This is a genomic window from Candidatus Omnitrophota bacterium, assembly GCA_028715415.1.
Classification (GTDB): Bacteria; Omnitrophota; Gorgyraeia; order Gygaellales; family Profunditerraquicolaceae; genus JAQURX01.
In genome coordinates this window covers 1-50,672 of the sequence record JAQURX010000013.1, presented here as the reverse complement: position 1 = coordinate 50,672, position 50,672 = coordinate 1, and the positions used below count along the sequence as shown (strand labels likewise).

The 50,672-nt window shown below is 38.2% G+C and carries 67 protein-coding genes, 2 rRNA genes and 2 pseudogenes; 69 read left to right on the top strand and 2 right to left on the bottom strand.

Annotated features, from left to right (window positions below; genetic code table 11):
- The 16 genes and pseudogenes from PHO70_06830 to PHO70_06755 form a co-directional block, all read left to right on the top strand.
- Positions 1-245: ribosomal RNA gene (locus PHO70_06830) — 23S ribosomal RNA — on the top strand; the annotation flags it as partial.
- A gap of 138 nt (positions 246-383) precedes the next feature.
- Positions 384-500: ribosomal RNA gene (gene rrf / locus PHO70_06825) — 5S ribosomal RNA — on the top strand.
- A 150-nt stretch (positions 501-650) separates the two neighbouring features.
- On the top strand, positions 651-1,601 hold the full coding sequence (locus tag PHO70_06820) for an aldolase catalytic domain-containing protein (GenBank protein MDD5432677.1): 951 nt from the start codon (positions 651-653) through the stop codon (positions 1,599-1,601).
- The gene (locus PHO70_06815; protein MDD5432676.1) at positions 1,602-2,219 is read left to right on the top strand and encodes a bifunctional 4-hydroxy-2-oxoglutarate aldolase/2-dehydro-3-deoxy-phosphogluconate aldolase; all 618 of its coding nucleotides are present in this window, start codon (positions 1,602-1,604) and stop codon (positions 2,217-2,219) included. It abuts the gene before it with no gap.
- Positions 2,220-2,399: 180 nt separating this feature from the next.
- Positions 2,400-2,666 (top strand): type II toxin-antitoxin system PrlF family antitoxin, encoded by a 267-nt coding sequence (locus PHO70_06810; GenBank protein MDD5432675.1) that lies wholly within the window; start codon positions 2,400-2,402, stop codon positions 2,664-2,666.
- The gene (locus tag PHO70_06805) at positions 2,663-2,941 is read left to right on the top strand and encodes a hypothetical protein (protein ID MDD5432674.1); all 279 of its coding nucleotides are present in this window, start codon (positions 2,663-2,665) and stop codon (positions 2,939-2,941) included. Before PHO70_06810 ends, PHO70_06805 begins: the two co-directional genes overlap by 4 nt.
- Positions 2,942-3,286: 345 nt before the next feature.
- Entirely contained in the window at positions 3,287-3,643 is a 357-nt protein-coding gene (locus PHO70_06800) for a hypothetical protein (protein ID MDD5432673.1), read from the top strand.
- Entirely contained in the window at positions 3,640-4,062 is a 423-nt protein-coding gene (locus PHO70_06795) for a hypothetical protein (protein ID MDD5432672.1), read from the top strand. Before PHO70_06800 ends, PHO70_06795 begins: the two co-directional genes overlap by 4 nt.
- A gap of 2 nt (positions 4,063-4,064) precedes the next feature.
- Complete coding sequence (locus tag PHO70_06790; GenBank protein MDD5432671.1) at positions 4,065-4,472, top strand: hypothetical protein; 408 nt, start codon at positions 4,065-4,067, stop codon at positions 4,470-4,472.
- 125 nt (positions 4,473-4,597) lie between these two features.
- Complete coding sequence (locus PHO70_06785) at positions 4,598-5,224, top strand: hypothetical protein (GenBank protein MDD5432670.1); 627 nt, start codon at positions 4,598-4,600, stop codon at positions 5,222-5,224.
- 158 nt (positions 5,225-5,382) lie between these two features.
- Positions 5,383-6,420, top strand: coding sequence for a tetratricopeptide repeat protein (locus PHO70_06780; GenBank protein ID MDD5432669.1), 1,038 nt, complete (start codon positions 5,383-5,385; stop codon positions 6,418-6,420).
- A gap of 95 nt (positions 6,421-6,515) precedes the next feature.
- Positions 6,516-7,709 (top strand): hypothetical protein, encoded by a 1,194-nt coding sequence (locus PHO70_06775; GenBank protein ID MDD5432668.1) that lies wholly within the window; start codon positions 6,516-6,518, stop codon positions 7,707-7,709.
- Between the two features lie 73 nt (positions 7,710-7,782).
- Positions 7,783-8,103, top strand: coding sequence for a metalloregulator ArsR/SmtB family transcription factor (locus PHO70_06770; GenBank protein ID MDD5432667.1), 321 nt, complete (start codon positions 7,783-7,785; stop codon positions 8,101-8,103).
- Between the two features lie 62 nt (positions 8,104-8,165).
- Positions 8,166-8,336: a hypothetical protein gene (locus tag PHO70_06765; GenBank protein ID MDD5432666.1), complete on the top strand. Its 171-nt coding sequence runs from the start codon at positions 8,166-8,168 to the stop codon at positions 8,334-8,336.
- 68 nt (positions 8,337-8,404) lie between these two features.
- Positions 8,405-8,657, top strand: a pseudogene (locus PHO70_06760) (Smr/MutS family protein).
- A 9-nt stretch (positions 8,658-8,666) separates the two neighbouring features.
- A complete protein-coding gene (locus tag PHO70_06755; protein MDD5432665.1) occupies positions 8,667-8,915 on the top strand; it encodes a hypothetical protein in 249 nt (82 codons plus the stop codon).
- A gap of 36 nt (positions 8,916-8,951) precedes the next feature.
- On the opposite strand, the gene PHO70_06750 is transcribed toward PHO70_06755, so the two are convergent.
- Positions 8,952-9,326 carry a response regulator gene (locus tag PHO70_06750; protein MDD5432664.1) on the bottom strand — a complete coding sequence of 125 codons (375 nt, stop codon included), beginning with the start codon at positions 9,324-9,326 and terminating at the stop codon, positions 8,952-8,954.
- Positions 9,327-9,426: 100 nt separating this feature from the next.
- Here PHO70_06750 and PHO70_06745 point away from each other — a divergent pair, with 100 nt between their 5' ends.
- Positions 9,427-9,648, top strand: coding sequence for a helix-turn-helix transcriptional regulator (locus tag PHO70_06745; protein ID MDD5432663.1), 222 nt, complete (start codon positions 9,427-9,429; stop codon positions 9,646-9,648).
- Here PHO70_06745 and radC read toward each other — a convergent pair.
- A complete protein-coding gene (radC, locus tag PHO70_06740) occupies positions 9,641-10,330 on the bottom strand; it encodes a DNA repair protein RadC (GenBank protein ID MDD5432662.1) in 690 nt (229 codons plus the stop codon). The genes PHO70_06745 and radC overlap by 8 nt on opposite strands.
- A 104-nt stretch (positions 10,331-10,434) precedes the next feature.
- Between radC and PHO70_06735 the strand changes: the two genes are divergently transcribed.
- From PHO70_06735 to PHO70_06480, 52 genes and pseudogenes are all read left to right on the top strand, one after another.
- Entirely contained in the window at positions 10,435-10,761 is a 327-nt protein-coding gene (locus PHO70_06735; protein MDD5432661.1) for a toxin, read from the top strand.
- A 3-nt stretch (positions 10,762-10,764) separates the two neighbouring features.
- On the top strand, positions 10,765-11,010 hold the full coding sequence (locus PHO70_06730) for a CopG family antitoxin (protein ID MDD5432660.1): 246 nt from the start codon (positions 10,765-10,767) through the stop codon (positions 11,008-11,010).
- 164 nt (positions 11,011-11,174) lie between these two features.
- Positions 11,175-11,807: a hypothetical protein gene (locus tag PHO70_06725; GenBank protein ID MDD5432659.1), complete on the top strand. Its 633-nt coding sequence runs from the start codon at positions 11,175-11,177 to the stop codon at positions 11,805-11,807.
- Positions 11,800-12,411: a GNAT family N-acetyltransferase gene (locus PHO70_06720; protein MDD5432658.1), complete on the top strand. Its 612-nt coding sequence runs from the start codon at positions 11,800-11,802 to the stop codon at positions 12,409-12,411. Before PHO70_06725 ends, PHO70_06720 begins: the two co-directional genes overlap by 8 nt.
- 136 nt (positions 12,412-12,547) lie before the next feature.
- Entirely contained in the window at positions 12,548-12,679 is a 132-nt protein-coding gene (locus PHO70_06715) for a hypothetical protein (protein MDD5432657.1), read from the top strand.
- 127 nt (positions 12,680-12,806) lie between these two features.
- Positions 12,807-13,184 carry a hypothetical protein gene (locus PHO70_06710; GenBank protein MDD5432656.1) on the top strand — a complete coding sequence of 126 codons (378 nt, stop codon included), beginning with the start codon at positions 12,807-12,809 and terminating at the stop codon, positions 13,182-13,184.
- Between the two features lie 38 nt (positions 13,185-13,222).
- Positions 13,223-13,390: a PLDc N-terminal domain-containing protein gene (locus PHO70_06705; GenBank protein MDD5432655.1), complete on the top strand. Its 168-nt coding sequence runs from the start codon at positions 13,223-13,225 to the stop codon at positions 13,388-13,390.
- Between the two features lie 102 nt (positions 13,391-13,492).
- The gene (locus PHO70_06700) at positions 13,493-13,813 is read left to right on the top strand and encodes a hypothetical protein (GenBank protein MDD5432654.1); all 321 of its coding nucleotides are present in this window, start codon (positions 13,493-13,495) and stop codon (positions 13,811-13,813) included.
- Positions 13,814-13,826: 13 nt separating this feature from the next.
- Positions 13,827-14,156: a pyrimidine dimer DNA glycosylase/endonuclease V gene (locus tag PHO70_06695; GenBank protein ID MDD5432653.1), complete on the top strand. Its 330-nt coding sequence runs from the start codon at positions 13,827-13,829 to the stop codon at positions 14,154-14,156.
- A 17-nt stretch (positions 14,157-14,173) separates the two neighbouring features.
- On the top strand, positions 14,174-15,298 hold the full coding sequence (locus tag PHO70_06690; GenBank protein ID MDD5432652.1) for an ABC transporter permease: 1,125 nt from the start codon (positions 14,174-14,176) through the stop codon (positions 15,296-15,298).
- 3 nt (positions 15,299-15,301) lie between these two features.
- Positions 15,302-16,075 (top strand): ATP-binding cassette domain-containing protein, encoded by a 774-nt coding sequence (locus PHO70_06685; protein MDD5432651.1) that lies wholly within the window; start codon positions 15,302-15,304, stop codon positions 16,073-16,075.
- Positions 16,072-16,782, top strand: a complete 711-nt coding sequence (locus PHO70_06680) for an MlaD family protein (protein ID MDD5432650.1) — start codon at positions 16,072-16,074, stop codon at positions 16,780-16,782. Before PHO70_06685 ends, PHO70_06680 begins: the two co-directional genes overlap by 4 nt.
- Positions 16,779-17,438, top strand: a complete 660-nt coding sequence (locus tag PHO70_06675; protein MDD5432649.1) for a PqiC family protein — start codon at positions 16,779-16,781, stop codon at positions 17,436-17,438. Before PHO70_06680 ends, PHO70_06675 begins: the two co-directional genes overlap by 4 nt.
- Positions 17,435-18,262, top strand: coding sequence for an alpha/beta hydrolase (locus tag PHO70_06670; protein MDD5432648.1), 828 nt, complete (start codon positions 17,435-17,437; stop codon positions 18,260-18,262). Before PHO70_06675 ends, PHO70_06670 begins: the two co-directional genes overlap by 4 nt.
- Positions 18,259-18,654, top strand: a complete 396-nt coding sequence (locus PHO70_06665; GenBank protein ID MDD5432647.1) for a hypothetical protein — start codon at positions 18,259-18,261, stop codon at positions 18,652-18,654. The genes PHO70_06670 and PHO70_06665 overlap by 4 nt, the downstream gene beginning before the upstream one ends.
- A 16-nt stretch (positions 18,655-18,670) precedes the next feature.
- On the top strand, positions 18,671-19,168 hold the full coding sequence (locus PHO70_06660; protein MDD5432646.1) for a VanZ family protein: 498 nt from the start codon (positions 18,671-18,673) through the stop codon (positions 19,166-19,168).
- Positions 19,165-20,004 carry an MBL fold metallo-hydrolase gene (locus PHO70_06655; protein MDD5432645.1) on the top strand — a complete coding sequence of 280 codons (840 nt, stop codon included), beginning with the start codon at positions 19,165-19,167 and terminating at the stop codon, positions 20,002-20,004. Before PHO70_06660 ends, PHO70_06655 begins: the two co-directional genes overlap by 4 nt.
- 2 nt (positions 20,005-20,006) lie before the next feature.
- Complete coding sequence (locus tag PHO70_06650; GenBank protein ID MDD5432644.1) at positions 20,007-20,333, top strand: hypothetical protein; 327 nt, start codon at positions 20,007-20,009, stop codon at positions 20,331-20,333.
- Position 20,334: 1 nt separating this feature from the next.
- On the top strand, positions 20,335-20,772 hold the full coding sequence (locus PHO70_06645; GenBank protein ID MDD5432643.1) for a DUF296 domain-containing protein: 438 nt from the start codon (positions 20,335-20,337) through the stop codon (positions 20,770-20,772).
- Between the two features lie 13 nt (positions 20,773-20,785).
- Positions 20,786-22,258, top strand: coding sequence for a hypothetical protein (locus PHO70_06640; protein MDD5432642.1), 1,473 nt, complete (start codon positions 20,786-20,788; stop codon positions 22,256-22,258).
- A gap of 50 nt (positions 22,259-22,308) precedes the next feature.
- Complete coding sequence (dusB, locus tag PHO70_06635) at positions 22,309-23,268, top strand: tRNA dihydrouridine synthase DusB (GenBank protein MDD5432641.1); 960 nt, start codon at positions 22,309-22,311, stop codon at positions 23,266-23,268.
- Between the two features lie 257 nt (positions 23,269-23,525).
- The gene (locus PHO70_06630) at positions 23,526-23,990 is read left to right on the top strand and encodes a BatD family protein (protein MDD5432640.1); all 465 of its coding nucleotides are present in this window, start codon (positions 23,526-23,528) and stop codon (positions 23,988-23,990) included.
- Between the two features lie 15 nt (positions 23,991-24,005).
- The gene (gene recG, locus PHO70_06625) at positions 24,006-26,078 is read left to right on the top strand and encodes an ATP-dependent DNA helicase RecG (protein MDD5432639.1); all 2,073 of its coding nucleotides are present in this window, start codon (positions 24,006-24,008) and stop codon (positions 26,076-26,078) included.
- 4 nt (positions 26,079-26,082) lie between these two features.
- Entirely contained in the window at positions 26,083-26,622 is a 540-nt protein-coding gene (gene rsmD, locus PHO70_06620; GenBank protein ID MDD5432638.1) for a 16S rRNA (guanine(966)-N(2))-methyltransferase RsmD, read from the top strand.
- Between the two features lie 14 nt (positions 26,623-26,636).
- Positions 26,637-27,131, top strand: a complete 495-nt coding sequence (gene coaD, locus PHO70_06615) for a pantetheine-phosphate adenylyltransferase (GenBank protein MDD5432637.1) — start codon at positions 26,637-26,639, stop codon at positions 27,129-27,131.
- A gap of 43 nt (positions 27,132-27,174) precedes the next feature.
- The gene (locus PHO70_06610) at positions 27,175-27,588 is read left to right on the top strand and encodes a DUF177 domain-containing protein (GenBank protein MDD5432636.1); all 414 of its coding nucleotides are present in this window, start codon (positions 27,175-27,177) and stop codon (positions 27,586-27,588) included.
- Positions 27,575-27,778 carry a 50S ribosomal protein L32 gene (gene rpmF / locus PHO70_06605; GenBank protein MDD5432635.1) on the top strand — a complete coding sequence of 68 codons (204 nt, stop codon included), beginning with the start codon at positions 27,575-27,577 and terminating at the stop codon, positions 27,776-27,778. Before PHO70_06610 ends, rpmF begins: the two co-directional genes overlap by 14 nt.
- 98 nt (positions 27,779-27,876) lie before the next feature.
- Positions 27,877-28,884 carry a phosphate acyltransferase PlsX gene (plsX, locus tag PHO70_06600; protein MDD5432634.1) on the top strand — a complete coding sequence of 336 codons (1,008 nt, stop codon included), beginning with the start codon at positions 27,877-27,879 and terminating at the stop codon, positions 28,882-28,884.
- 24 nt (positions 28,885-28,908) lie between these two features.
- Positions 28,909-29,886 (top strand): ketoacyl-ACP synthase III, encoded by a 978-nt coding sequence (locus tag PHO70_06595; GenBank protein MDD5432633.1) that lies wholly within the window; start codon positions 28,909-28,911, stop codon positions 29,884-29,886.
- Entirely contained in the window at positions 29,880-30,788 is a 909-nt protein-coding gene (gene fabD / locus PHO70_06590) for an ACP S-malonyltransferase (protein MDD5432632.1), read from the top strand. Before PHO70_06595 ends, fabD begins: the two co-directional genes overlap by 7 nt.
- A 14-nt stretch (positions 30,789-30,802) precedes the next feature.
- Positions 30,803-31,546 carry a 3-oxoacyl-[acyl-carrier-protein] reductase gene (fabG, locus tag PHO70_06585; GenBank protein MDD5432631.1) on the top strand — a complete coding sequence of 248 codons (744 nt, stop codon included), beginning with the start codon at positions 30,803-30,805 and terminating at the stop codon, positions 31,544-31,546.
- Between the two features lie 25 nt (positions 31,547-31,571).
- Positions 31,572-31,811 (top strand): acyl carrier protein, encoded by a 240-nt coding sequence (acpP, locus tag PHO70_06580; protein MDD5432630.1) that lies wholly within the window; start codon positions 31,572-31,574, stop codon positions 31,809-31,811.
- Between the two features lie 68 nt (positions 31,812-31,879).
- Positions 31,880-33,127 carry a beta-ketoacyl-ACP synthase II gene (gene fabF, locus PHO70_06575; protein MDD5432629.1) on the top strand — a complete coding sequence of 416 codons (1,248 nt, stop codon included), beginning with the start codon at positions 31,880-31,882 and terminating at the stop codon, positions 33,125-33,127.
- Between the two features lie 17 nt (positions 33,128-33,144).
- Positions 33,145-34,401, top strand: coding sequence for a 3-isopropylmalate dehydratase large subunit (gene leuC, locus PHO70_06570; GenBank protein MDD5432628.1), 1,257 nt, complete (start codon positions 33,145-33,147; stop codon positions 34,399-34,401).
- Positions 34,402-34,404: 3 nt separating this feature from the next.
- The gene (locus tag PHO70_06565; GenBank protein ID MDD5432627.1) at positions 34,405-34,896 is read left to right on the top strand and encodes a 3-isopropylmalate dehydratase small subunit; all 492 of its coding nucleotides are present in this window, start codon (positions 34,405-34,407) and stop codon (positions 34,894-34,896) included.
- 2 nt (positions 34,897-34,898) lie between these two features.
- Entirely contained in the window at positions 34,899-35,948 is a 1,050-nt protein-coding gene (locus PHO70_06560) for a 3-isopropylmalate dehydrogenase (GenBank protein ID MDD5432626.1), read from the top strand.
- A 19-nt stretch (positions 35,949-35,967) separates the two neighbouring features.
- Positions 35,968-36,993 carry an aspartate-semialdehyde dehydrogenase gene (locus tag PHO70_06555; protein MDD5432625.1) on the top strand — a complete coding sequence of 342 codons (1,026 nt, stop codon included), beginning with the start codon at positions 35,968-35,970 and terminating at the stop codon, positions 36,991-36,993.
- Positions 36,975-37,733: a tRNA pseudouridine(38-40) synthase TruA gene (gene truA, locus PHO70_06550; GenBank protein MDD5432624.1), complete on the top strand. Its 759-nt coding sequence runs from the start codon at positions 36,975-36,977 to the stop codon at positions 37,731-37,733. Before PHO70_06555 ends, truA begins: the two co-directional genes overlap by 19 nt.
- Positions 37,734-37,828: 95 nt before the next feature.
- Positions 37,829-38,269 (top strand): 50S ribosomal protein L13, encoded by a 441-nt coding sequence (gene rplM / locus PHO70_06545; GenBank protein ID MDD5432623.1) that lies wholly within the window; start codon positions 37,829-37,831, stop codon positions 38,267-38,269.
- A 6-nt stretch (positions 38,270-38,275) separates the two neighbouring features.
- A complete protein-coding gene (rpsI, locus tag PHO70_06540) occupies positions 38,276-38,671 on the top strand; it encodes a 30S ribosomal protein S9 (protein MDD5432622.1) in 396 nt (131 codons plus the stop codon).
- 401 nt (positions 38,672-39,072) lie between these two features.
- Positions 39,073-40,089: an N-acetyl-gamma-glutamyl-phosphate reductase gene (gene argC, locus PHO70_06535; GenBank protein MDD5432621.1), complete on the top strand. Its 1,017-nt coding sequence runs from the start codon at positions 39,073-39,075 to the stop codon at positions 40,087-40,089.
- A gap of 1 nt (position 40,090) precedes the next feature.
- Positions 40,091-41,230, top strand: a complete 1,140-nt coding sequence (argJ, locus tag PHO70_06530; protein ID MDD5432620.1) for a bifunctional glutamate N-acetyltransferase/amino-acid acetyltransferase ArgJ — start codon at positions 40,091-40,093, stop codon at positions 41,228-41,230.
- An 11-nt stretch (positions 41,231-41,241) separates the two neighbouring features.
- Positions 41,242-42,096, top strand: a complete 855-nt coding sequence (argB, locus tag PHO70_06525) for an acetylglutamate kinase (GenBank protein MDD5432619.1) — start codon at positions 41,242-41,244, stop codon at positions 42,094-42,096.
- 1 nt (position 42,097) lies between these two features.
- Positions 42,098-43,273 carry an aspartate aminotransferase family protein gene (locus PHO70_06520; protein MDD5432618.1) on the top strand — a complete coding sequence of 392 codons (1,176 nt, stop codon included), beginning with the start codon at positions 42,098-42,100 and terminating at the stop codon, positions 43,271-43,273.
- 1 nt (position 43,274) lies between these two features.
- On the top strand, positions 43,275-44,159 hold the full coding sequence (argF, locus tag PHO70_06515) for an ornithine carbamoyltransferase (protein ID MDD5432617.1): 885 nt from the start codon (positions 43,275-43,277) through the stop codon (positions 44,157-44,159).
- Complete coding sequence (locus PHO70_06510; GenBank protein MDD5432616.1) at positions 44,156-45,337, top strand: argininosuccinate synthase; 1,182 nt, start codon at positions 44,156-44,158, stop codon at positions 45,335-45,337. Before argF ends, PHO70_06510 begins: the two co-directional genes overlap by 4 nt.
- 57 nt (positions 45,338-45,394) lie before the next feature.
- Entirely contained in the window at positions 45,395-46,774 is a 1,380-nt protein-coding gene (gene argH, locus PHO70_06505) for an argininosuccinate lyase (protein MDD5432615.1), read from the top strand.
- Positions 46,767-48,026: a diaminopimelate decarboxylase gene (gene lysA / locus PHO70_06500; protein ID MDD5432614.1), complete on the top strand. Its 1,260-nt coding sequence runs from the start codon at positions 46,767-46,769 to the stop codon at positions 48,024-48,026. The genes argH and lysA overlap by 8 nt, the downstream gene beginning before the upstream one ends.
- A gap of 1 nt (position 48,027) precedes the next feature.
- Positions 48,028-48,873, top strand: coding sequence for a diaminopimelate epimerase (gene dapF / locus PHO70_06495; protein MDD5432613.1), 846 nt, complete (start codon positions 48,028-48,030; stop codon positions 48,871-48,873).
- Positions 48,866-49,744 carry a 4-hydroxy-tetrahydrodipicolinate synthase gene (dapA, locus tag PHO70_06490; GenBank protein ID MDD5432612.1) on the top strand — a complete coding sequence of 293 codons (879 nt, stop codon included), beginning with the start codon at positions 48,866-48,868 and terminating at the stop codon, positions 49,742-49,744. The genes dapF and dapA overlap by 8 nt, the downstream gene beginning before the upstream one ends.
- Before the next feature lie 74 nt (positions 49,745-49,818).
- A complete protein-coding gene (dapB, locus tag PHO70_06485; GenBank protein ID MDD5432611.1) occupies positions 49,819-50,532 on the top strand; it encodes a 4-hydroxy-tetrahydrodipicolinate reductase in 714 nt (237 codons plus the stop codon).
- 18 nt (positions 50,533-50,550) lie between these two features.
- Positions 50,551-50,672, top strand: a pseudogene (locus tag PHO70_06480) (LL-diaminopimelate aminotransferase).

Below are 50,672 nucleotides of genomic sequence, written 5' to 3'. Positions count from 1 at the left end.
AGTTCTCTTCAGTACGAGAGGACCTAGAGAAACGAACCTCTGGTGTTCCGGTTGTCCTGCCAAGGGCAAAGGCCGGGTAGCTATGTTCGGAAGGGATAAGCGCTGAAAGCATCTAAGTGCCAAGCCCCCCTCAAGAATTAGTATCCCCATTAGGCTGGTCGTAGACTACGACCTTGATAGGCGCAAAGTGTAAGACTCGTAAGAGTTTAAGCTAATGCGTACTAATAGCCAATTGGCTTGGCCTTTATTCTTTCTTAATTTTAAGAGAGGATAACTCCGAGCTTTCTTTAAGCAAAAGTATTGAAAGCAAGGAGTAACTGATCCAAGGTTATAATAGTAGTTTTATCAACTTGAATTATAGTTGTAGAAGTTTTTTTAAGACTTGGGGTATTTATGCTGGAGAGGAAACACCCGTTCCCATTCCGAATACGGAAGTTAAGCTCTCCAAGGCCGATGGTAGTGTATTCGTAAGGATATGTGAGAGTAGGTAGATGCCCCTTATACTTTAAGGGCTAGCTTTATAAGCTAGCCCTTTTTTTATACTGTCCTTATTCCCGCTTGCACGTTCATAAAGATTATGTTAAACTTTAAAGATATAAATTAAGTCAAATCGTCGGAAAAAATCTATTAAGATTATTTTAGGAGGCAACATGTTCAGGGAAAAAATTAAAGTATTGGATTGCACGATTCGCGACGGCGGGTTAATGAATAACCATGATTTTGACATGCATTTTGTGCGCGCGGTTTACAAAGCAATTTCCGAGGCAGGCATAGATTATATGGAGATTGGTTATAAAAACTCAAAGCGCCTTTTTAACCAGAAAGAATATGGTAAATGGAAATTCTGCGAAGACGGTGACATAAAAGAGGTAATCCATGGAATTAAATCGCAGACAAAGATTTCTGTTATGGTTGATGTTGATAGAGTTGACGTGGAAGATGTTTTGCCTAAGAAAGACAGCCCGGTTGATATGATTAGAGTTGCAACTTACGTTAAAGATGTTGATAAAGCAATTTTCTTAGCAAATCACTTTAGCGATAAGGGGTATGAGACTGCAGTAAATATTATGGCAATTTCGCGCGCCCTTGATAATGAATTAACAGAAGCCTTGGAGCAGTTAGAAAAAGAATGTAAGGCGAAGATTGTTTATATAGTTGATAGTTTCGGCTCATTATATCAGGAGACAACAGAGTTCTTAATTAAGAAGGCAAAAGATATTTTAAAATCTAAAGAAGTTGGGATGCATGCGCATAACAATCAGCAGCTTGCTTTTGGAAATACGATTGAAGCAATTATTCATAATGCAAATTATGTGGATGGGTCGATTTATGGATTAGGTAGAGCCGCCGGAAATTGCCCTACAGAATTATTGCTTGGGTTTTTAAAGAATCCGAAATATGATATCCGTCCGATTTTGGATGTTATCTCCAAAGAATTTGTTCCTTTGCAGAAGAAGATTGAGTGGGGATATTTTATTCCTTATGCGATAACCGGAATTTTAGATGAGCATCCGCGCACAGCAATTGCTTTGCGTGAGTCTGATAAAAAAGAAAATTACCGTGAATATTATGAAAGTTTTGTTGGCGAGGCAGAAGAATAAATGAATGTTGCTGAGTTTAAAAAACAGCCTGTTTTAGGTATTGTGCGCGGTGTTGAGCCCGGAGAGATTGAGCCGTTAATTGAGACGGTGATTGCAAGCGGGCTAAAGACTTTAGAGATAACGATGAATACTAAGGGAGCCGCGCAATTAATTAAAACTGCAAAGCAAAAAGCACAAGGCAAGCTTGTTTTGGGCGCTGGCACTGTGCTGGATATGGATAGTTTAAAATCTGCACTTGATGCAGGCGCAACATTTATTGTAATGCCATGTTTAGTTAAAGAAGTTGTCGTGTATTGTGTAAAGAATAAAATTCCGGTTTTTCCCGGAGCGCTTACTCCTCCTGAAATTTATGCAGCATGGAAGGAAGGTGCAACGATGGTAAAGGTTTTCCCTGCTAAATTCTTTGGCCCGGAATATTTCCGCGAAATAAAAGCTCCGTTTAATGACATTGAACTCCTTGCTTGTTCAGGCGTAACTCCGCAGAATATGAAGGATTATTTTGCCTGTGGTGCAAGTGCCATCTCCTTCGGCGCAAGTGTCTTTAAAAAAGAGTGGCTCCAAGCTAAAGACTTCTCTAGCATCTCCTCCGCAATTAAATCATATCTTCAACAACTCTAATTATCCTGTCATTCCCGCGAACGCGGGAATCCATGCTATTTCTATTAAATAACCCCGTTAGATTTCCCCACTTCCTACGTCTATTATAATAGAAAGGAGGTGAAAGAGTTGTCTTGACAGCTTCTGTTTTTAAAGTTATACTTATATTGTAAGAATGTAAGGAAGTAAGGAGAAGACAAGATGACTGTAATAGGTATGTCAAAAATAACTTCAAAAGGACAAGTTACACTTCCCGCTGCCGTGCGCAAGATGCTTAAGCTAAATCGCGGGCAAAATATCGCATTTTGCCTTGATAAAAGCGGAGTGGTTATCGCGCGCTGCAATATCAATGTCGAGCCGTCAGGATTTACCAAAGACGAGTGGGCGAAGATTGATAAGCTTGCCGGAGAAAAAGGGAAATTATTTACCTCTGCAGAAGGAGCCAAAAGACACCTCAAGTCTGTATGAGGTTTGAATTTAAACCGTCTTTTGAGCACTCTTTAAAATCGCTTCATCCAAAACTTAAAACACAGATTAAGAACGCCTGCCTTAAGACAATCGATATATTATCTCAAGATAGGTTTATTTATAAAGGTATTGGCCTTAAACGGCTCAAGGGTGATTATTGGGAAGTAAGGCATGGCCTTAAAACCCGCCTTATTTTCCGCTGGAATAAGGATTTAGTAGAATTTATTCTTGCCGGAAACCATGAGGATATTAAGAGGTTTTTGAGGAAATCTTGAGGCTGCAAAGGGACGGGTCCCGACCTATTAAGATGCTAATCCGGGGGACCTGTCCCTGATTTTAATGTCATTTCCGCATATCTTTTTGTCATTCCCGCGAAAGCGGGAATCCAGTAAGTCGCGCCTCGTCACCCGCGAATATTGGCTAAAATCGTGATTCGCTGCGAAAATTACTAGAGGGATTTTGTGGTATTTTGGGTTGACATGATAAATAAGAGGAGTAAAATAAAGAAAAGCGCGATTCTTTTATAACGCTTTGCTTGACAGATATTTATATAGACTGTCTACAATTCTTTCTATTATCTTGTGTTGACATTGCGATGGTTAAGGATTATGGTTATACTAATGTCGTGGGACAATATTAAAGAAAGATATCTTAAGTTTGCTAAATCTTTTGAACTTGTTCATCTCGTTCTAAAAGATTCGTTTACGTTTGTTTGTTTAGCAATCATATTGCTTTTTTTGTCTCATGTTTTAGTTGTAGTGTCTAAGTTAAGGCCTGTTGTTCATTCTTTTTGCCCCGTAGCCAAAAATATAAAATTCCCCGCACCAGATGAATTAATTAATTGGGCTAATTATTTGAGTGAAGTTGGTGTTTGGGTGCTATATTGTTTGTATATTACTATTGATATAGTAAGGATTTTGATAAAGAAGATTATTAATGCGGTTAAATTCTGGCTGGGAAAGGATGAGAGAAATTGAAGAAAACTCTGAAAGAGATTCTTGTTTTAGTCTTTAGTTTTATGAGTATATTCTTGATTGGTATAGTAATGATTAGCTTAGGTATTGATTTTGCTATAACTATGAATATGTTGATATTGTGTTTAGTTCCACTTGGCATAATTCTGTATTTTGTGCGAGAAATCCCTGAAAAGAAAACATTATTGGCTAAAAAAATAGCTTCGACAGAAATAATATCTGTTAGTAACGCAGTTGACGATTTTTTGTATACCGTAACCAAATATAGTAAGCGCAGAACTATATTATTAAGAGATGTAGTAAGGTCTTTCTTTAGCCTAGATCGGGAAGCGAACGAAAGTGATTATAATGCAGTACAACATAGTACATTTTCTGGTTTATCAGAAAGAAACTCAAGAATAGTTTTAATCGCTGAGGGATAGACATGATAGATAAAGAGCAAATAAAACTTGTTCAGGTTATATTTACTAAAATTAATTTTGAAAGAAAATTGATCTCTGGTGGTAGTAGGATAAATTTACAGTATAATTTGAGTTTTAGATGGGATGTTAAAGGTATTCATAAAGAAAAAATGGGTATTAAGTTCAATATCGGCGTTGATTTAAGAAGTGATGTTTTGAACGCAAGCGTTGAAGGAGTTTTAACTACAGAGTTTGTGCGAACTTTGTCACAAGATGAAATTGATTCTTTGGAATTAAAGAAAATATGTCTTCTCGCCGTAGTTCCTTATTTAATTCAATTGTTTTCTGAAATGACTACTAAGCTTGGGTTTTCTCCTCTTATAATACCGGAGAGCTTGGTAGAAGGTTTAATAAATAATAACCAAGAATAAATAAAGGGGGCAGTTTTTTATTAATCCCAAGCTCGAAAAGGGCTTGGGATATTTTATTTAAGCGATATAATAGAGATGAATGAAGGAGTAAGAAATAAAGCTAATTTTTTTACTAGGAGGTTATTATGGTGGAGGGGGCCTGTATTGTAACTTATGAGTCTTTAGTGATTATTTTTAATTGGATTTGGCCGCTTATTATAGGGTATGGTTGTACTCTCTTTATAGGAGGCTTTCTAATAAAATTCACTTTAGACGAAATAAAGGAGAAGTTATATTTTTCTAGTTTTAGTATTAATGAGACTAAAGCTTATACATGGTATGCTCGTAGGGTAGGAGATATTGAAATATTATTGTATATCACATCTTTTCTGATAAACAAACCAGAGTTTATTGCTATTTGGCTTGCTTTAAAAGTCGCTGGTAGGTGGAAATCTGCTCAGTTAGAAGCAGCTGCTATTAAAACTCGTGAAGAAAGAAAAGCTGTTAAAATGCTTTCGGCAGAGAATAGAGCTGTAGAAAACTTTGAATTAATAAAGAGTAATGGGGTTTATAATATATTTACAATAGGCAACGGTTTATCTATTATTTACGGTTTTGTTGGCTCAAAAATTATTCTTTGGTTACGTGATTTTCAATGGGGAAAAGCAATGGGGCTTTTTCTTGTTACCGTGATTGGTAATATTGTTTTATATATATTGGCAAGAAGACAAACTATGATTCTGGAAGATTTATTAAAAAAAGCAGAAAAATAAAGTGGGATTTCAGGGACGCAATACTTAATTAATCCTAAGCTCCAAAAGGTCTTGGGTCATTCGCAATATCCATTCTAAAATCTAATTTGCTCAGGATTAATTCCAGATAATTAATATATGGGAATTGAATTTTTGTTTTAGGGCGGTATAATAATTTCATGGTTAGAATAATGGGGATGAGATGGGTTCACTTTCTTAAAATCAAGAAAGTGGGAAAACAAGCACGTTTTTTTCTTTGCATCGTTTTATTTAGCCTGATTTATGGTAAAGCTTACTGTCAAGATGCCGAAGCTTTGTTTAAAAGCGGAACAGATTTCATTAAAAATGGTTTTTTCTATGAAGCATCTTTGAAGCTGGAAGATTGTTTAAAAATTAATCCGGAGCATTTGGGTTGTGCTTGTAATTTGGGAGTAGCTTATGCTTGCGACGGAGAATATGCTAAGGCTATAGCAATATTAGAAAAGGTAGCGTATAAAGAAGAAGTTCCTTCACGAGGTGTAATTTTTTTTAATCTGGGAAGCATGTATGGGAAATTTGGCAATCAGCAGATGGAAAAAGAATATTACGATAAGGCACTCAGCCTTCTTCCTTACTTTTCTCAGGCATATGGCAACTTAGGTTCAATGTATTACATGAATAATAATAGTGATAAAGGATTAGATTGTCTTATGAAGGCAAACTCGATGGACAGCTTTATGCCTGATATGCAGCCTAATTTTGATGTTGTGGGAACTCCCGGATATATGACTGTTGCAGTAACTAATAAATCCGCATTTCCTCTTTTATATCTATATCATAGTCCGGCATGGTATTTTACTCTGTTAATCAACGATATTGAGAAGAACGATTTAGGCATGGCAGTTAAAGATTTAAATAAAGCCGAATTGGCTTTAGACAGAAAGTCTTCGCTTCGGTCAGACAAAGAATCATTTTCTCAAGTCCATGTGTACAGGGCAAATCTTATTCTTATTAAAGAAGGAAATCTGGACAAAGCCTTTGAAGAATTTCTTAAGGGATATGAGGTTAATCCTAAAGATTTGGGGGCAATCTGTGGTTTATCTAGAATTTATTTGCAAAGACAGGATTATGATTCAGCCTTAAATTATTATCGCATTGGGGCATCTATTAATCCTGATTTTGCTGGTTTGGTGACTATTAGGAAAGAATTAGTTGATGCAGGTAAGTTAGAGCAGTAAATATTAGATTTAATAATAGGCGTTTGTCTCGTTACTAACTACTCTTTTAGGGCCGAGTTAGTAACAGAGGTGAATGCCTTTTTTGTTTGTTATTTATGTGGGAATGGTATAATAAATTAATTAAAGGAGGCTATATGCGCATGGGGCGGTTGATGCGTTATCTGCGGAAGTGGCAGCAGTCAGGGTTAATTAACGAAGATCAGGTGGTAAAGATCTCCGATTATATGAAGATTGAGCGCCACAGGCAATTTTTAAAACTAATTAAGATTCTTTTTGTTATTGGAGCCTTTTGGTTGTTTGTTGGAGTTGTTGCTACTTTAAGATTAATCAATATTGAGATTTTTGTTGTTATTGGAGAGTTTTTATATAATTTAGTAAGCCCTATTATTAAACTTGTTAAATCATTGTCTCCGCAACATTATGGGGAAATCTTAGGAGGCCTTGGCTGTTTCTTGGGATGGGGTGTATTCCAATGGCTGGGAATGGTATTAAGAAAAAAATCTGATTTAAGGACAACGCAATTAGGATATTTTCAGGAAAAGGAACTTCGCCTTGGCACAACTTCGTTTACTTTAGGCTATATTTTAGCTTCTTGGGGATTGCAGTTGTTTAATTACGCAACTTACCCGAAAGATCCTTATCTATATTTAGGTAAGGCAGCCATATTTCCATTGTTTTCTTTCTTGGGGATAATTTTCTTTATGATGATTGCGTATTTTATGGAAGACCAGATCGCGCTTCTTTTCGGGATAGCTTTCCTTGCGCATGCAGTCGGGCTATTTACCACATATTTTACCGCTTGTTATGTAATTGGCGTGCAATTTCCTGCGATTCAGCTTCTTGTAGGTATTCTTTTATTATTTGTAGGGCTCTTTCATGTAGAAAAATCCCGTTTCAGGGAAGACAGTTTTCTATTTATGTTCGGCAGGACGTATGAATGGACGGGGATTCTCTTTGCTTTTATTTCTTTGTGGATTATGTCTATATGGGGATTTACTTTTAAAGAGAATTATTTTATTTCGCCAATGACTCATGAATTATGGATGGCAAATATTCTTTTTATGGCAGCTTGTTTAACATCTTTGTTTTATGGAGCGGTAAAAGAAGATAAGATGTTTTTTAATTACGGATTAACCTTTTTAATCATTGATTCTTATACGCTTTTCTTTAGCCATGTCTGGTCTACATTAGGCTCTGCCTTAAGTTCTTTAATGCTGGGAGTTATGCTTATTGTTACCGGCTATATTTTGCGCGACCTATGGCTTAAGGGGAAGATTTTTAGTAAATAAAGGTTATGGTAATGATTATAAGTACTAAAATAAATTCTTGACAGATTGCTGATAAAAGGTTATATTCATTGTTATGAAACAATCGAACTATTCAAAGATATTTAAGGCTCTATCGAACGAGCAGAGGCTCAAGATTTTTATGATGATATATGAGCATGCTTCAAAAGGATCAAAAGAGGGAGCTGTATTTCCGGTGAAGGAATCAATCTGTTGCCCTGTTGAAAGGGCTTTTACCAAAGTGTGTGATTGCATGAATCTGTCACGGTCAACGATATCCCATCATTTTAAGGAGCTTCAAAACGCAGGGTTGATCAGCTGCGAAAGAGATGGGCAGATGTACCGCTGTAAGGTCAATATGGATACGGTTAATCTTATTAAAGATTTCTTAAAGTAAAATTTTTTTGTCTTTATTGTTCGAGTATCTTCGAACTATAGAATGAAAGGAGGTGATATGCTATGTTTAGCTGTTGCGGAAAGGATATGAAGTCTATTTGCGAGCAGCTTGAATGCAAAGTAAAAGAAACACAAAATGGCGTTCAGGTTGATATAAAAGCAAAGGATGCTTCCAAAACAGAATCATTGAAGGCTTTAGTTAAAGCCTGTCATGATTTCTGCGAATGTTGTTAGGTGGGCCCGCCTTCCAACATTCTAATTTGTTTATTGAGTATTTAAGTTTAAGGCGATATAATAATTTTATGGCTAAGATTAAATTAGACTTACATGATATTTTTAGTGATAGCAGGGCGCACCTTGCGCTTATCGGAATTGCGCAAGTGTGCCCTTCGTAGGGCAATTGAGCTTGTGGAAATTATTCCCGGGAAAGGGAGTGGGCAGCTGAAGAAGGGAGTTTTGCGTTTCTTGGAGCAGCCGCAGATAAAGAAGCTTTACCGCCGCATTGAAAAAGACGATAAAAATTTCGGCAGGATATTTGTGCATTTCAGGTTTTAGGGAATGTTTATGAAAAAGCTAATTGTTTTATTATGTGTTCTTTTGTTTGGTTGCGCTTCAAGCCAGCTTAGTTATAGTGCTTCAAGCAATGTCAGCGCTCCGGTAAATACTCAGAACTCAGGCAGTAGTAAGGCCAGCTCTAATGCCAGCAGTAATAAAAAAAGCCAGAAGGTTAAACAGGCTCAAGGCGCAAGTGCTGCTAGTAATATTGATACGAATATTGATATAGAAGGAAAAGTCTCTGTGCTTAAGTGGTGATTAAATCTTGTTTCTTCCGTGGCTGGCGGGGATGATTTAATTGTGAGTTAGGGTCTGTATCCTGGTAATCAACGATTCAAAGCTGCAAGGCTTATCCATGAATTCAATCGTTGCTCCCGGTAATTCACCTATAAAATTTGCCGCTTCTTTATAAGCAGATAAAAATATAATCGGAATGTCTTGTGTTAAGGGGCTGGTCTTTAGTTTGTAACATGTCTGGATTCCGCCCATCTGAGGCATTATTGTGTCAAGGATTATAATATCCGGTTTAAGCGCAGAGATTTTTTCCAAGCCTTCTATCCCGTTTTTGGCTTTTTCGGTAATAAAACCTCTTTTTTGAAGTAATAAACTTAAGATATTTCTGATATCTTCATCGTCATCAACCAGTAGAATCTTGATTTGCTTATCCATTTTAGTCACCTGGACTTTCTGATTAGGTTCCTAAAATCAATATTCCATTTTGGACTATGTCTAAAAAAAGCATATCATATTTTTAAGGAAGTGTCAAGGTATGGGCGGAACAATTTATACAAAAACTCATAAGTTGCTTGTTGGCAAGCTTATTGATGCCCGCAAAAAGGCCGGCTTAAAACAAGTAGAGGCTGCAAAGAAATTAGGCCGCAGCCAGTCGTATATCTCAAAGATTGAAATCGGCCAGCGCAGGGTTGACATTGTCCAGTTAAAAGAACTCGCCGCACTGTATAAAAAGAAGTTAGATTTCTTCATTAAATAATCCTCCTCTTTTTCTCCGAAAAACTAAAATAACAGTTATCTCCGATAATTATATGATCAAGTGTTTCTATTTGGAGGATTTTTCCTGCCTGTATCATTTCTTGGGTGAATTTTTCATCTTCTGGGCTGGGCAGGGGGTTACCCGATGGATGATTATGTGCACAGATGATGAAGGCGCTGAATTCTTGAAGCGCTTTCTGGAAAACTTCTCTGATTATCGGGTAGGCCTGATTTACAGACCCACTTTCAATTTCTACGATATCTATAATTTGGTTTTGTGAATTAAGAAGCAGGATTTTAAAAACCTCTTTTTTCAAATCTCTCATTCTTGGGGTTAAGATTTTCGCTACGTCTTTAGCCGAAGTTATTTTTTGTCGGTTGTCTTTAGTTTCTTCTTCGCGGAATCTTCTGCCGATTTCAAGAGAAGCTTTTATTTGAGCAAGTTTCGCTCTGCCTAAACCTTTAAATTCTTTCCAATGGGATAAATCGGTATGGCTCATATTGCGGAAATTCTTAAATTTATCAAGAATCTTTCGTGCGATGTCGATTGCGCTTTGCCCTTTGGATCCTGTCCTAAGAATAATTGCCAAAAGCTCGGAGTTGCTTAAGGTGTGCTCGCCGTTTTTTATCAGTTTTTCTCTGGGTTGGTCTTCTTGGGGCCAGTTGTTTATAGGATTGTTCATTTTATCCTCTTATACCAATAGACGTAAAAAGCCGTAAAATCTAACAAAAATTATGTTAGATTTTGATGTTTTCTTCGTCTATTGTTAGTAAAGGGAGGCAGGGTATGATGAAGAAAGATCTTGACAAGGCGCTTAAAAGTATATACAATTGTATATACAAAGAATCTGGCGAGATGCTAACAGGTGAAATAAGATGGAATAAGCTCAAAAATATCCGTTTAAGACTTACTCGGCATATATCGTTTGAAGAAATAATTCAAGCTAATTTACTTGGCTCTGGAAAAAATCCGGGTAGGAATAATCAAAGAGTTTTAGTGTTTGAATGTAAAAGTTATACTTGGATAGTGCCATTTGTTTTTGAGGGAAAAGGAATTTTCTTAAAAACAATATACCCGAGCCGGAAATACAAAAAACTTTATAAAACGAGGTGACGAATGAAAAGAATTAAGCTGACAAAAGAAGAACAGTGGTATGAAGATCATGCTGAAGAATTTGTTCCGATAACCGGCCATGAGCGTGATGCGATCATTGCAATGCTTGAGCGTAAGAAAAAGGACGCGGTGCTAAATATTCGGATTAATAAATATGATTTAAATAATCTTAAGGAGAAGGCGCGTAAAGCCGGGATTAAATATCAGACTCTTATTTCCGAGATTTTGCATAGAGTAGCGCAGGCATAGGATAATTAATATTGGCCTAATTCAGAATGATATTGAATTTCTAAAAGAGATCTTAAGTATATTCACAAAAATTCTATAATAATCTGAAAGGATTGCGCTGGATAAAAACATAAGGTGCTTGTTTTTGGTTTTGGGGGTATAATACATTTAAAAAGGATGGCCAAATGGAAAATGAAAAAGCGAAATCAACTTGGCAAATCTTTATTGAAAATTTTCCCTGGAGAGATGTAATACTAGGGTTTTTAATCCCCAAGGTAATTTTTCTTTACGGATTAAACCGCAAAATGCCTTTTGTGTGGGGCGGATATGCTATTATTTGGTGTTTAGTGGTTTTCTTTATCGGTTATACAAAGACTCGTAAAGTCAATATCTTCGCAATTTTGGCATTGGTATTGATTTTAATCCGCATACTCGTTGTAATTGCGGAAAGAGACCCCCGGCTGTATTTGATTTTGGTGGCATTAGATGAGATTATCTTTGGGCTCATCTTCTTAGTTTCTCTTTTCTTTAAGCGTACAATTATGGAAGTGTTTGCTGATGCGGTTGGCTCAAAGGCACCGGAAGCTGTGAAGTGCTCAAGATATTACTCAAAAGCTTGGCGCATTGTTACTTTTGTGTGGGGAGTCACCTATCTATTATATGCGCTTATTTTGGTATTGATGAATGTAAAAGATTTAAAAACAGTAGGCCAGATTGATATGTTTGCCTGGATACCGATATTAGTCGCTTTATTTATTTTCACTATTATGTTTCCCCGATGGTATTGGGAAAAATACTGCAAGGCAATAAATGGATGATTTAAACAGCCTTTTACGCATTGAAGAAAAACATATACCTGCTGCAGCAAGAGTGTATATGCGGGCATTCCATAATGAGCCGCTTAAAGTTTATTTATATACGGATGAGAAAAAAAGAGATGATATGGCTTTGGCTTTTTTTGAATTTTTTCTGAGGTATGTAATTTTATTTGGCGAAGCTTACGCTCCATCTCCTAGTATAGAAGGAGTTGCTGCGTGGCTTCCTTCTGAATATGCCAAGATGACTCCTGAACTAATGGCGAAAGTAGGCTCAGAAGGATTGATGGCTAAATTAGGAAAAGAAATAATTGAACAGGTGCAGCCAATATATAATTTTATTGAAGATAAGCATGAGCAAAATGCGCCTTTTCGCCATTGGTATCTTGCTTTTATCGGGGTAGATCCGGATTTTCAGGGTAAGGGTTTTGCCGGAAAGTTAATCAAGCCAATGTTAGCGAGAATTGAGCAAGAGAGGTTGCCTTGTTATCTGGAAACGCAGAGCGAGAAAAATGTTTCTATTTACGAGCATTACGGTTTTAAGCTGCTTGAGAAATTCTTTGTCCCTAAAACTGATTTGTATTTCTATACGATGTTAAAAAAATAATAAAGGAGTTGATTGTGAGCATGTTTGGTTTTATCATTATTGTTGGATTAGCAATTATTTTATTGTTATTGATAGCCTATATGCTTTTTTTAATTGTAAAGTTACTGAAAATTATTAAAAAAAAGGAGGGATAAGCATGGATGGTGCGACTACGGTTTTAAATATTCTTTCAGGGATAGGGCAATTGGTTGTGCTCTTGGTTTTAGCATTTGTGTTATTTAGGCTAAGTAAATTTATTGACAGCCTTTCGGATGCAGTAAAAAAATAAGGAGATCGATGTAAAAATAGGGGCGTTTTATTGTTAAAAATAGAACCGTCCCCTTTTTTTTCTGAAGATAGAAATTGAGATTTTTGTTTTGGGTTGTATAATGAAAGTATGGTAAAGGAAATTGATAATGGCTGGTAAAAAGATTAAGTTTTCAAATTCGCTCAAAGATTTAATCGTCATTGTTATTATCGTAATTGTTTTGTTCATCCTTTCTTTTTTCTTCAATTTGTTTTTATTCCTTGTAGAATTATTCCAGAAAAATCCTTCTTTGGCTCAGTCTATTGATGAGATTATCGTCCTTCTTTTGACTTTAAGTATATGCTTTGGCATTTTCTCCTTGCGCAGGTGGAGCGAGTTAAAAAAAGAAACCTCCAGGCGCCTGAAATTACAAGAAGAGCTTCTTAGGAATGCCGAGACAAGGGCGGAAACGGAAAGGATTATAAGCAAGCAGCTTCGTTGCGAGGTTGAAGATAGGAAAGAAGCAGGGAAGAATAAGAAATCGTAATTAAACAAAAACGGGCATATGCCCGGAGGGAGGGGAATATGGGTGGATTACTTGCTTTAATCATCCTTGTCCTTGACATCATTGCGATTGTTGATCTTCTGAAAAGCACGAAAGATACAGCGAAAAAGGCTTTGTGGATTATTTTGATACTCATACTGCCTTTTATCGGTATGGTTTTGTATTTTCTGCTCGCGAAAAAGAAATAGTTTAAAAAGATATTTGTTTTTGAAATCCCAAGCGCTTCTAAGAATAGCGCTTGGGATTTTTCATGTTTAGAGTTATAATGTTTTTTAGCAAGGGGGATTATTGTGAGAAACTTAACTATTATTTTATTAATTTCTTCTGTTTTGGTTTTTTCGGGTTGTGTGTCTTTTGTCGCTTCTTCTGCCGGATATGCCGATCTTAAAGCAAAATACTCAAAGCAATATAATGGATATAAAGCCAGCGTTGAAGCAGCGAATATTGAGAAACAAAATAATGGGGAGCCCGTTGAGCAGGTTAAAGAATTCAAAGAATGGGTTCAGGGCCAGCCTTTAACTTGGAACGATATCAAAATCCTAAGATTTTTTGGTGTTATTAATAAAGAGGAATCCCTGAGGCTAAGAGAAAAACAAAAAGAAAGAAGCTAAATTTTTATTTCCGATGCGGATATGGGATATAGCCCCAAGCAGGTTATGCCGGAACCATTTGTTAGGCGAGCATAGGGAGCTGCATGCAATCTGGTCTATACTTACTAAAAGAAAAAAAGGATATTCCCGTCATCCAGAAGTCTTAAGATGGGAGGGTAGGCTTAAAGCTTTATACGCAAGGCATAAGCTTTTGATGGAAGAATTATCCAGGAGGGGCTATAGGCATTATAGCAATCTTAATAAAAGTTTGGCTTGCGGAAGTTTGAGGCAAAATCAATTTGTAGATTCTGTTAAGGACCAATTAAAAAATCTTAAGCGTAAAAAATGCGCGTGCAAGGTTTAAAAAAGGATTAAGGCTCCATGTTTCCAGAAAAAATTGAGCTAGAATACTCTGATTCAAAAAATCTTCTTATAAAATTAAGCGGCGATTGGAGAATCTCTTCTGGGCTTCCCGGAGAAGATAAGGTAATTTCATTCTTCGCTGAACATCCTGATATTGCTCAGGTTAATTTTGAGGCTCTGCAATTAAAAGAATGGGATAGCGGTATTATTTCGTTTTTATTGCACTTGGCCAGGAATTGCGAAAAGAAGAATATAAATGTTAATCTTGAAGGCCTGCCTCAGGGGGTAAAGAAACTACTAACGCTTGCTTTAACGATTGAAGAAAAAGAAATCGCTGAAGAAGTAAAAGAGCCTTTCCTGGCAAGGGTGGGCGACAGGACAATCAAAGTTATTGAAAGTATCAGTTCTCTGTTGGATTTTTTAGGAGAAATAGCTGTTGCTTTTGGCAGGCTTATCCTAGGAAAAGCATATTTTCGTAAAACTGATTTTTTCCCTATAGTGCAGAAATGCGGAATTGATGCATTATTATTGGTTTCTTTGATTAGTTTCTTGGTCGGTGTAATTCTTGCCTTTATCGGAGCAATCCAGCTTAAATTGTTTGGCGCGCAGATTTATATCGCGGATATCGTAGGTATTGGAATGGTGCGCGTAATGGGGGCGGTTATGACCGGCGTGCTTATGTCAGGCCGGACTGGTGCTTCTTTTGCTGCCGAGTTAGGCATTATGCAGACAAATGAAGAGATAGACGCTCTAAAAACTTTAGGGATTAACCCGGTTGAATATTTAGTAATGCCTCGTGTTATGGCTTTGGTTATCATGCTTCCGCTTTTAACTATCTATGCTGACCTTTTGGGTATTATTGGCGGCTATACGATAAGTACGTTTTTTCTTGGGCTTAATCCGGTTGAATATTTGCAGCATACACAAAGAGCAATAAAAATGAACTATGTCTGGATTGGGCTTGTCCATGGTTTTGTTTTCGGTATCATTATTGCGGTTTCAGGATGCCTGCGCGGGATGAAATGCCAGAGGAGTTCCGCCGCTGTTGGTGAAGCGACAACTTCAGCAGTAGTTACCGCGATTACCTGTATTGTAATTGCCACTGCAATCATCACATTTGTCTGCCAGATCTTGGGGGTTTAGTTGATGGAAAAAGCTTTGCTTCCTGTCATTGAAATACGCAACCTTGATTTATCTTATGATGATTATGTTGTGATGCGCGGTTTAAATTTTAACATTAATAAAGGCGATATTTTTGTTGTCATGGGAGGAAGCGGCTGCGGAAAGAGTACGCTGCTTAAAGCTCTTATTGGGCTTAAGGAACCGGAAAAAGGCACTGTTTTATATGAAGGAAAAAGTTTTTGGGAGGAATCTGAAACAGAACAGCAAAGATTAATGCGCAGGTTTGGGGTTTTGTATCAGGGGGGCGCTCTGTGGAGTTCTTTAACTCTTGGAGAAAATGTAGCGCTTCCTTTGGAATTATATTCCAAGCTATCAGTTTCACAAATTCAGGAATTGGTGTCATTTAAACTTTCTTTAGTAGGGCTTGGCGGGTATGAAAATTATTATCCCGCGGAGATTAGCGGAGGGATGCGTAAACGGGCTGGCCTTGCCCGGGCGATAGCGCTTGACCCGGATATAATCTTTTTTGATGAACCTTCTGCCGGGCTTGACCCAATCAGTGCCCGCATGCTTGATGATTTAATTATACAATTAAGGGATGTTCTAGGGGCAACGTTTGTAGTGGTCACCCATGAACTTGCCAGTATTTTTGCTGTGGGGAATAATTCTGTATTCCTTGACGCGGAGAGTAAGACTGCGATTGCGCAAGGCGCTCCAAAGGATTTATTAAATAATTCTAAAGACCCAAGGGTCATTCAATTTTTAACAAGAGGTAAGACGCGAGGAGCCGGACAATGATTAGAAAATCAAACAAAGTATTGATTGGTGTGTTTGTGATTGTGGCTATAGTTTTATTAATAACCGCGATAGTTATTTTTGGATCGGGGGCGTTATTTAAGCGGGCAGATAAATATGTTTTATACTTTGATGGCTCAATAAAAGGCCTTTCCGTGGGAGCTCCGGTAATATTTAGGGGTGTTAAAATCGGTAATGTTTCGGATATAAGCTTGGTTTATAATCCGGTAAATAAAGAGGTGATAATCCCGGTAGTTATAGATGTGGAGTTAGCTCGCGTGGAAGGTTTACCTGATAAAATTGGCTATCCAAATTATAAAAGAATAATTGAGCGTGGTATACGCGGCAAACTGGAAATCCAGAGTTTTATCACGGGCCAATTGATGATTGCGTTTGACTATTATCCGGATAGGCCTGCAAAGTTACATGATTTTGTAAATAAACATCCTGAGCTTCCGGTACTCCCTATATCAAAAGATATTTTTGAGATTATGAATGAGATCCCTATTAAAGAAATATCAAAACAACTTGAGCAGACAGTTGCTGGAATGAATAGATTGGTAAATTCAGAGGGTTTGATCGGGTTAGATAAAACGCTTAGAGAAATAACAGAGGCGATGCGTTCTATTCATTTCTTTGTTGAATATCTTGAGCAGCATCCCGAAGCACTCTTAAAAGGAAAACCTATTAATAAAGGAGATAGAAAATGAAGAAGGCCTTATTATTTGGTTTATTAGCCGTATTTTTAGCAGGTTGTATGTCTATCCCGGACAGCCCAAACCCGCGGTTCTATATGCTTAAGCCCGTAGATAAAGAACAGGTAAAAGAGAAAATTGATATCTCTCCGGATTTGATTATCGGCTTAGGCCCGGTTAAGATCCCCGAATATTTGAACCGTCCGCAGATTGTAACCTTTGATAAGGAAAGGATGCTTCATTTTTCTCAGTTTGACCGTTGGGGGGAGGCTTTGGATTCCGGACTTGCGCGCATAATAAGGGAAGACCTTATGGTCTTAGTGCCAAATATAACCTTAGAAATGTTCCCTTGCAATACGGCCATCTCTGCGGATTACCAGGTTATGGTTGATGTTATTAATATTGAAGCCGACCCGGAAAAGGAATTAATTTTTACTGTTCAATGGTCGGTTATTGATTTGCGTAATAAAGAGAAGGTGTTTACAAAAAGATCGGAATTCCGCCATCCGGTTAGCCCAAATAATTATATGGGTTTGGTTCAAGCCTTAAGTTCCGCTTGTGTTGATTTAAGCAGGGATATTGCTATTGATTTGGTTTCTTTGATTGATAAGCGTAAGCTCGGTGTAATAGTCCCTGTTGATTCAAAAGAAGAGGCTTCTATAAAAAAATGAAAACCTTATGCTCCAGCTTAAAAGATACATTAAAAGTAGGGAGATTTATTATCCCTTATAGGATTTATGAGAATAATGGCCCGCAGATTATATGTATTAACGGTGTCCAGCAGTCAATGGCTATGTGGCAGTCTTTCATCTCGCGCTTTTCTTCTAAATACAGAATTGTGCTTTTTGATTTTCCGGGACAGGGAAAAGCGGAAATTCTTTCCGGCTTGCCTCATGTAACCCTTGATGAGCAAGTGCAAATACTCTTAGCAGTCTTAGAAAAAACCAATATGAATGAAAATGCAATTATGTGTACAGCCTCATGGGGCGGAGTAGTGGCAGTTGCTTTTGCCGCAAAATATCCGGATAGAATCAAGAAGATGGTTTTGGCTAGCCTCGGAACAAAACCGAATAAGAAAATGGTAGAAACTATTATGAAGGGGCATGCTTTGGAAACGCATGACCGCGATACAATGGCGCAGGTATTGATAAAAGCCTTTGGAGAAAATCTGCCTTTGGATTTTAAACAGAAAATTGTTAATCAATTCCGAAAGATGAAAGAAGAGAATCTGCGCGCGTTCTGTGAACATGGGCTGTTTGTGATTTCTTCAAAAAAGTTAAGTGATATGGTTGATTTAAAAAAGATTAAAGCTAGGACAATCCTTTTAAGCGGAGAAAAAGATACTATTATTGATTTGGATGATGTTAAGTTTCTTGCGACACAAATCCCGGATTGCGAAATCAGGATTATAAAAGGCGTCGGGCATTTTATGCATATAGAGAATGCTTCGGTATTGGATATATATGAAATAATCCTGCAAGGAATGGCTAAATGAAGCAAGTAATAATTTCACTGGCTTTATTTTTGGGAATTCTTCCCGTAGAGTTTTCGTTTGCGCAGGAAGTTGTTAATAGGGCTGAAGACGGCAAGGAGGTTTATACTACTAACGGAGAAGTTTCCGGTTCGCAGCAATTTAGTATTGATACCAGCCCGGCTTATGATCCTTATATGAGTGAAAGTTTTAAGGGTGAAGAGCCTGTTGCCCCAACTGTTTCAAGCTCAAGCGGCCCTTCAACAGATGTAAAGTTTAATGCTGATGCGTATAACCAATCTGACCCGTTTATGGGGCACACTTATGAAAGTGAGCAAAAGAAAGAAGAATCCTTCGGGCAGGATCTCCATGCAGGGGAAAAGCCGCAGATCTGGAAATGGAAATCCAGAGATTGATTTTGTAATTGCATAGATGTTGAAATTATCTAAATTCACAATAGGCTTTAGTATTTTTACAATCCTGTCTGCTTTTTTCATGAGGCAGGTTTTGGAGTTCTTTGATAAGGTGTTCGGCGTTAACAATATGAGGATGTTTTTCGCCTCGGTTGGTTTAGTGGCTATTTTTTACCTATTTTTTAATTTAATTAAGAAGAAAAGCGGTTTTTTAAAGATTGCAGTTAATTTATTGGTAATTATTTTAGCGGTTATGTATTGGCAGGGTTTTGATATTTTTGAGGAAAGAACGCATCTCTTGCAGTATGGCTTAATAGGTTATCTTGCGATAAAAGATTTTCAAAAGGCTAACAAGCCTATTCGGGCGATAATATTCGCGGCGGTATTCATATTGTTGGTTGGATCTCTTGATGAAATCTTCCAAAGATTTATTCCTTGGCGCGTCGGAGATATAAGAGATGTTTTTGCGGATTTAATCAGCGGAATTTTTGGAGTTATTTTATATATATTAAGATGAAAAGCATAAGGTTAGTTTTTATAACTACGGTATTTTTATTCCTTGCAAATATTTGTTTTGCCGCTAATTGTTCAAAACTGCATTTTATCAACACCGGAAAAGGAGAGGCGGTTTTAATCCAATCGGGTAATGAAAATGCCTTAATTGACACCGGAGGATTCCTTAGCGGGTACAGAGTTGTTGATTATCTTAAGAAAAATAAAATTGTTAGTTTAAAATATCTCATAGTTACCCATCCTCATCCGGATCATTTCGGTGGAGCATTTTTTGTTTTACCTCAAATTGATATTGAAAAGATTTTTGATAATGGGCAGGTTTTGGATAATGATGATTATACCCAGGAATCATATGGTATGCTCGTGCGTTCAAAGAAAAATTACCTGGTGCTTAAGAAGGGTGACCAGCTTAAGCTTGGGGGGATAACTTTGGATGTGCTTTGGCCTCAAGAGGCGCAAGGCAGTTCTTTTAATGATAATTCTCTTGTGTTAAAGCTTAAGGCTTGCGGAGTTGGAATTTTGTTAACAAGCGATTTAGGCAGTCAGAGTGAGGAGCAATTATTAAAAGAAAAATCAGATTTGAAATCTGCGGTTTTAAAGGTCGGGCATCATGGCTATAAAAATGCGACAAGTAAAGCATTCTTAAAAATAGTTTCTCCGGAAATAGCAATTATCAGCGTTGGCCCGACTAATAGGATTGAGAAAGCGCCTAGCAGCGAAACGATTAATTTGTTAAAGAAAAGAGGAATTAAGATTTATCGAACCGATGAAGACGGAGAGGTAATTGTTGATATTGATTCTAAGGGAAAATATTCGGTTTCAACACAAGGAAAGGAATAGATATGGAACTTGATAAATTAAGGGATGAATTAAAAGCCGTAACTTTTGACTCAAAACGCCTTGATTGCGATAATCATTTTGAGGCTGTAATTATCAAGGATGAATTGGAAAAACTTGTAAAAAGGCTGGAGAATGTTTTCGGTAAGCCAGTCTGGCCTTCTGGTAAAAGGCTAAGTTTTCAGCTGGAAGAAGCAATCAAATCTTACGGCGGGATTATGCCCGGTCAGACGCTTTATTTTCTGGAAGAAGAAAAGAAAGAAGTCTTCGCTATGCTATGGCCTTGGCAGGACGGAGTGCATACAACAGTTAAAATCATAAGTAGGGTTTGATATGAAATATACAAAAGGAACAATTGGAAGGATTTTTGTTTTAAAGTTTGAAGATGATGATATCCTGATTGAAAAGCTCTCTGGATTTATTAAAAAAGAGCGCGTAAAGTCAGCTGCTATGGTTTTTATCGGGGCGCTTAAAAAAGGCGACCTTGTGACAGGGCCTAAAAAACCGGTAATTCCGCCTGAGCCAAATAAAGTTTTTTTTAAAGATGGCTGGGAGGTAATGGGGATAGGGACGATTTTCAGCAATTCTTCCGGCCCGCAGATACATATCCATGGCAGTATGGGCAAGAAGAACGCGGTTCTTACTGGATGCGTCAGGGGTAAATCAAAAGTTTTTTTAGTAATTGAGGCAATAGTCTTTGAGTTAAAAGGCGTTAAGGCTTCAAAGGATATTGATCCAAAAACCGGGCTTAATCTTTTAAAAATATTTTAAGGAGAATCTTCTGATGAAAGATATCAAGTTTGATTTTAATAATATGTTTAGTTCAAATGTTGGGAAAACCCATGGAGTTGAACAATCTGATATTGATCAATTGATGCCTTCTGTGCATTGTGCCGACGAGCATCTGAAAAAGATTTTAAGCAGTCCTTCTCTTAGGATAAAGCTTGGGTTAGAATGGGCCAACTTGGCTAATCAGGATAAAAATAAAATCAAAGAAATCCAAAAGCTTGGGAAAGAAATATCAAAGAAATACGATAATGTGATTTCTTTAGGGATCGGGGGTTCATATTTAGGTTTAAAGGCGGCGCAGGATGCTCTCTGCCCTCCATACTACAATGAATTCTCTTCTTTAAGAAAAGGTAATCCTAAAGTTTATTTTGAGGGCAATAATCTTGATCCCGATACATTAAGCGCTTTACTTAAGAATTTGAATCCTAAGAAAACTTTTGTAATTGTGATTTCAAAATCAGGAGAGACTACTGAGACGAAGGCTGCATTCATGATTGTGGATAATTGGTTAAAGAAGGGCGTTGGGAAGAATTACGGCAGGCAGATAATTGCTATCACCGATCCTGAGAGTGGAACTTTGCGCAGTAGAGTTAACGAAGAGCAGGGCAGGGATAGTTTAAGTTTTAAAAGTTTTCCTTTATTAAAAGGTGTTGGCGGCAGATTCTCCGAATTTAATATGGGGCTTTTGCACCTCGCGATTATCGGGGTTAATATAGAAGAAGTTTTTAAGGGCATTAAGGATATGGCAGTAAGATGCAGCAATCCGGATATATTAAAAAACCCCGCCTATCTTTATGCAGTTTTACATTTTATACTTTATCGAAATAAAGGTAAGCCTATTGCGGTATTAATGCCTTTTTCCGAGACTTTAAAATCTACTGCGGATTGGTATGTCCAGCTTTTAGCTGAAAGTTTAGGGAAAAAATACGCCAGAAAAATTGAGGTTTTAAATAATGGAGACGAGGCGTGGGTTAATGATAAAGAGCGTATTCTTAACGTAGGCAGGACCCCAATCCCTGCGCGCGGCACAAACGATTTACATTCTATCCAGCAAAATAATATTGAAGGCCAGAATGACAAGGTAACAACTTTTATCAGGGTAGAGAAATTTAAGAGTGATTGTAAAGTTACTGCAAAAAACGATCTTTTGTCGGGTAAAAGTTATTCTGATTTGATTAAGTTGGCACAGGAAGCCACTGAATGGGCTCTTAAGCAACAGGCTCGACCAAGCTGTACGATTGTTTTATCAGAGGTTTCGGCCTATACTTGGGGTGCGCTTCTATTCTTTTTTGAAATGGCAGTTGCTTTTGAAGGTGAACTTTTGGAAGTAAATGCCTTTGACCAGCCGGGAGTGGAAGGATACAAAAATTATATGTACTACAAATTGGGCAAACCCGGATTAAGCTCGGCTATCGCTGACCAGATAAAAAACAACCCGCTAATAAAGAATCCAGAATTTATCCTCTAAAAATTCTGCTAAATTCCTGAAAATATATTAGAATTGGTTTTGGAGCTACTATGCTAAAAATTGGTAAATTAAAATTAAAATCAAATTTAATCCTTGCTCCTATGGCAGGAATCAGCGATCTGCCTTTTCGCATCCTTAACCGTGAATTTGGATGTGAATTAGCGTTTGTAGAGATGATTAATGCGCGTTCCATCAGTCATAAAAGCAAAAGAACGCGTATGATGCTTACTTCTAACCTTAAAGATAAGCCGCTTGGAATTCAGCTTTTAGGCTGTGAAGCAAATTATATCTTAAAAGCGCTGGATGTTTTAAAGGAATATAAATTTAACATCCTTGATTTCAATGCCGCATGCCCTGCGAAGAAAGTAACACGAAGGGGAGAAGGGGCGAGCCTTTTAAAAGAACCAAAAAAGTTGCAGAAGCTGCTGAAGTTAGTAGTTGATAATTCAAGTGTGCCGGTAACTTTAAAAATCCGCGCGGGCTGGGATAAGGATTCAATTAATGCTTCTGAAGTTGCGCGTTTAGCAGAAGATGCGGGAATTGACGGGTTATTTATTCATGGGAGAACAAAACTGCAAGGTTACAGCGGTAGTGTTGATTATAAAGTAATAGCCGCGGTAAAGAAGGCTATAAAAATTCCGCTTATTGCAAGCGGGGATATTTTGTCTGCGCAATTAGCAAAGAAAATGATTGATGAAACCGGCTGCGACGGGATTGCCGTAGCAAGGGGAGCCTTAGGGAATCCTTGGATTTTTAAAGAGATAAAAAGCTTCTTGAAGAATGGAGAGATAATTAAACGGCCGCCTTCTGATGAAGTTGTCAGGATTATCTTAAAGCATCTTAATTCTTGTATAGATTATTATGGAGAAAGAAGCGGGGTTGTGATCTTTCGTAAATTCTTTGCCTGGTATACAAAAGGTTTCCGTCATGTCCGGCCTCTAAGAGAGAAATCCTCCCGGGCGAAGACAAAGCAGGAGATGGAGGAGATTATTAGGGAGTGTGCTGGATAGTTTATCCCTCGTGGCAACAAGTTTAGAATATAGCCACTCGGGATTTCGCACAATAATGCACCTTTGGTGCATTATTGTGCTCAACAAAAAATCCCCCGAAAATACTGGGGGTTTCTTGTAGGTGATAGGCCTCTTTAGCTTTCGCTATCCGAGAACCTCCTTGTTGTTCAACCTTAATTAAGTATGCCATATTTTTTTCTGAAATTCAAGATGCACTCTGGTATTGACAAAAAAAGAGATTATGATAAATATAAAATATGATTCCTAAGTTTATTTTAATACCTGTTTTTATATTTGTTTTGGTCCTGCCGGCTTTTGCCGAGACTTCAATTAAGGCCGAAGTTGATAAAAGAAGCCTGACTACAGATGAGCTGCTTACTTATAAGATTTCAATTGTTTCTTCGGAAAAAAAGCTCCCGCCGCTTACTCTGCCTAAATTAGAAGGATTTGAAATTGTTTCTTCCGCGCAATCAACTACCATGTCTTATGCGAAAGAAGTCCACACCTTTATAGCGATTACAGTTATCCTGGTCCCCACTGCTACTGGAAAAATTAAAATACTCCCTTCAAGTATAGTTGTTCACGGTAAGACTTATTCAACAGAATCATTTGAAATTGAAGTTCTGCCCGGCAAAACAAAGCCTGCTGTCCCCAAAAAAGAAAAATCTGATTTTCCACTTCCTTCTGAGCAAGGTTCAGAGAAACCAAAAGTCACTCTTTAGGTTCTCTGTAGCATTATGATAAAAAAAATAAATACTCCTGTTAGATATTTAAAAGGCATTGGCCCTAAAAGAGCAGCGGCATTCGCCTCTAAGGGGGTCTTTACTGTTGAAGACCTTCTTTATTATTTCCCTTATCGTTATGAAGACAGGTCAAACCTTTCTAAAATATCAAAACTTCAGGAAGGCCAAGTTCAAGCGATTAAAGCGCAGGTTATCGTGGGAGGAGAACGCAGGTCATTCAGGAGAAGAGGCTTTAGTATAACTGAGATAGTGGTAGGGGATGAGACGGGTAAGATAAATTGTGTTTGGTTTAATCAACCTTATCTTAGGAATTATTTCAAGCCGGGAGTAAATTTGATTCTTTATGGGAAAGTAGAACGTTACGGCGTAAGATTGCAGATGAGTTCTCCGGAGTTTGAGATAATTTCTGAAGAAACCGATTCCAGCCTTAATACGGGAAGAATTGTCCCTGTTTATTCTTTGCTGGAAGGCTTGTCGCAAAGGGTCCTTCGTAAAGTTATTAAACAGGCTATTGACGAATATCTTGTGTCTATCCAGGATTTCTTGCCTTATGATATGCGCTCCAAACATAACCTTCTTAATCTTGCCAAAAGCCTTCTTAATATTCATTTCCCTGAGTCGTTTGATATGCAAAAACTTGCCTATGATAGATTGGCATTTGAAGAATTCTTTTTATTCCAGGTCCCGCTTGCAATGCGCAAACGCGAGAAAAAAGAAAAAAAAGGGATAGCTCATATTGTGGAAGGGAAATTAGTAAATGATTTTATCGCAAGTATGCCATTTAAATTAACTTTATCTCAGGAAAAAGTTATTGAAGAAATAAAATCCGATATGCAAAGGGCTGTCCCTATGCAACGTTTACTGCAGGGAGATGTTGGTTCGGGTAAGACTGTAGTTGCCGGTATCGCCAGTATTGCCGCGATTCAAGGCGGTTACCAGGCAGCTTTTATGGTGCCAACTGAAATCTTGGCGCGCCAGCATTATGCAAATTTTTTATCTTACGAGGGGAAAATAAGAATCGGCTTACTTACGGGGAGCCTTACAAAACAGGAAAAAGAAAACATTTGCAAAAGAATCAAAGATGGCAAGATTGATTTAGTTGTCGGTACGCACGCATTACTAGAAGAGGACATTGTCTTTAAGAACTTAGGTTTGGTTGTCATTGATGAACAGCATAAGTTTGGTGTGGGCCAGCGAGCTCTGCTTCCGAAAAAAGGCGTAAGTCCGGATGTCCTGATTATGACCGCAACTCCAATTCCAAGGACTCTTGCTATTACAATTTACGGAGATTTAGATATTTCTGTTATAAATGAATTGCCTCCGGGCCGCGTCCCGATTAAAACAATGCATTTTACCCCGCAAAATAAAAAATCAGGGTATGAAATTGCAAGAGAAGAGTTAAAGAAGGGGATGCAGGCGTATATTATTTATCCGACGATTGAGGAATCTTTTATGTTGGATATTGCCGGTGCAAAGAAGATGTATGATGAATTAAGAAAAACAGAGTTTAAGGATTTTAAATTAGGTTTAATCCACGGCAGGTTGAAACAAAAAGAGCAAGATGATATTATGCAGAAATTTAAGGATGGCAAATTGGATCTTCTGGTTTCAACTACTGTTTTAGAAGTAGGTATTGATATTCCGAAAGCAACGTGTATGATTATTGAATCAGCAGAAAGGTTTGGCTTAAGCCAATTGCATCAATTGCGTGGCCGCGTAGGCAGGGATAAGTTTGAATCTTTTTGCATACTCATTTCTGAGGCGCAAAATGATGACGCGAAAGCGCGGATGGAAGCAATGGTAAAATTTAGCGATGGCTTTCGTATTGCCGAGGAAGATTTAAAAATAAGAGGCCCGGGGGAATTTTTTGGCGCAAGGCAATCGGGCTTAAGCGAGCTAAAAATAGGGAATCCTTTAATACAGATGCAGCTTTTAAAACAGGCAAGAGAAGAAGCGTTGAAGCTTGTAGAATTGGATCCTTCGCTTAATATGCATCAAAATGCGTTATTAAAGGAAAAATTGCTGCACAGGTTTCCTGAATATGAGAAACTGATGGCAGCAGGATAAGGGTATGAGAATAATTACAGGTAAATATAGAAACATGGTTATCCATATGCCAAAAGGCATAAGGCCGACTCAGAATAAGGTGAGGAAAGCCATATTTGATATTTTAGGGGATATGGAAGGGCTGACTTTCCTGGAGCTTTTCGCAGGTACTGGTGCGGTAGGCTTTGAAGCGGCTTCAAGAGGGGCCAAACATGTTACTTTGGTTGAATTTAACAAAGAAAGCCTGCGTTCTATAAAAAGGAATATACTTAGCCTTAAGCTCCAAAATTGCGACTTGTATCCTATGGATACCCAGAAAACAATAGAAATCCTGCGCAAGGAAAAACGCCAATTTGATATTATTTTCTTTGATCCTCCTTATTATGAGGGCTTGGCAAAAAAAACCTTGCAAATGTTAGGCCCTTGTGATATATTAGCGCCCAATGGTTTTATAGTCGCTCAGCATTTTAAAAAAGACCAGCTTCCCAAGGAAGACGGAGAGCTGGTTTTAATAAAAGAGGCTGTTTACGGCGATACTGTGTTATCTTTCTATAGAAAAGCTTAAAGGATAGTTAATTAATGTGCCAAAAAGCTATTTATCCGGGGACATTTGATCCGATTACCTACGGACATATTGATCTTATTAAGAGAGCACAAGAGATATTCTCGGAAGTCATTGTGGCAGTTGCCCATAATCCCCATAAAAAACCTCTTTTTAGCGTTAAGGAAAGAGTAAAATTGCTTAAGGAGGCAACAGTTGATTTGCCGGGGATTGAGATTACTGATTTTGACGGCTTAGTTGTAGATTTCGCCCGTAAAAAGAAAGCCAAAGTGTTAATCCGCGGGCTTCGCATGATTTCGGATTTTGAATATGAATTCCAGATGGCTTTGACAAATAGGAAACTTGCTTCAGATGTAGAAACAATCTTCCTCATGCCTCATGAATCCTACAGCTATCTTTCCTCTAAACTGTTGAAAGAAGCAGCATCTTTAGGCGCAGATGTATCCAGGTTTGTGCCGGATTTCGTGGAAAAGGAACTGAAAAAGAAATTAAAAAGAAATCTTAAGGGATAAGTTTAAAGGAAAGTTGTAATTTTTATCAGAAGGGATTTGCGGCTTGAAGATAGATATAAATAGCATACCGATTGAAGGCTTAACATTAATTGAAAAAATTAATCCTTCGGATTTGGACCTTGAAACCGATTTAATTAAGTATCAGGGTTTAATAAATGCGCGGGCGTTTATAACTAAGATAAGTAACGCGGTTAGCGTTGATTTAAACCTAACCGGTAAGATTCATGCTGTTTGTGCCCGTTGTCTGGAAGAATTTGAAATTGATTTGAATCGGGAATTAAAATTTAATTATCCGGTGAGCAAGACGGAATCAAAGATTGATCTTGATCCGGATATAAGAGAAGAGATAATCGTAGGTTATCCCATAAAGTTCCTCTGCAAGGAAAATTGCTTAGGGCTTTGTGTAAAATGTGGCAAGAATTTAAACGAAGGAGGATGTTCCTGTGGCACTACCTAAAAGAAGGCATTCAACAACGCGCGGCAGAAAGCGCCGTACGCATTGGAAGATAGCAAAGACTACTCTTGTCCCTTGTACTCAATGCAAAACACCAAAAGTTTCTCATCAGGTTTGCAAGGTCTGCGGTTATTATGACGGCAGGCAGGTAATTGAGATTAAGGTAAAAGAGAAGAAGCACAAGAAGCAATAAACTATAGCTGCTAATTTTATCCTTTGATATAAGAAGCAAAGTATAAATTTCGCTAAAATATCTTTAATCATTGTAATTACTAACAGGAGAGTTTAGGCGTGAAGATTATAGTTGATGCTATGGGAGGGGATCACGCGCCGGAAGTTGTGATTGATGGCGTTGTGGAAGCAGTTAATCAATATGATACGGAAGTTGTCCTTGTAGGCGATGAGGCAAAGATAAAGCAGCTTTTAGAGAAGAAGAATTATCCTAAGGATAAAATCTCTACTTATCACGCTCCGGAAGTAATTGAAATGCATGAGTCTCCGGCAGTCAGTGTCCGCAAAAAACGAAATTCTTCAATTTCAATAGGGATTAATTTAGTTAAAGAAGGCAAGGGAGATGCTTTTTTTAGCGCCGGAAATACCGGGGCGGTTGTCTGTGCTGCAACTTTATTTTTGGGGCTCCTTCCCGAAGTCGAGAGGCCAGGCATAGCTATTGTTACGCCATCCGTAAAAGGCATTTCTTTGATTGTTGATGTTGGTGCGAATATTGACGCTAAGCCGTTACATTTATTGCAATACGGCATCATGGGTAGCGCTTATTTGCAGAATATATTTAATATCAAGAATCCAAGTATTGGCCTTTTAAATGTCGGCGAAGAAGAAAGCAAGGGTACTGGTTTTGTGAAAGAAACTTACGAGCTGCTTTCTAAAAGTAATATTAATTTTATAGGTAATATTGAAGGAAAGGCTCTTTTTACAGGTAAATGTGATGTAATTGTTTGCGATGGCTTTGTGGGGAATGTTGCATTAAAGGTTACGGAAGGCACTGCCGAAGCAATACAGGTATTTTTGAAACGCCATCTTTTAAAAACTAATCTCTTGGGAAAAATTGGCATCCTTCTTTTGAAGAATACATTTATTAAGTTTAAAAAAGAGATGGATTATGCAGAATTTGGTGGAGCTCCTTTATTAGGAGTTAATGGTGTTGTAATAATTGGTCATGGCAGGTCTCATGCAAGGGCGATAAAAAACGCGATTAGGGTAGCTAAAGAGGAAGTAGAGAGGCAAGTTAACAAAAAGATCGTGGAAGCAATAAGTTCCCTTCATCAAAAACAGGCCTGAGTCAAATAGCTTAAGGTAAAATAAATGAAAAAAGTTGGGATAATCGGTTTAGGAAAATATTTGCCTCAAAAGGTTTTGACTAATGCTGACCTTGAGAAAATGGTAGATACTTCTGATGAATGGATTACGACCAGGACCGGCATTAAAGAAAGAAGGTTAGCTGCTAAGAATGAAGTTACTTCTGATTTAGGGTTAGGGGCAGCTAAAGAAGCAATTGAGGATGCAAAATTAAAGCCGGAAGATATTGAATTAATTATCGTCGCAACAATAACCCCAGATATGCAATTCCCTGCAACAGCTTGTATTTTGCAGGCAAAACTTGGGGCGATGAAAGCAGTATGTTTTGATGTTTCTGCAGCCTGTGCAGGGTTTGTTTATGCTATATCTATAGCGCAGCAATTTATCTCACAGGGTGCTTATAAAAATGCATTAGTTATTGGAGCTGAGATGCTATCTTCCGTAACTGATTGGGAAGATAGGAATACTTGTGTTTTATTCGGTGATGGAGCAGGAGCTGCTGTGTTGGCAGAAGTAAATGGCGGCGGCATTATTTCAACATATCTTGGCTGCGATGGGACAAAGGTTGATTTGTTAAATGTTCCCGCAGGCGGTTCAAAGCATCCTGCTACAGCTGAAACGGTTGCTAAGAGGATGCATTTTATAAAGATGCAGGGCAATGAATTATTTAAGATAGCGGTTAAAAGTATGACTGAAGCGGCAGAAACTGTTTTAAAACAAGCCCATCTAAAATTCTCCGATGTAAATTTAATCATACCGCATCAAGCAAATTCCCGGATTATTATGGCGGTTGCAAAGAAATTAGGTTTAGGGGAAGACAAAATATATTTGAATATTGAAAGATACGGCAATATGTCTTCAGCGTCAACTGCCATAGCTTTGTGCGAAGCAGTTAAAGAAGGAAGAGTCAAAAAAGGAGATATTGTCCTTTTGGACGCTTTTGGCGCGGGCCTTGTTTCGGGAGCTTGTGTTATTAAATGGTAGCTTATCTTTTTGCAGGGCAAGGCGCACAATATATAGGTATGGGCAAAGACCTCTATGAGTCTTTCCCCGAAAGTAAGGCTGTATTTGATAAGGCGGACAAAGTTTTAGGATTTTCAATATCCAAGCTTTGTTTTGAAGGCCCGCAAGAAGAACTTACTAAGACTAAAAATTGCCAGCCAGCGATTGTTGCGGCAAGTATTGCTGCTTTGGAAGCTTATAAGGCACAAGGCACAAGTGACAAGGCACAAGTTAAGTTTGTTGCTGGGTTAAGCTTAGGCGAGTACTCGGCGTTGGTTGCAGCTGGAGCGATTAGTTTTGAAGATGCTATTTATCTGGTAAGGCGCCGCGGTGAATACATGGAAGAAGAAGCGCTTAAGAATCCCGGTAAGATGGCTTCTCTGATTGGCCTTGATCTTTCTAAGGTTAAAGAGGTTTGTGCAAAAACTAATACAGAAATAGCGAATATTAATTGCCCCGGACAGATTGTGATATCCGGAAGCCCTTCTGGAATAGAGGAGGCAGTAAAATTAGCCAAGGAAATTGGAGCAAGGATGGCTATTATTTTGGATGTAAGCGGTGCGTTCCACTCTTCTTTTATGAAAGGAGCTACTTTAAAGCTGGCTAAAGAATTAGATAGCGTTAAAATTAATGCTCCTCGTATTCCCGTTATTAGCAATGTAAGCGGAAAGCCTGTTGCCTCAGCATTTGAAATTGAAGAGAATTTGATTAAGCAGGTTGCTTCAAGCGTGCTTTGGGAAGATTCAATGAAATTCATATTAAATTCAGGAGTAAGTAAATTTATTGAATTCGGCCCGGGTAAAGTGTTAAAAGGGCTTATGCGGCGAATAGATGTTAATGCTGAAGTTAAAACAGTAGAGAAAAAAGCAGATATTATTGTTTAGGAAGGAGCTAGTATATGCGTCTTAAAGATAAAGTAGCTTTAATTACTGGTGGAGCAAGAGGAATAGGAAGAGCTATTGCTATGCGATTTGCCCAAGAGGGCGCAGATATTGTTATAGCTGATGTAAATCCGGCAGACGCCGAGAAAACTTGTGCTGAAATTGAAGCTTTAGGGAGGAAAACCTTAGGGCTGCAGATGGATGTGACAGATTTTACAAAAGTAGAGGAAGCGATAAATAAAATTCTTGACAAATTTGGAAAGGTTGATATATTAGTTAACAATGCTGGGATAACAAAAGATAATCTTTTGTTAAGAATGGGCCAGCCAGAGTGGGATGCAGTCATAAATGTGAATTTAAAAGGCACATTTAATTGCACAAAAGCTGTATCCAAACCGATGATAAAAGCAAGATTCGGCAGGATAGTTAACATTGCCTCAATTATCGGTATAATCGGAAATGCAGGACAAGCAAACTACGCCGCTTCAAAAGCAGGGATAATTGCTCTTACAAAAACTACGGCAAAAGAACTGGCTTCACGAAACGTAAACGTCAATGCGGTTGCTCCTGGGTTCATCCAGACAGAAATGACGGCAAAGCTTCCTGAAGAAGTAAAGCAGAAAATGAAGGAAGTTATCCCGCTAGATAAGTTTGGCACGCCTGAAGATGTTGCAGCGTGTTGTTTATTCTTGGCGTCAGAAGATTCCAGTTATATAACCGGCCAAACTATTGTAGTTGACGGCGGAATGGTTATGGTATAAGTTTCATAACAAGGAGGAAAAAAGAATGGCAGTACAAGATAAGGTTAAATCAATAATAGCAGAACAGCTGGGAGTAAAACCGGAAGAAGTAACTCCTGAGGCATCATTCGTTGATGACTTAGGTGCCGATTCTTTGGATACTGTAGAATTAGTCATGGCATTGGAAGAAGAGTTTGGTATTGAAATACCAGATGAAGATGCAGAGAAGATTACAACCGTTGGAGATGCTGTTAAGTACATTGAAGAAAAATCTGGAAATAAATAGTTTCTTAAAAAAAATATAGCTATTTTACCCCGCTTTTCTTTTAAGCGGGGTAAATTTTATAAAAGCATATGGAAGAGAAAAGAGTAGTTGTTACTGGTTTAGGCGTGATCACTCCGGTTGGGAATGATATTGCGTCTTTTTGGAAGGCTATGAAAGAAGGAAAAAGCGGTGTTGGGCCTTTGACTTCTTTTGATCCTGTTAACTTTGATTCTCGCATTGCCGCAGAGGTGAAAACTTTTGAACCCGCGCTATACGGAATCTCTCTTAAAGATACCAAACGCATGGATAGATTTGTGCAGTTTGCAGTTGCAAGCACTTTTCAGGCGATTAAAGATTCGGGTATTGATTTGAATAAAGAAGATAGAAACAGGATTGGTGTTATTGTCGGCTCTGGTATCGGAGGGCTTGATATTATTGAGAAAGAACACAGCGTTTATTTGAATAAAGGTGTTTCTCGATTATCACCTTTTTTGATTCCAATGTTGATTGTTAATGAAGCAGCAGGCCAGATCGGCATTACTTTTGGCTTGAAAGGCCCTAATTCTTGCGTTGCTACTGCTTGTGCATCTGGCTCTCATTCTATTGGGGATGCTTTCAGGATTTTAGCCCGCGGCGATGCCGATGTTATGATTTGTGGAGGCACAGAAAGTTCTGTTGTCCCAACTGGTGTTGGAGGATTTTGCGCGTTAAAAGCACTTTCAACGCGCAATAACGAACCTCAGAAAGCATCGCGGCCTTTTGAAAGAGACAGGGATGGTTTTGTTATGGCAGAGGGATGCGGGATAGTTGTTTTAGAAACTTACGAACACGCCAAAAAAAGAAATGCGCATATTTATGCTGAAATGGCAGGATATGGCATGTCTTGCGATGGATATCATATGACTGCCCCTGAGCCAACTGGAGATGGCCCTGCGCGCGCTATGAAGATTTCATTAAAGGATGCGCATCTGAATCCGGAAGAGGTCACCTATGTCAATGCGCACGGAACTTCCACTAAATTAAATGATAAAGTTGAGACATTAGCTATAAAGTTGGCTTTAGGTGCTCATGCTAAGAAAGTAATGGTTTCATCTACTAAATCAATGACCGGCCATCTTTTGGGTGCAGCCGGAGGAGTAGAATTTGTAGTTTGTTGTTTGGCAATAAAAGATGGGATAATCCCTCCTACAATAAATTATGAACATCCCGACCCGGAATGCGACCTCGATTATGTTCCTAACACCGCCCGTAAGGCAGAAGTTAGTGTTTGCATGTCTAATTCTTTAGGTTTCGGCGGGCATAATGCTACTCTCGTTGTAAAAAAATTCAAAGGTTAATTTCTTAAATTTCTAAAATGGGTTATACAATAGCAGAAAAAATATTAATGAATCATTCGGGCAAGAAGTCTATTTCCCCGGGTGAATTTATTGAAGCTAAAGTTGATGTAGCTTTGGGTAATGATATTACTGCGCCCATTGCGATAGAAGAATTCAAGAAAGCAGGGTTTAAGAAAGTTTTTGATAAAAATAAAATCGTGCTTGTGCCGGATCATTTTGCCCCGGCAAAAGACTTAAAGAGTGCAAATCAATGTAAGATTTTAGCTAATTTTGCCAAAGAGCAAGGTATTAAGAATTATTTTGAAATTGGCTGTATGGGTATTGAGCATGCATTATTGCCTGAGTTAGGTTTAGTTCTGCCGGGAGATTTGGTAATTGGAGCTGATTCGCATACTTGTACCTATGGAGCTTTGGGCTGTTATTCTACGGGGATTGGCTCAACTGACCTTGCGCGCGCATTTGTTGATGGAAAGATTTGGCTTAAAGTTCCACCGACTATAAAGTTTGTTTATAAAGGAAAATTAAATAAATGGGTCGGCGGGAAAGATTTGATTTTGTTTACTATCGGGAAAATTGGAGTTGACGGCGCTTTATATAAGATAATGGAATTTTGCGGCCCGGTTATTGAAAAGCTAAGCATGGATAATAGATTTTCCATGTCAAATATGGCAATAGAAGCTGGCGCAAGGGCTGGCCTTATCGCACCCGATGAAATTACTAAAAAATACGTTTCTAAATTTAAGCGTAAAGCTAAATATTACGAGTCGGATGATGATGCGCGATACGAGAAGGTATATGAATGGGATGTTTCCGATTTAGAGCCGATTGTATCTTGCCCCCATCTGCCGAGTAACACTAAACGCGTTAGCGAATTAAGCAACATTAAAGTTGATCAGGTGGTTATTGGTTCGTGTACAAACGGAAGAATTTCAGACCTAAGGATTGCTTCTTCAATATTAAAAGGCAAGAAAATTGCTCCGGGATTGAAATTAATTGTTATTCCTGCAACACAGAAGATTTATCTGGAAGCTGTGAAAGAGGGCTTGGTGGAAATCTTTGTTAAAGCAGGAGGAGTTTTTTCAACTCCTACTTGCGGGCCTTGCCTTGGCGGGCATGTTGGGATTTTAACCGAAGGTGAAGTTGCGATTGCAACTACTAACCGAAATTTTATCGGAAGAATGGGAAGCCCAAAGTCTTTCGTATATTTATCTAATCCTGCTGTAGCTGCTGCTTCGGCAGTTACGGGTGTAATTACACATCCTGATAAGGTGTAAGTTATGATTATTAAAGGTAAGGCTCATAAATTTGGCGATGATGTTAATACGGACGATATTATTTCCGCTAAATATCTAGTGACTACCAACGAGAAAGAATTAGGCAGCCACTGCATGGAGGCAATTGCCCCTGATTTTGTAAAGAAAATAAATGTAGGGGATATTATGGTTGCCGGAAAGAATTTCGGCTGTGGGTCATCCCGTGAGCACGCACCGGTAGCTATCAAGGGTTGTGGAATTTCCGCGGTCTTAGCAAAGAGTTTCGCGGGTATTTTTTTCCGTAACGCTATAAATGTAGGCTTGCCATTTTTAGAGATAGAAAATCCGGAAGAAATTTCTGAAGGAGATGATTTGGAGATAGATTTATCAAGTGGAGTAATTAGGAATATAACCAAAAATAAAAGCTATAAAACAGAGGCCTTCCCGAAATTCTTACAAGAAATCGTAGAGAAGGGCGGGCTTTTGAATTATGTTAAAAGCAAGAAAGGTAAATAAGAATGTATAAAATTGCAGTTATCCCGGGAGATGGCACTGGCCCTGAAGTAGTCAATGAGGGGTTAAAAGTTATAAAGGCAGTAAGTAAGAAATTTAACTTTAAATACGAAACCAAGGAATTTGATTTTAGCGGTAAAAGGTGTTTAAAGACAGGCAAACTCGTTGATGATAAAGATATTGAGGAGCTTAAGAAACATTCTGCTATTTTCTTAGGGGCAGTTGGAGATCCGGATGTAAAACCCGGAATTATTGAGACAGGTGTTTTGTTAAGGTTAAGATTTGCTTTGGATCAGTATATAAATTTACGTCCGGTTAAACTTTATAATTCAGCTTTTTGCCCTTTGAAAGATAAGAAGCCGGAGGATATTGATTTTGTAGTTGTCCGTGAAAATTCCGAAGGGCTTTATAAAGGAATGGGTGAATTTCAGAAGAAAGGAAAAAAGGACGAAGTTGCAATCCAGATTTCCTATAATACGCGTAAAGGCGTTGAACGTTGCCTGCGTTATGCTTTTGAATTTACGCGCAAGCGCAATAAAAAGAAGAAATTAACCCTTTGCGGTAAGACAAATGTCTTAACATATGCATGGGATTTATGGCAGCGGACTTTTAATGAAGTTGCTAAAGAATATCCTGATGTAACTACTGATTATGCACATGTCGATGCAACCACGATGTGGTTTGTTAAAAATCCCGAATGGTTTGATGTAATTGTGACTGATAATATGTTTGGGGATATTATTACGGATTTAGGAGCAATGATCCAGGGTGGAATGGGTATTGCTGCAGGTGGCAACATTAATCCCGAAGGCGTATCAATGTTTGAACCTATTGGTGGGAGTGCTCCTAAATATACAGGTAAGAATGTAATTAATCCTTTAGCTGCAATTTGTGCCGCAGGGATGATGCTTGAAAATCTAGGTGAAATTGAAGCAGGTAAAGCTATTGAAAAGGCAGTTATAAATATTGCTGCGAATAAATTAAAATCATTAGCTGCAGGAAAAATGGGATATTCGACAACCCAAGTTGGGGATTTGGTGGTAGGTTCTCTCTAATAGTAAGGAGAAAGATTGCATGAAGAAAGCAAAATATAATGTAGCTGTAGTTGGTGTTGGAGTTGTTGGGATTGAGATGCTTAGAGTTCTAAAACAGCGTAATTTTCCTATTGGTGAATTGCGGGTTTTTGCCCGTTCTGCAAGAGAAATAGAAGTTGATGGGGTTAAATATCCCGTTCAGGCAATTTCTCCAGACGGTTTTAATGGCATAGACATCGCCCTTTTTGCAGGTACTGAAGGAGAGAAAGGCGCTGCAGTAACTTATGCCAATGACGCTATTAAAAGAGGGGCAGTTGTTATAGATAATGGTGCGGATTTCCGTATGGATCCTAAAGTGCCTTTAGTTGTCCCGGAGGTAAATGGTAAGGATGTTAAAAAACACAAAGGAATAATTGCAAATCCGAATTGCTCAACTATACAGATGGTTGTGGCATTAGCGCCAATCCATAAGAAAGTCGGTATAAAAAGAATTATTGTGACAACCCTGCAGGCTTCAAGTGGGGCTGGTAAGGCTGCAGTTGAGCAATTAAAAGAAGAAGTTTCAAAGATTGCTTCCGGCGGCTTTGAAAATGTGCATGTTGACTTGGCAAATAGAGCTATGCCGCAACAATTAGGTTATAATGTATTTCCGCATATCGGAAGTTTTGTGGAATGTGACTATACAAATGAAGAATGGAAATTGGTTAAGGAAACACATAAGATTATGCATGACGATAAAATCAAGATTTCTGCAACTACGGTTCGAGTCCCTGTAAGAACGGGACATTCAGAATCAGTTTATATTGAAACTAAAGAAACGATTGATCCGGATAAAGTAAGAGCGTTACTTGCTAAGGCTCCTGGAGTAATTCTTATGGATGACGTAAAAAAGAATATTTATCCAATGCCAAAAGATTCAGAAGGCAAAGATGAAACTTTTGTGGGTAGAATCCGAAAAGACTGTTTTGTTAAGAATGGCTTATGGCTTTGGGTTGTAGCTGATAATCTGCGTAAGGGAGCTGCTACTAATGCCGTGCAGATTGCTGAATGCGTAATATCAGGGTAGAGATTGAATACGAAGGCACCAATTACTGTGGTTGGCAGGTGCAAAATAGGCACAAGCCACAAGAAACAAGGAACAAGAAAAGCATTCAGGAAACGATAGAAAAAGTTCTCAGAGAGATCCTGCAGGAAAAAGTTAAGCTGATTGTTTCCGGTAGGACCGATGCAGGTGTCCACGCAAAAGCTCAAGTAGCGAATTTCTTGACTAGTTCAAAAACTCCGCTTGATAAATTGCAGTTAGGTATAAACGCTCTTCTTCCGAAAGATATTGCCATAATCGGGATTAAAGAAGTAAAGCCTGATTTCCATAGCCGTTTTAGCGCAAAATCAAAAGTATACCAATATAGTATTTTAAATCGCTCTTTTCCTTCGCCATTTTTAAATAATCTTGCCTATTTTTATATGCGCCCTCTGGATGTAAAATTGATGGAGAGGGAGCTAAAAGTTATTGAAGGCAGGCATGATTTTAAAGGCTTTCAGGCTTCTGGCGCAAAGAAGCATAATACGGTTAGGGTTGTTAAGGTAGCTCGATTAAAAAAGAGCGGTAACTTGATAACAATAGATATAGAAGCTAACGGTTTCTTATATAACATGGTAAGAAACATAGCTGGGACGCTTATTGAGGTAGGCAAGCATAAATTACCGGTTGGAACGGTTAAAAACGTGCTAAAATCTAAAGACAGAAGGCTTGCCGGGCCAACTGCGCATGCTTGTGGGCTATGCTTGGTTAAGGTAAAATATTAAAAATAATATTTGACTTAAGATAAAAATATGTTATAATTTAACGTCTATCGTCTTTTTAGCAGGACTTTTCTGTAAAAAGATGAGGAGAGGAAAAAATGAACAAACTTAACAAAACATACGAACCTAAAAAAGCAGAGATTAAAAGGCAGTGGTATATTGTTGACGCCAAGGATAAAATACTTGGCCGTGTAGCAGCTAAAGTTGCCGTTGTCCTTAGAGGCAAGCATAAAGTTATGTTTACCCCGCATTTGGATACCGGAGATAACGTAGTTGTGATAAACGCCTCAAAAATCCAGGTTACAGGCCGAAAGCTTAAACAAAATGTTTACCGTCGTTATTCAGGTTATCCGGGCGGTTTAAGGGAAGTAACTTTGGAGAATATGCTAAGCAGGAAGCCTGCGACAGTAATGAGGCTTGCGGTTAGTAGAATGTTGCCTAGGGGCCCATTAGGCCGTGATTTAATAAAGAAATTAAAAGTTTATGTTGATGATAAGCATCCTCATATTTCTCAAAAGCCGGTTGTGTTGGAGGTTTAATTAGATATGGAAAAGAAAGAAAAAGTTGTTGCAGTAGGAAGGCGCAAGGAATCAATAGCCAGGGTTATTCTTATGCCCGGTAAAGGCGAGATTTTGGTTAATAGCCGGCCTTGTGATAAATATTTTATCCGTGAGACTGATAGGATTATTTTAAGGCAGCCTCTTGCAGCCGCAAATATTGCTGATAAATATGACATTATTGCTAATTTAAGTGGCGGTGGTTTAACCGGACAGGCAGGAGCATTAAGACACGGGATTTCCCGCGCGTTAATTTTAGCGCAGCCGGAGCTTAAAGAGTCATTGCGTAAGCTTGGCTATCTAACCCGCGATCCGCGTATGAAGGAAAGAAAGAAATACGGACAGAAGGGCGCGCGTAAACGCTTCCAGTGGACAAAGAGGTAAACTATTAGAAGATAAATTTAACTAAATAATAGATTAATAAGTTCCAAATAAAAATCCCGCTGGATAAAAGCGGGATTTTTATTTTAGGCGTACTAGGGGAGGGTGACGAGGCTTGATTCTCGCAGCATGTAGTTTGTGCGAGCGGCCAAGGTTCACCCGCTATAAACTCTAGTGAGAGCGAGCGCAAACTCCAAGCGAGGATTTCCTCGGTGGGGAAATCCGAGCGGTGCTGCGAGAACAAGCCTTGGCAGCCTCTCGCTGTTTCGTAGAATTTAAATATGTTTTGATTTAGCGGATCGACGACAAAAAGACTTGACTATATTTGAAATTTAATTTAAGATAAATGAACATGCCGACGGACGTCGGATACTACTAATCGGATACTACTAAAAGGAGTATTAATGTTAAACGTAGGAATAGTAGGTGCAGCAGGATATACCGCCGAAACCCTCATTGATATTCTTCTTAATCATCCCAATGTAAAGCTTGTTTATGCTTCGCGTAAAACAGCTCAAGGCTCAACGCTTCAAGAAATCTTTCCAAAGTTTAAAGGCAGGATTAATCTGCCTTGCGGCGTCACTGATTTAAAATTAATCAACGATAAATGTGAGCTTGTTTTTTTAACGCTTCCCCATACTGCTTCAATGGAGATTGCCCCTAAATTGATAAAATTAGGTAAGCGCGTTATTGATTTAAGCGCTGATTATAGGCTCTCTGATGAAAAAGTCTATGAGAAGCATTATCAAGTAAAGCATTTAGATAAGCCTAATTTAAGGCTTGCGGTTTATGGTTTGCCTGAACTTTACAGGAATAAAATCAAGCAAGCTAAATTAATTGCGAATCCCGGTTGTTATCCTACTGCTGCGATTTTAGCTCTTGCTCCTGTGATTAGTTTGGGTGTTGCGGATTTAAAATCTGCAATTATTGATGCTAAATCCGGAGTAACAGGAGCGGGTAAGAAATTGGTAGAAGGGTTTTTGTTCTCCGAGGTTAATGAAGATTTTAAAGCTTATAAAGTAAATGCGCATCAGCATGCGCCTGAAATTAATCAAATACTATCTTCACTTTCCGGTGGGAAAGCTTCGGTTACATTTGTCCCCCATCTATTGCCTATAAACAGGGGTATACTGGAGACGATTTATATAAAGAAATTCAGGGGGGTAAAATCAAAAGATTTGGTTGGTTTGTACAATAAATTCTATAAGGATGAACCGTTTGTAAGGATTAAAGAAGAGGGCAGCTTCCCAAGTATCAAGGATGTTGCTGGGACGAATTTCTGTGATATCGGAATTAAAGATTGTGGGGAAATGATAATCATAATCGCTGCTATTGATAATTTACTTAAGGGTGCCTCCGGACAGGCAGTGCAAAATATGAATATTATGTATAAATACCCTGAAAGCCTAGGGTTGTTATAGAATGGCTATTTATAAAAAAGCAATTCTTCCTCTTGGGTTTAAGGCCAATGGAATTCATTCGGGTATCCGTAAGAATGGAAAATTGGATTTAGCTTTGTTTTATTCCTTAAAACCTGCGAAAGCAAGCTGCCTGTTTACTGCTAACTCAATTCTTGCTGCTCCGGTTGTTGTCTGCAAAAAATATCTTAAGCAAGCAAAAACCTTTCAGGCGATTATCGCAAATAGCGGAAACGCCAATTGTTTTACAGGAAAACAAGGGTTAAAAGACGCTTATGATATGAGCTGTTTTGCGGCAGATGATCTTGGGATTGAGCCTAAAAGCGTCTTGGTTGCTTCAACCGGGATTATCGGCAAGAAATTAGCTATTAAAGAAATAAAATCCGGTGTGCCTATTTTGATTAAAGGGTTATCGCAATCCGGGATAGATAAAGCAAAAAAAGCAATAATGACGACCGATAAGTTTAGCAAAGAGATTACCGTTAAATTAAATATTGGGAATAAATCAATTACAATTTGCGGTATTGCTAAAGGTGCCGGTATGATTTCGCCTAATATGGCAACCATGCTTTGTTTTATTTTTACAGATGCGAATATCAAGCAGGGTGCTTTGAATGCTGCATTAAAACTCGCAGTTGATAATTCATTTAATTGTATAACCGTTGATGGTTGTATGAGTACCAATGATTCCGTTATGGTATTGGCGAACGGAGAAGCAGGTAACGCAGAGATTAATGGCGGAGAAAATTTGAAATTATTTACAAAGGCATTAAGTACAGTTTGCCTTGAATTAGCAAAAATGGTTGTCAAAGACGGCGAAGGAGCTACCAAGTTTATCCAAATAAATGTAAATAAAGCACAGTCGGTTTCCGAGGCAAGGTCTGTTGCAATAAATATCGCCAACTCTCCGCTTTTTAAAACCGCGATGTTTGCTTCAAGCCCGAATATATTGGGCAGGATTGTTGCTGCCGTGGGTGCAAGCGGAGCGGGTGTGGTTGAAGATAAATTAGAAATTAAATACAGCCCTTTAAAGAAGAAAGAAATAAGGATAGATGTAATTTTAAATAAAGGAAAAAATAGCGCTACAGTTTATACTTCAGATTTAAGTTATGAATACGTTAAGATTAATGCTGAATATAATTAAGAAAGGATAAAATGGAAGAAGCAATCAGGAAGGCGCAGGTTTTAGTTGAGGCTCTGCCTTATATAAAACAATTTCATAAGAAGATAGTGGTTATAAAATACGGCGGAAGTATTCTCGGTGAAGAAAAAATCAGGAAGGGCGTTTTAGAGGATATTGTATTCCTCAATTTCATGGGGTTAAAGCCGGTATTAGTGCATGGAGGCGGTCCAAATATTAGCGACAGGATGCGCTCTACGGGAAAGAAAGCAGAGTTTGTAGATGGTATGCGTGTTACTGATGCTGATACGCTGGCAGTAGTTGAGGAAGAGCTTGAAAAATTAAATGAAATAATAGTAAATGAAATATGTGAGTTGGGCGCAAAGGCAATTGGTTTAAACGGGAAAAGTGAAGCTGTTATACAAGCGCAGAAGAAGAAGGCAAAAGTAGATTTAGGCTTGGTTGGGCATATTACAGGGATAAACACAGAGCCAATATTAGCTAATTTAAAGAATGATAAAATTGTTGTAGTGTTGCCGATGGGTGTCGGAGCTGACAAAAAAACATATAATGTTAATGCTGATGAAGCTGCTTCAAATATTGCCTGTGCTTTAAAAGCAGAAAAGTTTGTTTTGTTGACTAATGTCAAAGGGATTATGCGCAATGCCGAGGATCAGAATTCTTTTATATCTACCTTGACAACCGAGGAAGCCAAGGGTTTAATTGATGAGAATATTATTCAGCAGGGGATGATTCCGAAGGTAAATGCTTGTGTTCAGGCTTTAGAGGGCGGGGTAAAGAAGACTCACGTTATTGACGCGCGTATCCCGCATGCTTTGCTTCTTGAAATATTTACTGATAAAGGTATCGGAACAGAGATAATAAAATAAAATGAAGAAAGAAGAAATATTTGAAAGTTACAGTAATTATATACTGCCTACTTATACAAAGGTGCCATTGGTTTTTGTAAAGGGGAAAGGCAGCAGGCTTTGGGATATCCACGATAAGGTTTATCTTGATTTTTTCCCCGGTTGGGGTGTTGGGAATCTTGGGCATTGCCATTCTAAAGTTATGCAGGCAGTAAGGGACCAGGTATCAAAATTAATTTTTATACCTAATAATTATTATCATATTCCTCAGGCGAAACTGGCGAAGGAATTGGTTTATTGGAATTTTCCGGCCAAAGTTTTCTTCTGTAATTCAGGTGCTGAGGCAAATGAGGCAGCGATAAAATTTACCCGAAAGTTTGGTAAAGGAAGGTATGAAATAATTTCTTTTGAGAATTCTTTCCATGGGAGGACGCTTGGAACCCTTGCAGCTACGGGGCAGAAGAAGTATCAGGAAGGTTTTGCTCCTCTTCCGGAAGGCTTTAAAATAGTTAAGTATAATGATATTGAGGCGGTTAAAGCTGCGATAACCGATAAAACCGCAGGGATCATGCTTGAGTTAATCCAGGGTGAGGGCGGGATAAACGTAGCTTCAAAAGAATTTGTTCTTGAGTTAAGGAAGATTTGTACCCAAAAGAATATCCTTCTTATTATTGACGAGGTTCAGACTGGAGTTGGCAGGACCGGGAAGCTGTTTTGCTATAAACATTACGGCATAACTCCGGATATTATGACTTTAGCTAAAGCGCTAGGAGGAGGGCTTCCAATAGGTGTTATGATAGTAAAAAAAGAGATTTCCGATACTTTAAGCCCGGGGATGCACGCGTCAACTTTTGGCGGAGGGCCTGTTATATGTAAGGCAGCTCTTGCAGTCCTAACTGCGATACAAAAAGAAAAATTGTTGTCAAACGCGCAAAAGATGGGAGAATATCTTTTTGGGAAACTTAATGAATTAAAAAGCAAATATAAGGTTATTACCGATGTAAGGGGTTTGGGGCTTATGGTCGGGGTTGAATTAAATGTGAATGGAAAATCAATAGTTGAAAAATGTATAGAAAAAGGGCTTTTGATAAATTGCACTCATGAAAAAGTATTAAGGCTTATGCCAGCCTTAAATATTACAAAGAGTGAAATTGATAAAGCTACCAAGATTTTAGATAGCGTATTAAGAGGTACATAAAATGAAAGATTTAATTTCAATCAAAGATTTAAGCACAAAAGAAATTGAAGGTATTTTTAGTTTAACCGATAAGCTAAAAGCAAATAAGCTTAAATTTGCCAAGGCTTTGTCTGGACAGACCATCGCGCTTATTTTTCAAAAGCCTTCAAACAGGACTCGGGTTTCTTTTGAGGTTGGGATGTTTCAGCTGGGAGGAAATTCCATTTATTTAAGCCCGGGAGAAATAAATTTAGGAGTCCGGGAGACTATCCATGATGTTGCAAAGACGTTATCCAGGTATGTCCAAGGGATTGTTTTAAGGACCTTTGGCCATGAAAATGTTTTAGAGATGGCAAAACATGCGGATATCCCGGTAATAAATGGCTTGTCTGATTTCTCTCATCCTTGCCAGGGGCTGGCAGATATCTATACAGCAAAAGAAAAACTTAAGACATTAAAAGGTAAAACGCTTACATACCTGGGGGATGGAAACAATGTTTGTAATTCTTTGATTTTTATCTGTTCTAAAGTAGGGATGAATATTAATGTGGCTACTCCTAAAGGCTATGAGCCGCAGGCAAAAGGTGCAACGCTAAAACTTTTTAATAATCCAATTGATGCAGCCAAAGACGCAGATGTTTTATATACTGATGTCTGGGCAAGCATGGGGCAGGAAAAAGAAGCCCAGGAGCGCAAGAAAATATTTAAGGATTTTCAGATTAATTCAAATCTTTTGAAATTAGCTAAGAAGGACTGCCTTGTTATGCATTGTTTGCCTGCACATCGGGGAGAAGAAATAACAAGTGACGTTATTGATAGCAAGAATTCCGTAGTTTTTGATGAAGCTGAAAACAGGATGCATGTGCAAAAAGCGGTATTAATTAAGTTATTGGGAGAGGTGAAATGAAAAAAGTAGTATTGGCATATTCCGGCGGGTTAGATACTTCTTGTATAGTCAGGTGGCTTAAAGATAAAGATTATGATGTTATTTGTTTTATGGCAGATTTAGGGCAAGGTTTAGGCAAAGGGGAAGATATATCCGCCATAGAAAAAAGGGCTTTTGCAGCAGGAGCCTCAAAGGTTTATGTTAAAGACCTGCAGGATGAGTTTGTTGAGGATTTTATCGTTCCTTCCTTAAAAGCAAACGCAATTTATGAAGGAAAATATTTACTGGCCACTGCGTTAGGAAGGCCTTTAATTGCAAAATATTTAGTTGAGATTGCGCATAAAGAAAAAGCAGATAGCGTTGCACACGGCTGTACCGGTAAAGGAAATGATCAGGTGCGGCTTGAAGTTGCAGCAGGAATCCTTGACCCAAAATTAGAAATTCTAGCTCCTGTGAGGACTTGGGAATTTAAATCGCGAGAGGAAGAAATTGAATATGCCGAGCAGCGCAATATTCCTATTGATGTAACCAAGAAAAAGCCTTATAGCATTGATAGGAATTTATGGGGGATAAGTATTGAATCCGGGGTATTGGAAGATTTAGAGCAGGAGCCTCCGGAAGACGCTTACATGATTACAAAAACACAGACGAATTCAGCAAGTTATCCGAAATATGTTGAGGTATATTTTGAAAAAGGTGTGCCAAAGAAAGTTGACGGGAAAACTTATAAGTTAAAAACTCTAATCAGTCATTTAAATGAAATTGGCGGATCATTTGGCGTTGGCAGGAGTGACCTTGTTGAGAATAGGTTAGTAGGGATTAAATCTCGGGAAATTTATGAAGCGCCTGCTGCGACAATGCTCCATGTAGCACATAAGGAATTGGAGAGTTTGGTTTTGGACAGGGAATTAGCGCATTTTAAAGAAATTGTTGCTTTAAAATACTCTGAGTTAGTTTATTACGGATTATGGTATTCGCCGCTTAAGGATGCATTGGATAGTTTTGTTAATTCTACGCAAAAGTTAGTTACGGGGTCAATAAAGTTAAAATTATTTAAGGGCAGCTGTGTTCCGGTTGGAAGGAAGTCTTCCAATTCGCTTTATAAAAAAGAATTAGCTACCTACGGCAAGGAAGATAAGTTTAATCAGCAGTTAGCTGAAGGGTTTATTAAGATTTGGGGGATGCCTTATAAAAGGTAAATAGATTGGGTTGTAAGTTTCAAGTTGCAGGATTCAAGTAAAAGCCGAGGAGATAGAATGAGTAAAAAACTATGGGGCACCAGGTTTCCTAAGAAAACAAATAGTTTAACTGATAGGTTTACTTCAAGCATTTCTTTTGATAAGAGGCTTGCAAAGTACGATGTTTTAGGAAGCATTGCCCATGCGAAGATGTTAGGCAGGCAGAAAATTATTCCTGCAAAAGACGCAAACTTGATTGTTAAAGGTTTAAGCTCAATTTTAAAAGATATCAATACAGGGAAATTTAAGTTTAGCCCTGAGGCAGAGGATATCCATTCTAATATTCAAGATTTATTATCGAAGAAAATTGGGCTAGCCGCTCATAAGTTACACACTGCAAGGAGCCGGAATGACCAGATTGCTTTGGATATAAGGATGTATATTAAATATGAAACTGAAGAATTGTTCGATCTAATAAGTTTACTTCAGAAGTCAATATTAAAATTTGCTAATAATAACAAAAAGGTAATTATACCCGGATATACGCATTTACAGGTTGCACAGTGCGTTCTCTTGAGCCATCATTTGCTTGCTTATTTGGAAAGTTTGGAGAGGGATAAGGAAAGGATAAACGACGCTTACAAGAGGGTAAATTTGATGCCTCTGGGAAGCGGGGCTCTTTCAGGGACAGGCTTAGCCATTGATAGGCATTATGTAAGCAAGGAATTAGGTTTTAGCAAAGTAACTGAAAACAGCATTGATAGTGTAAGCGACAGGGATTTTATTATTGAGGTCTTGGCTGATTTATCAATTCTTTCCGTACATTTGTCGCGGATTGCCGAAGACTTAATCCTCTGGTCTACTAAAGAATTCAATTTTATTGATATTGATTTTTCTTTTTGCACCGGATCAAGTATTATGCCGCACAAGAAGAATCCAGATGTTTTGGAGTTAATCCGGGGATCAGCTGGAAAGATTCACGGGGACCTTTCTAATATTCTAATGTTAATGAAGGGCCTGCCATCGTCTTACAACAGAGATTTGCAATTAGATAAGCCTCCGCTTTTTGATGCAATTGATACGGTGAAGGATATTTTGGAAATATTTATTGATCTTTTTGGAAATATTGTGATAGAGAAAGAAGCAATTGCAGCAAGGGTAATGGATGAATCTTTGTTTTCGGTTGATATTGTGGAGCATCTAATCAAGAAAGGCGTTTCTTATCGGGATGCACATGATATTGTTGGAAATATTGTAAAAGATTGCTTGGATAAAGGCAAGAAGATTTCAAGCCTTACGAATCAAGAGCTTAAGAAATTTTCACCAAAATTAGGTCCTGAAGTAAGAGGGATCCTTAATGCCTGGGCTTCAGTTAATTTAAAGCAATCTTACGGTTCAACGAACCCAAAACTAGTTACTAACCAACTTAAGAAATGGAGTAAAAGGTTAAATGCATGAATTTAAATATGTAGGAAATAGTTTATGCTGCGAGAAGGTAAAGATTGAGGATTTGGCTAAAAAATATGGCACGCCTCTTTATGTTTATAGCTACAATACGCTTATAGACCATTATCTTAAGATAAAAGAGGCTTTTAAAAGTGTAGATGCGTTAGTCTGCTATTCGGTAAAAGCAAATTCTAATTTGGCAATTCTTAAATCTCTTGTCAATATGGGCTCTGGCCTTGATATTGTTTCAGGAGGAGAGTTGTATCGCGCTTTAAAAGCTGGCTGCCCTGCATCAAAGATTGTTTATGCTTCAGTTGGGAAAACCGATAAAGAAATTGAGGATGCGATTAGATGCGGGATATTGTTTTTTAATGTGGAGTCGTTACCGGAATTAACCAATATTAACCGCATTGCCAAGAAATTAGGCAAGATTACGCGGGTTGCAATTCGTATTAATCCGGATGTTGAAGCAAAAACACATAAATTCATTACTACAGGTAAAATTACTAATAAATTCGGTATCGATTTAAAGACGGCCTATAAAATTATTATGATGAGCAGAAATTTTAGGAATGCTAAAATCTCGGGGCTTCATATACACATAGGTTCTCAGATAACCGAGAGTGACCCTTTTGTAGCAGCTATAAAAAAAGTTGCCGATTTTATTCTTAAGATTAAGAAGAGTGTAACTTTGGAGTATTTGAATATAGGAGGGGGTTTAGGCATTGTTTATAATAATGAAACCCCTCAGACCGCAGCAATATATGCTGCAAAAATTTTGCCCCTATTAAAGAAAACTGGATTAAAAATAATTTTAGAGCCGGGAAGGTTTATTGTCGGAAACAGCGGGGTGCTTGTGGCAAAGGTTCTATATATTAAAAATACCCCAAAAAAGAAATTTATTATTACGGATGCCGGGATGAATGATTTGATTAGGCCGGCACTTTATGAGGCTTATCATAATATACTTCCGCTTAAAAAGGCACAAGGCACAAAGTCACAAGAAAAGGCGGACGTGGTCGGGCCTATTTGTGAGAGTGGGGATTTTTTTGCCAAAGAAAGAATGCTTCCTAAAGTAAAAGAAGGAGATTTTATTGCAGTAATGAGCGCTGGCGCATATGGGTTTAGCATGTCATCAAATTATAATTCAAGGCCGAGGGCCATGGAAGTAATGGTGGTTAAAGATTGTGTTCAGGTGATTCGTAAAAGAGAAACTTATGAAGATATTACTCGCAATGAAGTAATGCCAATTTTTTGTGAATAAAATGATGAAAGCTACCCACACACCAATTGAAACAAGCCGTTCTTTAAAAAAACCACAATTGGTGTGTGGGTTTAAAAAGATGGTTGCCGCAGGAAACGATTTTGTAGTTGTGAAAAGCCTAGGGCTGTCTACAGAAAAATACAGTAAATTAGCAAAGAAAGCCTGTGATAGAAAATTTGGCATTGGGGCTGATGGTTTGTTGGTAATGGAGAATTCTAAAATCGCAGATATCAGGATGCGCATATTTAATGCTGATGGTTCAGAGGCTGAGATGTGTGGAAATGGTGCTCGTTGCGCTGCTTACTGGACTGGGAAGAAAATTGTAAAAATTGAAACAAAAGCAGGAATAATTAATTCGGAAGTGAAGGATAAAGAAGTTAAAATACAATTGACTGATCCTTTTGGAATCAGATTAGATATTCCTATCAAAGTCAATAATAGGCTTTTAAAAGTAAATTTTGTTAATACAGGCGTTCCTCATGTAGTTATTTTTGCAGAAGGTTTGGATAAGATTAAAATAACTGACATCGCCCCTTATATCCGCTATCACAAAGAATTTGCTCCAAAAGGTACTAATGTTAATTTTATTGAGCCGATTGATAAGAATTCATTTAAGATTCGTACCTATGAAAGAGGGGTTGAGGATGAAACTTTAGCCTGCGGCACTGGTTCAGTTGCTTCATCGGTAATTTTTTCTTTGAAAACAGACAGCGGCAATAAAGTAAATGTGCATACAAAGAGTGGAGAAATTTTAAAAGTTTATTTTGAAAGAACAAGAGTCCATTTTACAAATGTTTGGTTGGAAGGTGAAGCTAAAATAGTCTATGAAGGAGATTACTATGTTTAAAGGCTCAATTGTAGCAATTGTTACTCCTTTTCGTAATGGGAAAATCGACGAAGCAAAGCTGAGGGATTTGATTGAGTTTCAAATTAAAAACGGGACTAGTGGGATTGTTCCTTGCGGCACAACTGGGGAGTCTGCGACATTGTCTTTTGAGGAGCATGACAAAGTAATTGAGATTACTATTGATCAGGTGAAAAAAAGAGTTCCTGTCATTGCGGGCACTGGCTCAAATTCTACTGAGGAAGCAGTGATGCTGACGAAACATGCTGCTAAAGCTGGAGCAGATGCTTCTCTGCAGGTTTCTCCTTATTACAACCGTCCTACGCAAAAAGGTTTATATGAACATTTTAAAGCTGTAGCAGATTCGGTTAAGATTCCGATAATCCTTTACAACATTGCTTCCCGGACCGGTGTTAATATTGAGCCTGAGACTATGGCAAGGTTAGCTAATGATTGCAAAAATATGGCTGCGGTAAAAGAAGCGTCTGGCAACCTTGATCAGATGTCAAGGGTAAGGCAATTATGCCCAAAAAGTTTTGAGCTAATTTCTGGAGATGACAGCTTAACTCTTCCAGTGTTATCAATTGGAGGGGTGGGGATAATTTCTGTTGTTGCTAATATTGTTCCTAAAGATGTGGCAAACTTAGTTGCAGAATTTGAAAAAGGCAATATTGCAAAAGCCCAGGAGATTCATTTCAAATTATTGCCTTTAATTAAAGCTGTGTTCATTGAGACAAATCCTATACCAGTAAAAACTGCTATGGGTTTATTAGGGATGTGTGAGCCGGATTTAAGGCTGCCAATGTGTTCAATGTTACCGGAGAATTTAGAAAAACTAAGAAAAGCTTTAAAAGATTACGGATTGCTAAGTTGATAAGGTACAAGGCACAAGAGCACAAGTAAAAACTTGAATCTTGTAGCTTGTAGCTAATAATAAGGAGTTTATATATGATTAAATTAGGGATTGCCGGTGCCTGCGGGAAAATGGGCAGGAGAATCTACGAATTGGCTTCTCATAACAGTGATTTTGAAGTTAATTTGGCATTAGAGAAAAAAGGTACGCCATTAATTGGGAAAGAATTAGGTAAATTAAAAATTTCTTCCAATTCCGATGGTTTATTCCTTATTGATGTGTTGATAGATTTTACAATTCCTGAAGCAACGGAAATTAACTTAGATTATGTAGCTAGGTACAAAAAAGCACTCGTCTTGGGTACTACCGGGTTAAGTGATGCGCAAATAAAAAAAGTTGAAGAAGTTTCTAACGTGGTGCCGGTAGTATTTTCTCCCAATATGGCGATAGGGGTAAACGTTTTGTTCTCAATGCTTCCTGAGATAGCAAAAAAATTAGGCCCTGATTATGATATTGAAATTGTAGAGGCGCACCACAAAGCAAAGAAAGATGCTCCAAGCGGCACTGCAAAAAAAATGCAGCAAGTGCTTGTTGATGCAACAAAAAAAACTATTCCTACCCATTCTGTGCGTTTGGGAGATATTATCGGAGACCATACGGTTATTTTCTGTGGCAACTCTGAGCGTATTGAAATAAAGCATCAAGCACACACACGTGATTTATTTGCGCTGGGTGCTTTAAAAGCAGCAAAGTGGGTTGTAGGTAAACCAGCAGGTTTATATTCAATGCAGGATGTTTTAAGTAAATAATATAGGAGATAGAGAACCATGTTTTAGCTTTCTAAGAAACTCAACAGCCTTCCGCCTTATTTATTTTTAGAGATTGATAAAGCAAAAAGAAAAGCACGCGCAGAGGGAAGAGATATTATAGATATTGGGATAGGAGATCC

Bases quoted from the DNA above. Each gene is read 5' to 3' on its own strand.
- PHO70_06655 (MDD5432645.1), top strand. From the start codon at position 19,165: ATGAAAAGCATAAGGTTAGTTTTTATAACTACGGTATTTTTATTCCTT.
- acpP (MDD5432630.1), top strand. From the start codon at position 31,572: ATGGCAGTACAAGATAAGGTTAAATCAATAATAGCAGAACAGCTGGGA.
- dapA (MDD5432612.1), top strand. From the start codon at position 48,866: ATGTTTAAAGGCTCAATTGTAGCAATTGTTACTCCTTTTCGTAATGGG.
- PHO70_06750 (MDD5432664.1), bottom strand. From the start codon at position 9,326: ATGGATAAGCAAATCAAGATTCTACTGGTTGATGACGATGAAGATATC.
- argH (MDD5432615.1), top strand. From the start codon at position 45,395: ATGAGTAAAAAACTATGGGGCACCAGGTTTCCTAAGAAAACAAATAGT.
- PHO70_06650 (MDD5432644.1), top strand. From the start codon at position 20,007: ATGGAACTTGATAAATTAAGGGATGAATTAAAAGCCGTAACTTTTGAC.
- PHO70_06715 (MDD5432657.1), top strand. From the start codon at position 12,548: ATGGATGGTGCGACTACGGTTTTAAATATTCTTTCAGGGATAGGGCAA.
- recG (MDD5432639.1), top strand. From the start codon at position 24,006: ATGATAAAAAAAATAAATACTCCTGTTAGATATTTAAAAGGCATTGGC.
- coaD (MDD5432637.1), top strand. From the start codon at position 26,637: ATGTGCCAAAAAGCTATTTATCCGGGGACATTTGATCCGATTACCTAC.
- PHO70_06770 (MDD5432667.1), top strand. From the start codon at position 7,783: ATGAAACAATCGAACTATTCAAAGATATTTAAGGCTCTATCGAACGAG.
- PHO70_06665 (MDD5432647.1), top strand. From the start codon at position 18,259: ATGAAGCAAGTAATAATTTCACTGGCTTTATTTTTGGGAATTCTTCCC.
- PHO70_06820 (MDD5432677.1), top strand. From the start codon at position 651: ATGTTCAGGGAAAAAATTAAAGTATTGGATTGCACGATTCGCGACGGC.
- PHO70_06720 (MDD5432658.1), top strand. From the start codon at position 11,800: ATGGATGATTTAAACAGCCTTTTACGCATTGAAGAAAAACATATACCT.
- fabF (MDD5432629.1), top strand. From the start codon at position 31,880: ATGGAAGAGAAAAGAGTAGTTGTTACTGGTTTAGGCGTGATCACTCCG.
- PHO70_06670 (MDD5432648.1), top strand. From the start codon at position 17,435: ATGAAAACCTTATGCTCCAGCTTAAAAGATACATTAAAAGTAGGGAGA.
- PHO70_06815 (MDD5432676.1), top strand. From the start codon at position 1,602: ATGAATGTTGCTGAGTTTAAAAAACAGCCTGTTTTAGGTATTGTGCGC.
- PHO70_06555 (MDD5432625.1), top strand. From the start codon at position 35,968: ATGAAGAAAGCAAAATATAATGTAGCTGTAGTTGGTGTTGGAGTTGTT.
- PHO70_06710 (MDD5432656.1), top strand. From the start codon at position 12,807: ATGGCTGGTAAAAAGATTAAGTTTTCAAATTCGCTCAAAGATTTAATC.
- PHO70_06745 (MDD5432663.1), top strand. From the start codon at position 9,427: ATGGGCGGAACAATTTATACAAAAACTCATAAGTTGCTTGTTGGCAAG.
- PHO70_06735 (MDD5432661.1), top strand. From the start codon at position 10,435: ATGATGAAGAAAGATCTTGACAAGGCGCTTAAAAGTATATACAATTGT.
- leuC (MDD5432628.1), top strand. From the start codon at position 33,145: ATGGGTTATACAATAGCAGAAAAAATATTAATGAATCATTCGGGCAAG.
- PHO70_06705 (MDD5432655.1), top strand. From the start codon at position 13,223: ATGGGTGGATTACTTGCTTTAATCATCCTTGTCCTTGACATCATTGCG.
- rsmD (MDD5432638.1), top strand. From the start codon at position 26,083: ATGAGAATAATTACAGGTAAATATAGAAACATGGTTATCCATATGCCA.
- dusB (MDD5432641.1), top strand. From the start codon at position 22,309: ATGCTAAAAATTGGTAAATTAAAATTAAAATCAAATTTAATCCTTGCT.
- PHO70_06775 (MDD5432668.1), top strand. From the start codon at position 6,516: ATGTGGGAATGGTATAATAAATTAATTAAAGGAGGCTATATGCGCATG.
- PHO70_06645 (MDD5432643.1), top strand. From the start codon at position 20,335: ATGAAATATACAAAAGGAACAATTGGAAGGATTTTTGTTTTAAAGTTT.
- PHO70_06685 (MDD5432651.1), top strand. From the start codon at position 15,302: ATGGAAAAAGCTTTGCTTCCTGTCATTGAAATACGCAACCTTGATTTA.
- PHO70_06690 (MDD5432652.1), top strand. From the start codon at position 14,174: ATGTTTCCAGAAAAAATTGAGCTAGAATACTCTGATTCAAAAAATCTT.
- PHO70_06675 (MDD5432649.1), top strand. From the start codon at position 16,779: ATGAAGAAGGCCTTATTATTTGGTTTATTAGCCGTATTTTTAGCAGGT.
- PHO70_06730 (MDD5432660.1), top strand. From the start codon at position 10,765: ATGAAAAGAATTAAGCTGACAAAAGAAGAACAGTGGTATGAAGATCAT.
- PHO70_06810 (MDD5432675.1), top strand. From the start codon at position 2,400: ATGACTGTAATAGGTATGTCAAAAATAACTTCAAAAGGACAAGTTACA.
- truA (MDD5432624.1), top strand. From the start codon at position 36,975: ATGCGTAATATCAGGGTAGAGATTGAATACGAAGGCACCAATTACTGT.
- PHO70_06725 (MDD5432659.1), top strand. From the start codon at position 11,175: ATGGAAAATGAAAAAGCGAAATCAACTTGGCAAATCTTTATTGAAAAT.
- PHO70_06695 (MDD5432653.1), top strand. From the start codon at position 13,827: ATGCGGATATGGGATATAGCCCCAAGCAGGTTATGCCGGAACCATTTG.
- argB (MDD5432619.1), top strand. From the start codon at position 41,242: ATGGAAGAAGCAATCAGGAAGGCGCAGGTTTTAGTTGAGGCTCTGCCT.
- PHO70_06800 (MDD5432673.1), top strand. From the start codon at position 3,287: ATGTCGTGGGACAATATTAAAGAAAGATATCTTAAGTTTGCTAAATCT.
- PHO70_06565 (MDD5432627.1), top strand. From the start codon at position 34,405: ATGATTATTAAAGGTAAGGCTCATAAATTTGGCGATGATGTTAATACG.
- PHO70_06595 (MDD5432633.1), top strand. From the start codon at position 28,909: ATGAAAAAAGTTGGGATAATCGGTTTAGGAAAATATTTGCCTCAAAAG.
- PHO70_06790 (MDD5432671.1), top strand. From the start codon at position 4,065: ATGATAGATAAAGAGCAAATAAAACTTGTTCAGGTTATATTTACTAAA.
- PHO70_06755 (MDD5432665.1), top strand. From the start codon at position 8,667: ATGAAAAAGCTAATTGTTTTATTATGTGTTCTTTTGTTTGGTTGCGCT.
- lysA (MDD5432614.1), top strand. From the start codon at position 46,767: ATGCATGAATTTAAATATGTAGGAAATAGTTTATGCTGCGAGAAGGTA.
- PHO70_06640 (MDD5432642.1), top strand. From the start codon at position 20,786: ATGAAAGATATCAAGTTTGATTTTAATAATATGTTTAGTTCAAATGTT.
- PHO70_06510 (MDD5432616.1), top strand. From the start codon at position 44,156: ATGAAAAAAGTAGTATTGGCATATTCCGGCGGGTTAGATACTTCTTGT.
- radC (MDD5432662.1), bottom strand. From the start codon at position 10,330: ATGAACAATCCTATAAACAACTGGCCCCAAGAAGACCAACCCAGAGAA.
- dapB (MDD5432611.1), top strand. From the start codon at position 49,819: ATGATTAAATTAGGGATTGCCGGTGCCTGCGGGAAAATGGGCAGGAGA.
- PHO70_06660 (MDD5432646.1), top strand. From the start codon at position 18,671: ATGTTGAAATTATCTAAATTCACAATAGGCTTTAGTATTTTTACAATC.
- rpsI (MDD5432622.1), top strand. From the start codon at position 38,276: ATGGAAAAGAAAGAAAAAGTTGTTGCAGTAGGAAGGCGCAAGGAATCA.
- PHO70_06785 (MDD5432670.1), top strand. From the start codon at position 4,598: ATGGTGGAGGGGGCCTGTATTGTAACTTATGAGTCTTTAGTGATTATT.
- PHO70_06805 (MDD5432674.1), top strand. From the start codon at position 2,663: ATGAGGTTTGAATTTAAACCGTCTTTTGAGCACTCTTTAAAATCGCTT.
- PHO70_06560 (MDD5432626.1), top strand. From the start codon at position 34,899: ATGTATAAAATTGCAGTTATCCCGGGAGATGGCACTGGCCCTGAAGTA.
- PHO70_06520 (MDD5432618.1), top strand. From the start codon at position 42,098: ATGAAGAAAGAAGAAATATTTGAAAGTTACAGTAATTATATACTGCCT.
- fabD (MDD5432632.1), top strand. From the start codon at position 29,880: ATGGTAGCTTATCTTTTTGCAGGGCAAGGCGCACAATATATAGGTATG.
- PHO70_06630 (MDD5432640.1), top strand. From the start codon at position 23,526: ATGATTCCTAAGTTTATTTTAATACCTGTTTTTATATTTGTTTTGGTC.
- PHO70_06680 (MDD5432650.1), top strand. From the start codon at position 16,072: ATGATTAGAAAATCAAACAAAGTATTGATTGGTGTGTTTGTGATTGTG.
- argJ (MDD5432620.1), top strand. From the start codon at position 40,091: ATGGCTATTTATAAAAAAGCAATTCTTCCTCTTGGGTTTAAGGCCAAT.
- PHO70_06765 (MDD5432666.1), top strand. From the start codon at position 8,166: ATGTTTAGCTGTTGCGGAAAGGATATGAAGTCTATTTGCGAGCAGCTT.
- rplM (MDD5432623.1), top strand. From the start codon at position 37,829: ATGAACAAACTTAACAAAACATACGAACCTAAAAAAGCAGAGATTAAA.
- PHO70_06780 (MDD5432669.1), top strand. From the start codon at position 5,383: ATGGTTAGAATAATGGGGATGAGATGGGTTCACTTTCTTAAAATCAAG.
- fabG (MDD5432631.1), top strand. From the start codon at position 30,803: ATGCGTCTTAAAGATAAAGTAGCTTTAATTACTGGTGGAGCAAGAGGA.
- argF (MDD5432617.1), top strand. From the start codon at position 43,275: ATGAAAGATTTAATTTCAATCAAAGATTTAAGCACAAAAGAAATTGAA.
- argC (MDD5432621.1), top strand. From the start codon at position 39,073: ATGTTAAACGTAGGAATAGTAGGTGCAGCAGGATATACCGCCGAAACC.
- dapF (MDD5432613.1), top strand. From the start codon at position 48,028: ATGATGAAAGCTACCCACACACCAATTGAAACAAGCCGTTCTTTAAAA.